Source organism: Kosakonia sp. YIM B13588 (assembly GCF_042788165.1).
GTDB lineage: Bacteria > Pseudomonadota > Gammaproteobacteria > Enterobacterales > Enterobacteriaceae > Kosakonia > Kosakonia sacchari.
In genome coordinates, this window is the sequence record NZ_JBHZPO010000002.1 from 114867 (window position 1) to 171297 (window position 56431).

Below are 56431 nucleotides of genomic sequence, written 5' to 3' on the forward strand. Positions count from 1 at the left end.
CCTATATCCAGATGCGAAAAGCGAAAGGGTATATGTCGGTCAGCGAAAATGATCGTCTGCGTGAACGCTTCTTTGCCCTGGCGCTGGAGATTCGCGATAAAGGCGAACGGTTAAACGAAATGCCGGATCGCGACTCACGTAGTGCGATATACCGCGCCGAGGAAGCGCTCTCCTCAGCAGCTGTTTGTCTGATGAGCGGGCGACAGGATTGTCCCACCTACATTTCGGTGAATGTCGATAAGCTGGAACGTTCTCTGAATGTGCTTAATTACTGCATTCAGTATCTGAACGAGCATTCACCGCTCGAAGAAGCCTGATACCAGGGGGAGGAAACTCCCCCTTTCTGCGTCTACCTCCTCCGCGTTGCTCCCTGGTTTAACTGCAACAATCGCGATGTGCATGCGGTTGTGTATAGGGAGTGTAAAAATCTTTTTTGCCCGCGCTGCGCGTTCTACCCTTTATCAAAGTAAAAAACTGCATAAAGGAGCGCCGTATGCGCCAGATCCCGCTGCTTTTCCTGTTTCTCTCAGTTTCTGTGTTCGCCGCGCCTGCTGCGGTGAAAGTCGATGTATTGCAAACCAAACTCGATCATCCTTGGGCGCTGGCTTTTCTGCCCGATAATCAGGGCATGTTAATTACCCTGCGCGGCGGGCAACTGCGTTTATGGCAACAAGATAAGGGGATTTCCGACCCGATTACCGGGGTTCCCGGAGTCTGGGCGCATGGTCAGGGGGGCTTGCTGGATGTGGCGCTGGCACCGGATTTTGCCCAGTCGCGCCGCGTGTGGCTGAGCTACGCCGAAGCGGGGCAGGATGATAAAGCCGGAACGGCGGTGGGGTATGGCCGTCTTAGCGAGGATTTTAAGCGCCTCGACGATTTTCAGACGGTGTTCCGCCAGCAGCCGAAACTCTCCACCGGTAACCATTTTGGCGGTCGGCTGGTGTTTGATGGCAAAGGCTATTTATGGATTGCGCTGGGCGAGAATAACCAGCGTTCGACGGCGCAGGATCTGGATAAATTGCAGGGCAAACTGGTGCGGCTGACGGACCAGGGCAAGGTGCCGGAGGATAACCCGTTTGCCGGTAACGCGGGGGCACGAGCGGAGATCTGGTCTTACGGTATTCGCAATCCGCAGGGAATGGCGATGAACCCGTGGAGTAACGCGTTGTGGCTCAACGAGCATGGCCCGCGCGGCGGCGATGAGATCAACATTCCGCAAAAGGGGAAAAATTACGGCTGGCCAATTGCCACTTGGGGCATCAACTATAGCGGGCTGAAGATCCCGGAAGCGAAAGGGGAGATTGTCGCCGGCACCGAGCAACCGATCTTTTACTGGAAAAAATCCCCGGCGATCAGCGGTATGGCTTTCTACAATGCCGATGTGTTCCCGCAGTGGAAAAACAAACTGTTTATCGGCGCGCTGAAAGATGAAGATGTCATCGTCATGAGCGTACAGGGCGACAAGGTGACGGAAGATGGCCGTATTCTTGGCGATCGTGGGCAGCGCATTCGCGATGTACGGGTTGGACCGGACGGTTATCTCTATGTGCTGACCGATGAATCCGACGGCGCGTTGTGGAAAGTCAGCCCGGCCTCCTGAAGCAGAAAGGGGTTATTCCCCTTTCTTTATTCTGCGTATTAGTCGTGACTTTTTTCTTTCTGCCGTTACAGGCAAAAGCTATATATTGTTTTTATATAAGTGTTTTCTGTTAATTGTTTTTAAATAAAATAATGCCGCCATTTTTATTTATATAGCGGCTGGCTATGTGGCGTCTTTTATTTAAGTGCCAGCAGCGATTGCCGATAACTGAATATCTTAGAGTATGCGTTAAAGGAGAAGTAATAATGCATCATCAAGGTATTTCGGGTGCGTCGACGGATATTTATGAATTGATTTCCCGCATTGGCAACGTCACCCGCATGTTAAGAAGTAGCCTGCGTGAGTTAGGCCACGATATCACCATTGTTGAACTGGCTAATTCCATTCCCGATGCGCGCAGCCGGTTGCAATATGTGGTCGATCTTACGGCGCAGGCCTCCGGCAAGACGCTGAACTATATCGAACTGACACAACCTCTTCAGGAGCAACTGAGCCAGCAAGCTAACCAGTTACTTGCGCAATGGCAGCAGCATAATGAAGCCGCAAGTATCGACGAGACGATGGCGCTTGCCCGCGCCACGCATGATTGGCTGGGTTCTGTGCCGACTAGCACCGAAGTCACCAAATCCTGGCTGCGGGAAATTATGATGGCGCAGGATTTCCCGGATACCACGGCGCGGATTATTTTGCGCATGATGGCGTTGCTGGAAAATATTGAGAAAGAGTTCCTGAATGTGTTGTTAGAAAACGTACCGCGAGAAGGGCGCGCGGCCATTAATAAAGCCAGCGCTGATTCAGCTTCGCAACCGACCGGGCAAGAGGATATTGACGAGTTGCTGAATAGCCTTGGTCTGTAATTTATGTTGTTAGTGCTTCACCCTCGTTGTTGTGCTTATTGATATCCTCTGATTGTTCTTTTGGTGAATGCAATATTATTGCATTCACTTTTTTTTGGCTTTTTATCTCGCATAAAAAATGCATTCCTTTCAATAAAAAAATCCCGCAATGCCATCAACATATGCGGGATAAAAAAGAAAAATAAATTCGTTATGCTCAATGAAGCCCGCCCTCATGACAAAGCGGGTGTTAGTCAAGGAATGACATCTTAGAAATCCGCTCTGAAGGAGGTAAGCGGATTTCACACCACTTAACGCAGCAGGGACAGCATGGTCTGCGGAACCTGGTTAGCCTGCGCCAGTACAGAGCTGCCAGCTTGTTGCAGGATCTGCGAACGGGACATGTTAGACACTTCTGTCGCGTAGTCAGAATCCTGAATACGGCTGCGCGCTGCCGACAGGTTGTTCGTCGTATTGTTCAGGTTGGAAATCGTTGATTCAAAACGGTTCTGTGAAGCACCGAGCAGGCTGCGTTCGGTATCCACGGCTTTGATGGCTTTATCCAGATCGGCCAGCGGATTACCATCTGTGGTACCGCCGGAGCTGACAACGCCCTGCAGCACGTCGAAACCATGTGCGTCAGTAGAACGTGCGCTGCCGTTGACGATCTGGCCTGTTGTTGCGGCCGTTGCACCGGTGGTGTTGTAGAGGTTGAACGCGTCGCTGCTGCTCACGGTAATGCTGATGGTTTCACCATCTTTCGCGCCAACCTGGAAATTATACTGGCTGTCGCCCGAGCCGGTATTCAGCACTTTCAGGCCGTTAAAGTCGGTCTGGGTGGTAATACGGTTGATCTCTTCCATACGCTGGTTAACTTCCGCCTGGATGGAGTCGACATCGGATGCGGAGTTGGAGCCATTCTGCGCCTGCACAGTCAGGTCGCGAATACGCTGCAGGTTATTATTCACTTCGCTCAGTGCGCCTTCGGTGGTCTGCGCCAGTGAAATGCCGTCATTTGCGTTACGCACCGCAACGGAAAGGCCATTAATATTTGACGTGAAACGGTTAGCAATTGCCTGGCCAGCCGCATCGTCTTTTGCGCTATTAATACGCAGGCCGGATGACAGACGCTCAATAGATGTACCTAAAGAAGACTGAGATTTGCTCAGGTTATTTTGGGTCATTAAAGACAAGGTGTTGGTATTAATAACGGCCATTTCATTTCTCCAGAAATATAGAATTAATCTATTAGTATTGCCCGATATCGCTGGGCGAAATGGATATCGTCCACAGGGAATAAAACTTTAAATTTAAATGCCTAATAGTTTATTTTTATAAATGAAACGATTTAATGCGATGATTTTATAGCTAATAGTGGTTGTAAATATATTTTAATTGCCGCTGGCGTCTTCTATCCTAATAATACTTATAGGCACATCCGATCATAATTCCGGATAGGTTGTCGATAAATAAGAATAACCGCATCAAGTTGTTTTAGCATTGCTAAACTATAATTAAGTATTATTGAATGTTCTTGGCGGGAAGATTATTTCTTGTAACTTTAAAGCAGGTAAATTCGCTTTTCCTGACGCAAGGATGCTGTTAGGCTGATATTTAAATAGGTTGTTGTCTTCAACGTTATTTGTCTGGAAAGGTTAAATGTTGCCCATAATGTGGGTACTAAAAGCAAATTCTTACATTATTGCATCGTTGCATCCTATTAAACGGTTGACGATATGAATTAACAATTAAAGTTTTGCGCCAGATTTTCGATTACTGATAAGAAAGAATACAGCGTTGTTTATATAACAAATAACTGAATAGTTGTGCCGAAAATGGCACTTAAATTAAATTTAGCACGAAAAATCACGCATCAGTCGCGGTCGTGTTTGCTACCCTGGCTGAAATATAAAAGGCTTATGTTGTGTGATGTTTTTGTGTTTTTTGTCTGCACACGGGAGAGTTGGCTTTATGAGAACGCAAGATTTGGAATACTTCGTCGCGTTGATAAAACATATGAATTTCCAGAAGGCGGCTGAGGAGTGCGATGTTTCTCAACCCACCCTGAGCATCCAAATCAAAAAACTTGAAGAGGAATTAGGCATTCCACTACTGCACCGTAAAGGTAAAGGGTTTAGCCTGTCGCCGATCGGTTTGCATTTGCTGCCGCTGATTGAAAATATTCTTCGGGAGGTGCATAACCTGCATGAATTAGCGCAGCGGCTGCGTTTTCAACCGGTTGGCGTTATCAATATTGGTGTCACACCAACGCTTGGATCGTATATATATGAAGATCTGTTCAGCGCCTTCAAAGAAAAATTCCCGGATAATGAGATCAAGCTCCATGAAGTCAGTGAAGATAATTTGCTGAGTATGTTAGGAAAAGGGCAATTACAGTTGGGGCTGCTGATTGGGCCTATTGATAATGATAACTTCCTTGAAGCGCAGCTCTATGAAGAGCAATTTGTGTTGGGCGTAAACAACAGCCATCCGCTATCTCAACAAGAAGTGATTGATCTCAATGAGTTGAAAAAGCATAAGCTCATTATGACCAAATCGATGCCAGAACATCTCAATCTTGAACCTGGCAGCGAGGAGATACTCAACCATGCACGGAGTATTTCAAACGATCTGGAAACCATCAGATATATGGTAAAACATTCGGATAATGTCTCCTTTTTCCCGAAACTTTCAACGCTTGGTAACGATCACAATAGTATTAAATATATTAATATCAAAGATAATAATTTATCACGCCGGGTTTTTATGATGGTGCGTGAAGGCGATATTATGAAGGAAAAATATTATAGTTTTGGCAGCGATGTCGGCGGTCGAATTAACGCAAGACTGAATACGTTGTAATGATTTTATTGTCTTAATTAAACGGTAATCACGGCGACATGATCGCTGGCTATAAAAATATGTTGAGATACAAACATTACGTTTTTGATAAGTGTTTGTCTCTCAGCAGTAGTGCTGCGCCTTTTTTAGAATGTGTCTTTTTTATCGCTCTTAATCGTCAATGAAAACGCCGGGTGTAGACGCTGGCAAATTTATGATGTCAGAGGTGACTCATGTTTCTTAACTCAAAATATACCAATGTTCATCGATCGCTACTTGCCATTATCAAACCTGCATTGAATGAGCATGCGTTTGAAAACAAAAGGACAGACGCCTGCGTTGCGCTGAAAAAATTGATGGCCCTGTATAATGAGCTTCGCGTTGAACTGACGCTGCAGCCATATCCGCCAGAGTTGACCGATTTTTTATTTACCTATGAGTGTGCGTTGATAACATTGGATGATTATTTAAATTCCAGTTCCCCCAGGGAAATGAGCAACGCCATTAGTACCTGCTTTCAATATATAGAAACCGTCCCGGTATTGCTTCGGCGTGTTTCGGTTCAGTACCGCATGCAAGCCATGTGAAAAATAATTATTTAGCAGTAACCAAAATCTTATATTACTTTACGAGATGGGTATGATGGATAATATCGCCACTGAGCAGTTGGGTCTGTCATTAGAACGGGCTAATTTTTTAAAGAAAAGATCACAATCATTTCTGTCGGTCGCCAGACAATCTGGCTTAGCCGGTCACGCTTTTACTCAGCGGGATGACGCGCTGAGTGATGATCATGCTGCGGTAATTTCGGGTATGGAGTGTGGCGAAGAGGTGACGCTTTTGCAGGAGAGTTTGCAGGATATCGATTTTGCTATCCATAAACTCGATGCGATAAATAATGACGAAGTGGCCGAACCTGACGTGATGGCGTTTTATCAGGATGCAATCGAACTTCTTGATGAGGCAGAAGCGTTGCTGGAGGAGTGCTGCGAAGTCGATGTTATTGACTACGCAATGGATGAGATCGAGTGGGATGAAAGTAGCCTGGTTCCTTTAGAAGACGACCCGCTGTTTGCGGATGGCGAGGAGTAACGTCTCTGCGCCTGGCCGCGAAACCGGCGGGTTGCCGCGTGGGAGGACCGGATGGCGCCGGGCGCATTTCACCATCAACCGCAGGTGATAATGCCAGCGCCACCGGTCAAAAAAAGGTTCAGGTCACCGGGATCATTACCGCATTTTTGAAGCCGGGACGTTCGCACAATTGCGCATACCAGCGTTGCAGGTTGGCGTGCGGTGCCCAGCGTAATCCGGGGATATTATAAAGGTTATAGATAAACGGGCCGACGGCGATATCCCCGCAGCCAAATGCTTCCCCGGACAGCCACGGCTGTTTTGCCAGCACATCGTCGAGCATCGCGAACAGCCCATCCAGCGCGTTTTTATTGGCTTCAATCGCGGCGTTGTCACGCTGTTCCGGCGCGGTGCGCACCAGTCCCTGCAACAGTGGGCCATGTTTTGGCGAAAGGGTGCTCAGCGCCCAGTCCATCCACTTTTCCCCCTGCGCACGCTCAGCAGGGGATTCAACCCATAAACGGCCCTGACCGTACTGCGCCGCGAGATAACGTACGATGGTGTTGGATTCCCACAAAACCACATCGGTTTCATCATCACACAGCAGCGGCACCAGACCATTCGGGTTCATCGCCAGATACTCAGGCTCATGGTTCACGCCGAACTCTCTGCCCGCCAGAATATGCTGGTACGGTAATTCCAGCTCTTCCAGTAGCCAGCGAACTTTTTTGACATTAGTCGAGTTATTTCTGCCCCATAGCGTTATCATTTTTACCTCAGTGGTGTGAATGAGTGTCGGTGTGACATTCATCGTGTGCCAATCTCCGTCATTCTTCAAGTTGCAGATGCGCGGGTTTTGTTACCGGTTCCTTCGTAAGCGTCGCTCCTTCGGCGCCAGCGCAAGCACGGCTCAACGCGCAAGGTGCAACTCGAATTATTCAGGGGATAAATATTCAGCACAAACGGCACGCACCACGCGGTTATTGCGTAAACTTTAAAAACTTTACCCAGTGACGGTTTTTTTCGTTTCGTTTGTGCGCTATTACTCACCGTTTGTTGCGGCACGGTGTTGTGACGTTTTTGAATGGATACTCGGGTGGCCCCTATGACGCATTTCTCTTTATCCCTTCGCAGCCTGGTTGCGGGCTCTGCGCTGTTGATGCTTTTCTCCCCTTCGTTGTACGCGGTGGAACAGACGCCGGGTGCGCCCCCGGTCGATGCGAGGGCGTGGATCCTGATGGATTACGCCAGCGGTAAGGTGCTGGCAGAAGGCAACGCTGACGAGAAGCTCGATCCTGCCAGCCTCACGAAATTGATGACCAGCTATGTGGTTGGCCAGGCGTTGAAAGCCGGAAAAATTCATCTCACTGATACAGTGACCGTCGGCAAAGAAGCCTGGGCGACCGGTAACCCGGCGCTGCGTGGCTCTTCGCTGATGTTCCTGAAACCCGGCGACCAGGTTTCCGTGTCCGATCTCAACAAAGGCGTGATTATCCAGTCCGGCAACGATGCCAGTATCGCTATCGCAGATTTCGTGGCGGGCAGCCAGGACTCATTTGTCAGCCTGATGAACAGCTACGCGCAAAAACTCGGTCTGACCAATACCACCTTTAAAACGGTGCACGGCCTGGATGCGCCGGGGCAGTTCAGCACCGCGCGCGATATGGCGTTGCTCGGCAAGGCACTGATTCATGATGTGCCGGATGAGTACGCGATTCATAAAGAAAAAGAGTTCACTTTTAATAAAATCCGCCAGCCGAACCGTAACCGGTTGCTGTGGAACACCGGCATGAACGTGGATGGCATGAAAACCGGCACCACCGATGGCGCGGGTTACAACCTGGTGGCCTCGGCGACGCAAGGGGATATGCGCCTGATTTCTGTGGTGCTGGGGGCGAAAACGGACCGTATCCGCTTTAACGAGTCAGAAAAATTGCTCACCTGGGGTTTCCGTTTCTTCGACACGGTTACGCCTATCAAACCGGACGCGACGTTTGTCAGCCAGCGCGTGTGGTTTGGCGATGAGAGTGAAGCGAAACTTGGCGCGGGTGAAGCAGGATCTATCACCATTCCTAAGGGGCAACTGAATAACCTGAAAGCCAGCTACACTTTAACGCAGCCGGAACTGCAGGCGCCGCTGACCAAAGGTCAGGTGGTGGGCACCATCGATTTTCAGTTGAACGGTAAAACCATTGAGCAACGCCCGCTGATCGTGATGGAAGCGGTGGAAGAGGCCGGGTTTATCGGCCGGATGTGGGACTTTGTGCTGCTGAAATTCCACCAGTGGTTTGGCGGCTGGTTCTCCTGATACAACCTCGACCGTGCCCGACCGGGCACGGTCAATAGAGCAACGTTAACTGGTGTTTTTTTGCTTCGTTCTCCAGCGCCTCGTCGGGGCGACAATCACTGACCAGCACATCAAAGCGACTTAATGGCCCCATGCAGGCCGAACGCACTTTACCGAATTTGCTGTGATCTACTACCAGAACATGGTATTGCGCGCTGGTCATCGCCCAGTGCTTTACCGGCAACTCTTCGAGATTAAAACAGGTCGCGCCCTGCTGAGCATGCACGCCCGCCGCCGAATAAAAGGCAATATCCGGGCGCAGATTATTCAGCGTTTCATTGAAGTTCAACGGTTTGAAAATGGCGTTGCTGGCGTGAAACTCACCGCCGCTGAGAATAGCGCGACACTGCGGTTTTTCCTGTAATGCCAGAAAGGTATTCAGCGAGTAACAGACGCCGGTGAAGGGCAGATCGTCCGCAATGGCTTCAATGATCCATGGCGTGGTGGTGCCACAATCGAAAAAGGCCATCTGATGTGCTTTGAGTAGCCCGGCGGCAAGTTTTGCCGCGTGGCGCTTCTCTTCTACCAGACGATTTTTTTGATCGCTTAACAGATAATGGCTGGCGGAGCGCGGCTCCAGTACGATGTAACCGCCCAGCAGCACTACCGGTGCGCTGTTGGCGCTGAGATCGCGGCGAATGGTCATTTCAGATACGCCAAGCAGCGTCGCCGCCTCTTTCAGGTGCAGTTTATCGCTGCGCTTGAGCGCCGCCAGCAGCTGGCCTATCCGTTCGTCGCGTCTTGTTTCCATAATTCCCCTGAATATAAAGAAAGCCCTGCATTGAGCAGGGCGTTCATATTACCTTTGCCTCAGGGCTTAGTCACGTACCCAGCCGCGGCGAATCAGCAGGGCGAAACAGGCGCGATAGAGCTGTTGCACACTGTGGTAGAGCGCCGGGCCAAAGCCTTGCCAGAGGATTTGCGCGGACAAACAGCCGCCGATACCCACCAGCAGCGCGCCGAGCATATCCAGCGGCCAGTGCACGCCAAGATAAACGCGTGACCAAGCAATGGTCAGACCGATGACCATCAACAGCGCGCCCGACCACAAACGGTGCCAGGCAAGGAAAGCGACCGCAAAGGTGAAGATCACCGTGCCGTGATCGCTCGGGAAAGAACTGTCCGGTGCGTGGTGCAGGAAGTTGTAGCCCACGCGATCGGCAAAGGGGCGATCGTGCGGGAAAAAATGCCCCAGTAACGCCGAACAACAGAGACTGACCAGCATTGCCAGCGTGACTTTAATCACCAGTTGGCGTTGCGCATTCACTTGCTCGCGTGGACCCCATAACCAGAGGCCAACCGCCAGCAGCGGCACAATGCTGATTAAATCGCTGGCGGCAAAATCGGCAAACGCAATCAGCCAGCGCGGAGAGTCTGGCGTGGCGTTAATCCAGTAAAAGAGGGTGTAATTCAGGCTCTCTAACATACGCTTGTTACTCTTTGATGAAATAAGCAAAATTGACGCGAAAGCGCCCACCATAAAAGCGGCATGGTCAACGGTAAAGGGGTTTTGTCTTACTCATCTGAGAGTTAGACGATTCCTGGAGCGAACCACTGAGGGCGTATCTTACGGCTGTGCACTTAAGTGAACCTTAAACGAACTGAAATGTGCTTTATTTAATCTGTGACAGAGAATTTCCTATCGCTGCATAGCGGCTTTGATTACACTCTGCGCGATTTTTCATAGATGAAGAGATTGCATGCAAAACCATACCTTAACGAGCCAACGTCTGGGACGACGGGCGCTACTGTTTCCCCTCTGCCTGGTGCTTTACGAATTCTCCACCTATATCGCCAACGATATGATCCAGCCCGGCATGCTGGCCGTGGTGGAGCAGTACAACGCCGGCATTGAGTGGGTGCCAACGTCAATGACCGCTTACCTTGCGGGCGGCATGTTTTTGCAGTGGCTGCTGGGGCCGCTGTCGGATCGCATTGGCCGTCGCCCGGTGATGCTAACCGGCGTGGTGTGGTTTATCGTCACTTGCCTGGCAACACTGCTGGCACAGGACATTGAGCAGTTCACGCTACTGCGTTTTTTGCAGGGTATTAGCTTGTGCTTTATTGGCGCGGTCGGTTACGCGGCAATCCAGGAATCTTTCGAAGAAGCGGTGTGCATAAAAATCACCGCGCTGATGGCGAACGTGGCGCTGATAGCGCCGCTGCTAGGCCCATTGGTGGGGGCTGCGTGGGTGCATGCTGCGCCGTGGCAGGGGATGTTTGTGCTGTTCGCGTTGCTGGCGGCATTCGCCTTTTTTGGCCTGCAACGGGCGATGCCGGAGACCGCCACGCGGCTTGGTGAAAAGCTCTCCTTTAAAGCCTTGTGGCGCGACTATGCCGAAGTGATGAAGAACCTGCGTTTTGTCGCCGGGGCGCTGGCAACAGGCTTTGTCAGCCTGCCTTTGCTGGCGTGGATTGCCCAGTCGCCGATTATCATCATCAGCGGCGAGCAGTTGAGCAGCTATGAGTATGGCCTGTTGCAGGTGCCGATTTTTGGCGCGCTGATTATCGGTAACCTGGTGCTGGCGCGGCTTACTTCCCGGTGCACCGTGCGCGCGTTGATCATTATGGGCGGCTGGCCAATTGCGGCCGGGTTGCTGCTGGCAGCTGTCGCGACTGTTGCCTCTTCGCATGCTTATCTATGGATGACCGCCGGGCTGAGCCTTTACGCCTTTGGTATTGGGCTGGCAAATGCCGGGCTGGTGCGTCTGACCCTGTTTGCCAGCGACATGAGTAAAGGCACCGTTTCGGCGGCAATGGGCATGTTACAGATGTTTATTTTTACCGTCGGTATCGAAATCAGTAAACACGCCTGGCTGAGCGGAGGCAATGGCTTGTTCAGCCTCTTCAACCTGGCTAACGGCGTGCTGTGGCTGGGCTTGATGGTGGTGTTCCTGCGTGATAAACGGGTGGGGAATTCGCTGGAAGGTTAGGGCGGCGCTCATCAACAGCGCCGCCGCGTAATTAGCAGGTTTCAGCCTGCGTTTCCGGGGCCGGTTTGGCGACCGCGCGGGCAACCAGGGCGGCAATCAACACCAGTCCCATCACCACCCGCATGGCGCTACGCAGGCCGTAGTGCTCGCCGAGAAAACCGAGCAGCGGCGGGCCGACGAGAAACGCCAGGTAGCCGGTAGTGGCGACCACGCTGACGCGGGTTGCCGCGTCCGGGCCGGTATCGCTGGCGGCGGAAATGGTCAGCGGGAAACCGAGCGAGGCACCAAGCCCCCACAAAATCACCGAGAAGCCCGCCACCCAGGCACTATCAACGAAGATAATCAGCCCGATGCCCAGCGCTCCCATCAACGCGCTGGCGCGCACCACTGTGACGCGGCTGTAACGGTCAATAAACCAGCCACCGATAAATCGCCCAACGGTCATTCCAAGGGTAAAACCGGTGTAGATCAGCGAGCCGGACGTTGGGCTAAAGCCGTGTCCGTCCACCATCAATAGCGGCAGCCAGTCGTTGGCTGAACCTTCAGCGAATGCCATTGCGAGCACCACCACGCCAATCAGCAACAGTTGAGTATCACGCCAGAACGGCTGCCCTTTTTTCCCGCGCGCTTTCTCCTCGGCGGAGTCTTTGCCGGTACCATGCGGAATGGCGGAAATCGCCAGTATGATGGGAACAATCGCCACCAGTGCCGCCGCCAGAATGTGCCAGTTGGCCGCCAGGCCAATAGCGGTAACGCTCATACCAATGCCTGCGCCAACCAGCGTGCCGAAGCTGTAAAAACCGTGCATCATTGGCAGCACGGTTTTGCCCATCTCACGCTCGACTTCTGCGCCTTCTATGTTCATTGCCACTTCGCCCGCACCCAGGCTGCCGCCGAACAAGGCCAGGCCGATGGCAAATAACAGCGGAGACGCCAGCCACAATGCGATACTCAGCACCACCATGCCAATGACGCTGAATGACATGCTGGCGCGGATCACTTTCCGCGCGCCAAAGCGCTTCACCAGCCAGCCGGAGGAGAGAATGCCGCTCATCGAACCGACCGACAGGCCAAACAGCACCCCGCCCATTTCAGCGGTGGAGACCGACAAAATATCGCGGATTGCTGGCGTTCGCGTGGCCCACGACGCCATTAATAGCCCCGGTATAAAGAAGAAGGTAAACAGCGCCCACAAGCGATGTTGCAGGGCTTTTCGCGATGCATTTTCAGTCATATCGTCACTGAGAAAAAAGAAAAGATAAGACAACACTAGCAAGGATGTGTACATTTGTACATAAATGAGTGAGAGGATCTATGGCCCGAAGACCTAACGACCCGCAGCGGCGTGACCGCATTCTGCAAGCGACGCTGGATACCATTGCCGCACATGGGATTCAGGCAGTGACGCACCGTAAAATCGCCAGCTGTGCTGATGTGCCACTGGGCTCAATGACCTATTACTTTTCCGGTATCGATGCGTTGTTAGAAGAGGCTTTCAGCCTGTTTACCCGCCAGATGTCGTCGCAATACGCCGCTTTTTTCGACGGCGTTGACAGTCAGGCAAAAGCCTGTGAGGCGCTAACCGAGCTGATTTACAGCGCCCAGGTGACCACCGCGCGCAATATGGAGCTGATGTATCAGTTGTATGCGTTTATGAGCCGCCAGCCCAGACTGAAAAATGTGATGCAAGACTGGATGCGTGCCAGCCAGACCACGCTGGAGCGCTGGTTCGAACCGATGACGGCACGTGCGCTGGATGCGTTTATCGAAGGGATGACGCTGCATTTTGTGGTTGATCGCGAGCCGCTGAGCCGCGAAGCCATTCGCTTAATGATCGGGCGTCTCGCCGGACAGTGAGCGGTACGCATTGTCGATTAATGCGCTGGTGCGATGGCTTGCGTCAAGAGCAAGACACAATTCTACGTCCGTTGAAAAACCCCGTGCGTGGAGTTCATTAGCGGATGCGCAGTGACGGAGATCGCTGAATTCGCCACCCTGAAAGGCTGCCTTTGCCGCTTGTGCTTCGGGTGAAAGTTTCCGCTTGCCAAGGGCGGCGATAATGGCTCCCGCAGCCAGATAATCCTCTACTGCCGGGCGCAGGCTGCCATCCGGCCAGCGTTCCCCGGCCGGGATCAGCAAAATGCGCTCATAATCTGCACACGCTGTCGCAGTTGCCAGCCGGTTGCGAAAACACCCGCTGAATACCGCTGCGCCGCAATCGCGTGCTTTAAACGAAAGGGTGGAACCGTTAGGTGAGGGAAGCACCAGCCGGTGTCCGGCGGGAATATGCAGTAACGAGGCGGGCGAGAGCGTGTATTTGCCTCCGGCAAAGGTGCGATTGAAGCTGGCAACATCGGCATGATTTTCCTGCGCGTAGCGCTGTGCGCTGCCATCTTTCCACGGCCACGGGTAAATCAGCGCCTGGTTATCGGTGGCGATGCTAACGCACGTGGAGAACGACATTACGTCGATAATCACCACACAATCGGTTTCCCGCGCCATGTGCTCCGCTGCGGCTAAACCCCACTCCAGCCTTACATCGAACGGGCCTTGGCTGTACCACTGTGCATACATTTTCTGCTCCTTTATTCCACGCGAAAAACATCGGGATCTTTTTCCGTTGCGGCCTCATGGAAAATATCCCCCAGCCAGCCGGGGATCTCTGCTTCGCTTAATTCCCCGGGAATGATGATGTTGTAAAGCCGTGAATGCTTGCCTTCGCTTCTGTCCACGCGGAACACCTGCCAGTCATCTGCCACGCGCTTCACACCAATATAACGACCAAAAACGTTGTAAATCAGTATCGAAGGGCTCCTTGCGGTGTCGGGTGAGGGTTAAAAAAGAGCACCATGAAAAACGCAGCGCTGGCGTTCGCTTAAGTATTAATGCAAAAATAGTAAATTCAAACAACCTGTTGAAAAGGAATAGAATGTTTTTAAATACCGTAATGTGGCTGATATCTGTGGCAGCGTTTTTCGCCTGGATTTTTGGTATCACTTTAAAAAATACCTTTGCCACAAATGCGAAACATTTTGCCCTTTTTTTGCTGGTGCATCTGATGTTAAGCGGTGCCGCCATTATGCTGAAAAAGCACGGCGTTGCGGGTGTCAGCAGAGACTCCGGCCCGTGGGTGTTTACCGGTCGCAGATTGTTTTTGAAGTGTTATATGGCGTTTGCAATGATCATAACGGTGAGTTTTTTCTTTGGGCTTATCAGCAAAGGTGCACAACAGATGACGCGCTTCCATAAAACCTATAACGCCGCCAATCTGAACCGCAACCCGCTTAAATTCTACCTGCGCCGTGAATCGGGGATTGTATGGGCCTACGGGCTCTGCTTTTTAGCGGGTGGCGTTTATGTGCTGTGGGCGATATGGTTTCGCGTAGCGTTTTAAGACGTTTTTGGCTGCGATTGTTCAGCCGTCGCTTTTTCATCGATATCGACAGATATTTTATGCGCGGCGTATAAACAAAATAGAATAATAACAAGGTGTCCTAACTTTATTCCTCGCTGACTATTCATAATGGAAAAGAGTACAGCATTATTGCGTTTTAATATCAAATAACACCATATATTGGCAAATAAGAAAATGAATAACACGGTTAATACAAAAGCGATTTGCACAAGGCTTTTATAGGTCACTTGAGGTTCTCTGTAAAAGAGAATCGCGAGCGCCATTAATGATGTTGTCAGTAACGCTGTAGAAATCCCGCTGGACCACAGCAGCAGGTCGCTGGTCACTTTACGCAGCGCTGTACCAACCTTGCCTCGCAGGGTCTCCATTCCCCAGGTGTCGGGTTTCATGGCTTCCATATCTTTCATGAAAAAGGATAGCGGGACAATAATAAATAACACCATCCAACCGTAATTAAGTTGCGGCATGCTTTTATCCAAAAAACTAAGCAGATATTTTGCGATATCAAAGTTCGCTGTTTTCCCTGCAATATAAAACGAGACAATAGAGATAACGCACCACATACCGATTTTATAAAAAACATCGCGATATAATGATTTTTTTAGCCAGCTTTCGAGTCTATTTTCTTCCGCTTTCATCGTTTTCCCGTTATAGCGAGTAGAGCCGTTTCGGCATTGATATTACCAAATCTGCATTGCTTCGCCAGAGTCAGGGGAAAGGCGAAACACAGGCTTCTTATCGGTTCAAACCGAGGAGAGCAATGAAAAAGGCAACAAAAAACCCATCAACCTTGAACCTAAGCGGCGGGGTTGATGGGCTCCACAAAATGGGGACATCAAAGAAAAGCAGTGGCACTAGTTATGACTGACGCCCCACAAAAAAGTTCTGCGCATAACTGAAATATTTCTCAGCTTCAGACTTATCCGAGACTCGGCCAGATAATGATGATCAATGTCCCCGCAAGCGTCAGCAGAACGTTTGCGATGGCGTAGGTTCCCGCATAGCCCAGCGCCGGGATATTGCTGCGCGCTGTATCGCTGATGATCTCCATTGCCGGCGCGCAGGTGCGTGCGCCCATCATCGCACCGAACAACAAAGCACGATTCATTTTCAGCACATACGCGCCAAACATAAAACAAATTAACACCGGTACCAGGCTGACAATAAGCCCGGCAATCAGCATCTGACCGCCCACTGCGCCAAGACCGTTGCCGATGCCGCTACCGGCGCTTAAGCCCACACCCGCCATAAATACCATCAGGCCAAACTCTTTCACCATCATCAGCGCCCCTTGCGGGATATAGCCGAAAGTCGGGTGGTTGGCTCGCAGGAAGCCGAGCATGATCCCGGCGAACAACAGGCCGGCAGCGTTACCCACGCCGAAGCTGAAGGAGCTGAACTGGAAGGTGATCATGCCGATCATCAGCCCGACAATAAAAAACGCGCAGAAGGCGAGCAGGTCGGTGACCTGGCTGTGAATAGAGATAAAACCGATGCGGTCAGCAATGGTTTTTACACGACGCGCGTCACCGCTGACCTGCAAAACGTCGCCTTTGTTGAGCACAATATTGTCGTCAATCGGCATTTCGATCTGGCTACGGATCACGCGGTTAAGAAAGCAACCGTGATCGGTCAGCTTGAGCTGCGCCAGACGGCGACCCACAACGTTGTGGTTTTTGACGACCACTTCTTCGGTGACGATACGCATGTCGAGCAGATCGCGGTCGAACACCTCTTTGCCGTTGCGGAAGCTCGGGTCAAGGCGTGCGTGCGCATCCGGGTAGCCGACCAGCGAAATTTCGTCACCCATTTGCAGCACGGCATCACCGTCGGGGCTGGCGAGAATGCCGTTGCGACGAATGCGTTCGATATAACACCCGGTCTGGCGGTAGATCCCAAGCTCACGCAGGTTTTTACCGTCAGCCCATGCCACCAGTTCAGGTCCCACGCGGTAGGCACGGATCACTGGAAGATAAACTTTGCGGTGCGCATCGGTATCCAGACCGCGTTCACGGGCGATCTGCTGGGCGCTGGTTTGCAGATCCTGGTGCTGCAATTTCGGTAAGTAACGTGCGCCGAAAATCAGGCTCACCAGACCAATCAGGTACGTCAGGGCATAGCCAAGGCTCAGGTTATCCAGCGCGCTGGAGAGTTGCCCGTTCTCCATACCAGAGTGTCGCAGCGTGTCGCCTGCGCCCACCAGAACCGGTGTGGAGGTCATCGAACCCGCCAGCATACCCGCCGTCAGGCCAATATCCCAACCGAACAGTTTGCCAAGGCCTAACGCAATTAACAGCGCGCTGCCAACTAATACCAACGCCAGCATGAGGTAATTCTTGCCGTCGCGAAAAAAAATAGAGAAAAAGTTTGGCCCGGCTTCAACTCCGACACAAAAAATAAACAGCATAAAGCCAAGGTTAAGTGCATCCGTGTTAATGCTGAAATGCTGTTGGCCTAATAATAACGAAACCACTAAAACGCCAATGGAATTACCGAGTTGAACAGAACCCAGTCGTAATTTACCGAGACAAAGTCCGAGTGCCAGAACGACAAACAATAACAGTATGTAATTCCCGTTTAACAAATCTGCGACGTTTATATTCACGGAGGCTAACTTCTTGTTTACTTGTAAGCTGTTGAAAGAAATGGTTATTTGAGCTAGTGTTTTGCTCATGCGCTGGCGTATGAAAAAAGCGGTGCAACACCAGACACTCCTCACAAAACAAAAACAGGCCGTTAGTTTAATCGTATTAGATTACAACGGCTAGTGAGAATCGCGTATTTACGTGGGTGCTTTTCTGGCATGGATTGCCGCAACGCTTTTTCTGTCCGGACATTCTTTTGAACGAGTTGTTAGTGCGATAGAGAAAAAGTCAGGAGGCGTGTTTGAAGAACAGACGAAGTCGGGTCGGCATTATTTGCTGCGCATTACTTTTTATTGCGGTGTGTTTGTTGCTGGTCATAAATATGAATGGCGCACTACCCGTGTCCGGTAATCCTGAATTAGGCTTACTGCTTTTCACGTTTCCCGGCATTGTCGGTGGGTGGATTGCTCGCCGACGCAAAGCGATCGTACCGCTTTTCGGTGCCGTGCTGGCGACCCCATTCTGCTACGTGTTGATTCATCTGCATTTAGCTTCTTCACAGTCGCACTGGCAGGTTATCGCCTGGTTGTTCAGCGCGATTTTCTGGTGCGGAATGGGCGGGTTATTCTATCTCTTTGTGCGCAAAATTCTGCGCTGCAAAAAATAAAACGCCCTCAGAAAGAGGGCGTTGCTCGGCTCAGGCAAACAGGCCGAAATGTTCTTTGGCGTAGGCTTCAAAATCTGTGCAGCCGCCAATGTGTTTCTGGTCGAGGAAAATCTGCGGCACAGTTTCTACCGGTTTCCCGACGGTTTTTTCGAGGTCGGCTTTGGTGATGCCTTCCGCGTGAATATCCACGTAGCGATAGTTGAAATCATCACGCTCGGCGGTCAGTTTTTCTGCCAGTTCTTTTGCGCGTACACAGTATGGGCAGCCAGGGCGGCCAAAAATTACAGCAAACATACTCTCTCCCAAATCTGAAGGTAACTGCCGGTTATCATGACCATAACTGTGCGTAATGAAAAGCAGGTTATGCCTGTTGCTTTAATCTTTACAACCTTTCAGCGCAAATTGCGGATACTGCGACGGTGCAGGCTTCGCCTATACTGAGGGACTTGTTTATTTGGGAGATTATTCATGACACCAACTATTGAATTGCTGTGCGCCCATCGCTCCATTCGCCATTTTACCGATCAGCCGATTACCCAGGCGCAGCGCGAGGCGATTATCGCCAGCGCGCAGGCGACATCCAGCTCCAGTTTTTTGCAATGCAGCTCGATAATTCGCATCACCGATCCGGCGCTACGCAAGCAACTGGTGGCACTTACCGGTGGGCAGCAACACGTGGCGCAGGCGGCGGAATTTTGGGTGTTCTGCGCTGATTTCCATCGTAATTTCCATATTTGTCCGCAGGCGAATCCAGGTCTGGCGGAGCAGTTGCTGCTCGGTGTAGTCGATACCGCGCTGATGGCGCAAAACGCCTTCACGGCGGCAGAGTCGCTCGGGCTTGGCGGCGTTTATATCGGTGGAATTCGTAACAGCATTGAAGCCGTGGGTGAATTGTTGCAGGTGCCAAAACATGTCCTGCCGCTGTTTGGCCTGTGCCTTGGCTGGCCAGCGGATGCGCCGGATAAGAAACCGCGTCTGCCTGCGCAACTGGTGGTGCATGAAAACCACTATCAGCCGCTGGATGAAGATGTGCTGGCGCAATACGACGAGGAGATCGCCCATTACTATATGACACGCGACAGCAATACGCGGCGTGACACCTGGAGCGACCATATTCGCCGCACCATCATTAAAGAGAGCCGCCCGTTTATTCTCGACTATTTGCATAAACAGGGATGGGCGACACGCTAATTCCCGTTCATCCTGCACGTCGCTGCGTGTATCATACGCCTGCTTTGACAGGTCTTTTTAGAGAGGTGCAGGGTGAAAATTGCCATATTGTCCCGGGATGGAACGCTCTATTCGTGTAAACGCCTGCGCGAAGCGGCGATGCAGCGTGGTCATCTGGTCGAGATCTTCGATCCGCTCTCTTGTTATATGAATATCAGTCCGGCGGCTTCGTCCATTCACTATAAAGGCCGCCAGTTGCCGCATTTCGATGCGGTGATCCCGCGTATCGGCTCGGCCATCACCTTCTATGGCACCGCCGCGCTGCGTCAGTTTGAAATTCTTGGCAGTTATCCACTCAATGAGTCGGTGGCGATCACCCGCGCCAGAGACAAGCTGCGCTCGCTGCAGTTACTGGCGCGTCAGGGGATTGATCTGCCGGTAACCGGCATTGCCCATTCACCGGACGATACCAGCGATCTGATTGATATGGTCGGCGGCGCGCCGCTGGTTGTGAAGCTGGTGGAAGGAACGCAGGGCATCGGCGTGGTGCTGGCGGAAACCCGCCAGGCAGCAGAGAGTGTGATTGACGCGTTTCGCGGTCTGAATGCGCACATCCTGGTGCAGGAGTTTATTGCCGAAGCGAAGGGAACCGATATTCGCTGTCTGGTCGTCGGCAATGAAGTGGTCGCCGCCATTGAACGTCGGGCGAAAGAGGGTGATTTTCGCTCCAACTTGCATCGCGGCGGCAAAGCGCTGGTGGCACATATCACCGAGCGTGAGCGTGAAATCGCGCTCGCTGCCGCGCAAACGCTGGGGCTGGATGTGGCTGGCGTCGATATCCTGCGCGCTGAACGCGGCCCGCTGGTGATGGAGGTTAACGCATCGCCTGGACTGGAAGGCATAGAAAAAGCCACCGGCATCGATATTGCAGGTCGCATGATCCAGTGGATCGAACGCCAGGCAACGCCGGGTTTTTGCCTGAAAACCGGCGGCTGAGGCGATTTTTCCGGGCAATTAATGGTACGTTCTGGCCTTTTTGCGTAAGCTATGGCCAATTTTTTCGCTAAGAGAGCACTGCTTTATGGATTCACTCGTCGTTCCGGTTCTGGACACGCTGCGTCACTGGCTGGATGAGCTGGGCATTAACTTTTTTGAGTGCGATAACTGCCAGGCGCTGCACCTGCCGCACATGCAAAATTTTGATGGCGTGTTTGATGCAAAAGTCGACCTTGTTAATGACGTTTTGCTGTTTACCGCTATGGCGGAAGTCAAACCGTCGGCACTGCTGGCGCTGGCCACCGATCTCTCTGCCATCAATGCCAGCTCTTTAACCGTGAAAGCGTTTCTCGATATTCAGGATGACAATCTGCCGAAACTGGTGGTGTGCCAGTCTTTATGCGTCGGGCCGGCCATTACGTTTGAACAGTTCGCCTGGTTTATGCGCCAGAGCGAAGAACAGATTTCAATGGTCATTATGGAAGCCAACGCACATCAACTGCTGTTTACGCCAGGCGAAGAAGAGATGGCGGCAGATGAAGAGTCGCACAATTTTCTCCACTGACTCTGCGCAGCATTAACGCAGTCGCTGCCATGGCGGCTGCATAATAAATATTTTTATTCTGCTATTAACCTTTCCTTAAAGAATTTTTCACCGCTATTCCTCGCGTAACGGCTTATCACATAGACGTATCCTGCATAAAAAATTGATAAAAGGCGTTTTTTAATCTGACCTATAGCCTCAAACCCTGGCTACAGTTATTCTTGCGATGCTTAAAACAGCGTGCGGTGTCAGCCGGAAGCGTTTTCTTCTCCGGGCTGTGCAGAGTGACAAAATATGCATGATTCTTGCATATCTTATGATGCGTACATTTAGTTCGTATGTTAACGGACTTTCCAGAAGGAATGAGATATGACCGCCTTGAGCAAAAAATGGGTATCAGGTCTTGTCGCGGGTGCGTTGATGGCTGTCTCTGCCAGCACGCTCGCAGCCGAGCAAAAGACACTGCATGTTTATAACTGGTCTGATTATATTGCGCCGGACACCGTCGCGAATTTTGAAAAAGAGACGGGCATCAAAGTCGTTTACGACGTGTTTGACTCCAACGAAGTGCTGGAAGGCAAACTGATGGCGGGCAGCACCGGCTTTGACCTGGTGGTGCCTTCCGCGAGTTTCCTTGAGCGCCAGCTGGCCGCCGGGGTATTCCAGCCGCTTGATAAGAGCAAACTGCCGAACTGGAAAAACCTCGATCCGGACGTGCTGAAAATGGTCGCTAAGCACGACCCTGACAACAAATACGCTATCCCGTACCTGTGGGCGACCACCGGTATCGGCTATAACGTTGACAAAGTGAAAGCCGCGCTCGGCAAAGACGCGCCGGTAAACAGCTGGGATCTAGTGCTGAAACCGGAAAACCTGGAAAAACTGAAAAGCTGCGGTGTCTCATTCCTTGATGCGCCGGAAGAGATTTTTGCCACCGTGCTTAACTACCTCGGCAAAGATCCAAACAGCAGCAAAGCGGATGATTACAGTGTTGCCGCAACCGACCTGCTGTTAAAACTGCGTCCGAACATTCGTTACTTCCACTCTTCTCAGTACATTAATGACCTGGCAAATGGTGACATCTGCGTGGCTATTGGCTGGGCGGGCGATGTGTGGCAAGCGGCAAACCGTGCGAAAGAAGCGAAGAATGGCGTGAATATCACTTACACCATTCCGAAAGAGGGCGCGCTGGCGTTCTTCGACGTCTTCGCGATGCCGGCTGATGCCAAAAATAAAGACGAAGCTTATCAGTTCCTTAACTACCTGATGCGCCCGGATGTGATTGCCCACATCAGCGATCATGTGTTCTACGCCAACGGTAACAAAGCTTCTGTTCCGCTGATCAGCGCAGAAGTGCGTGATAACCCGGCTATCTTCCCGCCGCCGGATGTTTTCGCCAAACTCTTTACGCTGAAAGTCCAGGATCCGAAAATAGACCGTGTAAGAACCCGCGCGTGGACTAAGGTTAAAAGTGGCAAATAATTCAATCACCTGACAGGTGATAAGGCTGCACCGTGGCGGTGCACCTGCCCCAAAAATGGACAGAGGTGATGCGCCTCTGTCCAGTCATTTGTACGACAACTCGTTGAAACGGGTTGATGTTTTTGCCGGAGAGCACTTGAGTGAATGACGCTATCCCCCGCCCACAGGCGAAGAGCCGCAAGGATCTGACGCCGCTGCTGGAAATTCGCAATCTGACCAAATCCTTTGATGGTCAGCACGCCGTTGATGATGTCAGTCTGACCATTTATAAAGGCGAAATTTTTGCCCTGCTTGGTGCGTCCGGCTGCGGTAAATCAACATTGCTGCGCATGCTCGCCGGTTTTGAGCTGCCAACCCATGGGCAAATCATGCTTGATGGCGTAGACCTGGCGCATGTGCCGCCCTATCTGCGCCCGATCAACATGATGTTCCAGTCCTACGCGCTCTTCCCGCATATGACCGTGGAACAGAACATTGCTTTCGGCCTTAAACAGGACAAGTTGCCGAAAGCGGAAATCGCCAGTCGCGTGGCTGAAATGTTGCACCTGGTGCACATGAGCGAATACGCCAAACGCAAGCCGCACCAGCTTTCCGGCGGCCAGCGTCAGCGCGTGGCACTGGCGCGCAGCCTGGCGAAACGGCCGAAACTGCTGTTGCTGGATGAACCGATGGGCGCGCTCGATAAAAAGCTGCGCGACCGGATGCAACTCGAAGTGGTGGACATTCTTGAGCGCGTCGGCGTGACCTGCGTCATGGTGACCCACGACCAGGAAGAGGCGATGACTATGGCCGGGCGTATCGCCATCATGAACCGCGGTAAGTTTGTGCAAATCGGCGAACCGGAAGAGATCTACGAGCACCCGACCACGCGTTACAGCGCCGAGTTTATCGGTTCGGTGAATGTGTTCGAAGGGCTGCTGAAAGAGCGCCAGGAAGATGGCCTGGTGATCGATTCGCCGGGGCTGGTGCATCCGCTGAAAGTGGACGCTGATGCGTCGGTCGTGGATAACGTGCCGGTGTATGTGGCACTGCGCCCGGAAAAAATCATGCTCTGCGAAGATCCGCCGGCCGACGGCTATAACTTTGCCGTCGGGGAAGTGGTGCATATCGCCTACCTTGGCGACCTCTCTATTTATCACGTGCGTTTGCAAAGCGGGCAGATGATCAGCGCCCAGTTGCAGAACGCGCATCGCTACCGTAAAGGCGCGCCAACCTGGGGCGATGAAGTTCGCCTCTGCTGGGATGCCGATAGTTGTGTGGTTCTGACGGTTTAAGGAGCGGCGATGAGTACACTGGAGCCACCGTCCCGCGTCGCAAAACCGGGCGGTTTCACTTTATGGCTGGGGCGCATGCAGATGCGTCACGGGCGCAAACTGGTTATTGCGCTGCCCTACATTTGGCTGACTTTGCTGTTTCTGCTTCCGTTTTTGATTGTGTTCAAAATCAGTCTTGCAGAGATGGCGCGGCAGATCCCGCCGTATACCGATCTTATCGAGTGGGCGGACAGCCAACTGACGGTAACGCTGAATATCGGTAACTTCCTGCAACTTACCGACGATCCGCTTTACTTCGAAGCGTACCTGCAGTCGTTACAGGTGGCGGCGATCTCAACGATTTGCTGTCTGCTGTTGGGGTATCCGCTGGCCTGGGCTGTGGCGCACAGCAAACCATCGACGCGCAATATTCTATTGCTGCTGGTGATTTTGCCGTCGTGGACGTCGTTTCTGATCCGCGTGTATGCGTGGATGGGGATCCTGAAAAACAACGGTGTGTTGAATAATTTCCTGATGTGGCTGGGGGTTATCGATCAGCCGCTGACGATACTGCATACCAACCTCGCGGTTTATATCGGGATTGTTTATGCCTATTTACCGTTTATGGTGCTGCCGATTTATACGGCGCTGACGCGTATCGATTATTCACTGGTAGAAGCCTCGCTGGATCTCGGTGCACGTCCGCTGAAAACCTTTTTCAGCGTGATTGTGCCATTGACCAAAGGCGGAATTATCGCCGGATCGATGCTGGTGTTTATCCCGGCGGTTGGCGAGTTTGTCATCCCGGAACTGCTCGGCGGTCCGGACAGCATTATGATTGGCCGCGTGTTGTGGCAGGAGTTCTTTAATAACCGCGACTGGCCGGTAGCCTCGGCGGTGGCGGTGATTATGCTGCTGTTGCTGATTGTGCCGATCATGTGGTTCCACAAACACCAGCAGAAACAAGGGGAGGACCACGCATGAACAACTTACCGGTAGTGCGCTCTCCGTGGCGCATTTTGATCCTCGTGCTCGGTTTTACGTTCCTGTACGCGCCAATGCTGATGCTGGTGATTTACTCCTTTAATAGCTCAAGGCTGGTCACCGTGTGGGCAGGCTGGTCGACGCGCTGGTATGGCGAGCTGTTTCACGACGACGCGATGATGAGCGCGGTGGGTTTAAGCCTGACCATTGCCGCTTGTGCGGCGACGATGGCGGCGGTGCTGGGAACTATCGCGGCGGTGGTAATGGTGCGTTTTGGGCGCTTTCGTGGCTCAAACGGTTTCGCCTTTATGATAACCGCACCGCTGGTGATGCCAGATGTGATCACCGGCTTATCACTGCTGCTGTTGTTTGTGGCGCTCGGCCATGCGATTGGCTGGCCCGCCGATCGCGGGATGCTCACTATCTGGCTGGCACATGTGACCTTCTGTACCGCTTATGTTGCCGTGGTTATCTCTTCACGCCTGCGTGAACTGGATCGTTCCATCGAAGAGGCGGCAATGGATCTTGGAGCGACGCCGCTAAAGGTGTTCTTTGTTATTACGCTGCCGATGATCATGCCGGCGATTGTTTCCGGTTGGCTTCTGGCGTTTACCCTGTCGCTGGATGACCTGGTGATCGCCAGTTTTGTTTCGGGGCCGGGAGCGACGACATTGCCGATGCTGGTCTTCTCCAGCGTGCGCATGGGTGTGAATCCGGAAATCAACGCGCTGGCGACACTTATCCTTGGTGTGGTCGGGATTGTTGGTTTTATCGCCTGGTATTTAATGGCGCGGGCGGAAAAACAGCGGATCCGTGATATCCAGCGTGCAAGACAAGGCTGAACTTATTAGAATCGTGAAATTGTGTTGCTGATGCCGCGCTTGTCGCGGCATTTTTCACAGGGAAATCATCGGATTGGGGTTCTTCAAGAAAACCGCTCATCACGCGAAATTGAATGTGCCGGCACTGGTGCAGGTGGCGGCCATCGCCATTATTATGATTCGCTGCGTTGATGTATTGATGGTGTTTAATTTGCTGGGATGGCGCGGCCTGCTCGATTTTGTGCAGCGCAGCGCGCAGACCTGGAGCCTGACGCTGGTTTTCCTTGGCAGCCTGTTTTTAGTGTTTGTCGAAATACTCTGTGCTTTCTCGGTGGTGAAAGGGCGACGCTGGGCGCGCTGGCTCTATCTCGGCACGCAAGTGGTGGCAACCGGTTATTTATGGGCTGCTTCGCTCGGGTATGGTTACCCGGAACTCTTCAGCATTGCCGGTGGTTCCCGACGCGAGATTTTCCACGCATTAGTGATGCAAAAACTCCCCGATCTGCTGGTGTTATTCCTGCTGTTTGTTCCCGCCCCCAGCCGACGCTTTTTCCGCCTGCAATAACGGTGGTACAATCCCGGCCCCGCAAAATGAAAGGCTTTACTATGCAGTGCGCTCTCTTTGATGCTGGTCGTTGCCGTTCCTGTCAATGGATAGAACAACCGGTTTCACAGCAACTTACCGCGAAAATGGACGATCTCCGCACGCTGCTGGACGGCTTGTCTGTCGCACAGTGGTGTTCGCCAGTGAGTGGCCCGGAGCAGGGGTTTCGTAATAAAGCCAAAATGGTGGTCAGCGGCAGTGTGGAAAAACCGCTGCTCGGCATGTTGCATCGTGACGGTACGCCCGAAGATCTGACCGACTGTCCGCTCTATCCACACGCTTTTGCCCCGGTTTTCGCCGCGCTCAAACCGTTTATTGCCCGCGCCGGTTTAACGCCATACAACGTGGCGCGTAAACGCGGTGAGCTGAAATACCTGCTGCTGACTGAAAGCCAGCAGGATGGCGGCATGATGCTGCGCTTTGTGCTGCGCTCGGAGGCGAAACTTGCGCAGTTGCGCGCTGCCTTGCCCGCGCTGCAGGCGCAATTGCCGCAACTGAAAGTGATTTCTGCCAATATCCAGCCCGTACATATGGCGATCATGGAGGGTGAGACGGAGATTTTTCTCACCGAACAGCAGGCGCTGGCAGAAAACTTTAACGGTGTGCCGCTGTGGATCCGCCCGCAGAGCTTTTTCCAGACCAACCCGACCGTTGCCAGCGCATTGTATGCGACCGCCCGCGACTGGGTGCGAACGTTGCCGGTTAAGCATATGTGGGATCTGTTTTGCGGTGTCGGCGGTTTTGGTCTGCACTGTGCGACACCGGAGATGCGCCTGACCGGCATTGAGATTGCCCCGGAAGCGATTGCCTGCGCGACCCAATCGGCACAAGCGCTTGGCTTACAAAAACTGCGCTTCCAGGCGCTTGATTCAACCCAGTTTGCTACCGCTTCGCACGATATGCCCGAACTGGTACTGGTTAACCCCCCACGGCGCGGAATTGGCGCGGCGCTGTGCGACTATTTAAGCCGCATGGCACCGCCGTACATTATCTACTCCAGCTGTAACGCCAGCTCGATGGCGAAAGATATTCGCCTGCTGCCGGGGTATCGCATTGAGCGCGTTCAACTGTTCGATATGTTCCCGCATACCGCGCATTACGAGGTGTTGACGCTGTTGGTTAAACGCTGATCTCAGCGCAACGCGGAAACATTTTTTAAGAACTTAGTGCGCCTAAGTTCCTGTTATGCCGCTCCAGCCCGCGTTTTCTGTACCAGGCTTAAGCCAACTCTGGTCACAGAAAAATGGGGCAACATGAAAGATCAAAATCGGACAACGGGTATCGCGCCGTATGGCGGTTCGGCAGGAGGCTGGGGCGCGTTGAAAGCGGTGGCGGATGCATTGCGCGGACAAATGTCGGTGAAGCAGGACGTCATCGCGCTGTTCAAGGTTAATCAACCGCAGGGGTTCGACTGCCCCGGCTGCGCGTGGCCCGATCCGCAACATACCTCGTCGTTTGAATTTTGTGAAAATGGCGCGAAAGCGGTGTCGTGGGAAGCCACCAGTAAACGCACGACACCGGAATTCTTCGCGGCGCATACGGTCAGTGAGTTATGGAACAGGAACGCCTTTGAGCTGGAAGGCGAAGGGCGTTTAACCCACCCGATGAAGTATGACGCCGCCAGCGATACTTATCAGCCCATCGACTGGGATACCGCTTTTCGCGAGATTGGCGAACATCTGCGCGGCTACGACGATCCCAACAGCGTCGAGTTTTATACCTCCGGGCGCGCCTCCAATGAAGCTGCTTTTCTCTGGCAACTGTTTGCCCGCGAATATGGCACCAATAATTTCCCGGACTGTTCCAATATGTGCCATGAGCCGACCAGCGTGGGGTTGCCGGAATCGATTGGTGTCGGTAAAGGCACGGTGGAACTGGACGATTTCGACCACTGCGATCTGGTGTTGTGCATCGGCCACAATCCCGGCACCAACCACCCCAGAATGCTTGGCACGCTGCGCGAAGTCTCAAAACGCGGCGCGACGATTGTGGCTATCAATCCGCTGCGCGAAAGGGGGCTTGAGCGTTTCACGTCGCCACAAAGCCCGATTGAAATGCTGGCGCTAAGCTCCACGAAGCTGGCATCGACCTACTACAAAGTGCGGGTGGGCGGTGATGCGGCGATGCTGAAAGGGGTGATGAAAATCCTGCTGTCGATGCACGAAGAGGCACTGGCGAAAGGCGAGCCTGGCGTGATTGATGAGGCGTTTATTCGCCAGCATACGCAGGGGTTTGAGGCGCTGAAAGCCGATCTCGACGCGACCGACTGGCAACACATTCTTAAAGTCTCTGGCATGGAGCGTAAAGAGATCCAGAATATCGCCCGGCTGTACGCCGATGCCGAACGCACCATTATCTGTTACGGCATGGGGATCACCCAGCACCAGTACGGTACGCAGAACGTGCAGCAGATTGCCAACTTGCTGCTGATGCGCGGCAACATAGGTAAGCAAGGGGCGGGTATTTGCCCGCTGCGCGGCCACTCGAATGTGCAAGGCGATCGCACGGTGGGCATTACTGAGATCCCGTATCCCGAGTTGCTGGACAATATTGAAAAAGTGTTTGGTTTCAAGCCGCCACGACAACACGGACACGGCGCGGTGGCCGCTATCCAGGCGATGCGCGATGGCAAAGTGAATGCGCTGTTGTGCCTTGGCGGTAACCTGGCGGAAGCGATTTCCGATCCGCAAACCACCTTCCCGGCGATGCGCAAGCTCGATTTGGTGGTGCATATGGCGACGAAACTGAATCGTTCGCATCTGCTGTTAGGCAAACATAATTATTTGCTACCGGTGCTCGGTCGTACGGAAACGGATATGCAGGCATCGGGCGCGCAGAGTGTGACGGTTGAAGATTCGATGTCGATGGTACATGCGTCGCGCGGGAGTTTAACGCCTGCCTCGCCGCACCTGAAATCCGAGCCTGCGCTGGTGGCCGCCCTGGCGAAAGCAACCCTGCCAGATAGCGTCGTGGACTGGGAAAAAATGGTCAGCGACTACAGCAATATTCGCGATGCTATCGAAGCGGTTTTCCCGGCGTTTAGCGATTTCAACGAGCGGGTTAAAAAACCGGGGGGATTTCGTTTGCGTAATACGGCTTCGGAACGCGTATGGAACACACCGTCGGGCCTGGCGCAGTTCAAAGTGATGCAGGGGATTAACGAAGATCCGCGATCGCTGAAATGTCACGATCTGGTGTTAACCACCTTGCGAAGCCACGATCAGTACAACACCACGCTGTACGGACTTAACGATCGCTATCGCGGGGTGACCGGGCGGCGCGATGTACTGTTTATTAATGCGGATGAGGCAGAAACGCGGCAGTTACGCGTCGGTGACCAGGTCAATATTATCGCGCTCGATCCTGACGGTAATCCTACCTCGCGGCGCATGGATAACCTGACGGTAGTGGTGCTGGATATGGCGCCGGGTTCGGTCGGCGCCTATTACCCTGAAGCTAATATCCTGGTGCCGCTGGACAGCCACGATACCAAAAGCGGTATTCCGGCTTATAAAAGCATTCCGGTGGCGATGGAGCGTGTTGGGCGCGGAACGGAAACGTCGGGGGCGCTGCGCTAAAAGGCCGGGAGCTACCCGGCCTGAAAGGTGATTACTGCGGAAACCACTGATCGCTGATTTTCTGATAGGTGCCATCAGCTTTAATCGTTTTCAGCGCGGCGTTCAGTTTTTCCAGCAGCGCTTTGTTATCCGGGCGCACCGCAATGCCAAGGCCCGTGCCGAAGTATTGCGGGTCGGTCACTTTCGGTGTTGCGACGCCCAGCTGCGGGTTGGTTTTCAGCCACTCGTTGACCACGGCGGTGTCACCGAACACGCCATCGATACGGCCATTTTTCAGGTCGATAATCGCGTTCTGGTAGCTGTCATAAGCCACGGTTTTCACTTCCGGGTGCTTGTCCTGCAGGTATTTCTGGTGCGTAGTGCCGTTTTCCATGCCGATACGTTTGCCTTTCAGATCATCAAAAGATTTAAAGGCATCTTTTTTAGCGATCACCAGCGCGGAGTTAGCGTAGTACGGGTCGGTGAAAGCGACCTGTTTGCTACGTTCCGGGGTGATATCCATACCGGAAATCACCGCGTCATATTTTTTAAATTTCAGCGACGGGATCAGGCTGTCGAATGCGTGGTTGGTAAACGTACATTCGGCCTGCATCTGTTTGCACAGGGCGTTTGCCAGATCGATATCAAAGCCGACGATTTTGTTGCTGGCATCCATCGATTCAAATGGCGGGTAAGTGGCGGAAACACCGAAGTTAATTTTATCTGCCGCAGAAGCACCAGCGGCGAACGAAGCGAGAAGGGCGGCGAGTATCAGTTTTTTCATTATCGAACTCCTGTCGGTCAATCTTATTGTTGTTGCCGTGTTTAAAGCGTGACGCTAACCATGCCATTAAATGAATTTATATTCAATAAAAATGCTTAAATATATTTTATCGGAAATAAAAAAAAGCGAGTAATGAATCCATTAGCTCGCCTTTGTTTACTGTTTATGCAATTAATTACGGCGTTCGAATGCCAGCGCTTTACGCTCAATCAGACGCATCATCAGCGTTAACAGACCGTTGACCACCAGATAAATTAGCCCTGCGGCACCGAAAACGGTGACGTCATAAGTGCGACCATACAGAAGCTGACCGTGGCCCATCACTTCCATCAGCGTAATGGTGTAGGCCAGCGAGGTACTTTTAAACACCAGCACCACTTCGTTGGAGTAGGACGACAGTGCGCGTTTAAATGCATAAGGCAGCAAAATCGCCAGCGTATCTTTCTTGCTCATGCCGAGCGCGCCGCAGGATTGCCACTGCCCGTCCGGAATGGCGCGAATCGCGCCATAGAACAGTTGCGTGGTGTACGCTGCGCTGTTCAGCGACAGCGCCAGCAGCGCACACAGCCACGGTTCCGAGAGCAGATGCCAGATAACCGGATAGTTTTGCAGTGACGGGAACTGCCCCGGGCCGTAGTAAATCAGGAAGATCTGCACCAGCAGCGGCGTACCGGTGAACAGCGTGATATAGCCGCGCACAATGTGCGTCAGCACTGGCGTTTTCAGCGTTAACACAATAGTGAACAGCAGCGATAAGATCAGCGCCACAATCAGCGACGCCACGGTGAGCGTCAGGCTGGTGTGCAGGCCTTTGAACAGCTCTGGTAAAAACTCGAGCATTATTCAGGCCTCCGTTCAAAGCGGGTTGCGCGCAGATCAATACGTTTGAGGATCCACTGGCTTAACAGCGTGATAATCAGGTAAATCACCGCCGCCACGATATACCAGGTAAATGGCTCCTGCGTACGGGTAGCAATGCTTTTAGTTTGCAGCATCAAATCGTTCACGCTAATCAGCGACACCAGCGCGGTATCTTTCAGCAGCACCAGCCACTGGTTACCCAAGCCTGGCAACGCGTGACGCCACATTTGCGGCATCACCAGGCGGAAAAAGATCGCCCCTTTTGACAAACCCAGCGCCTGGCCGGATTCCCGCTGTCCGTCCGGTACGGCTTTCAACGCACCGCGCAAGGTTTGCGAGGCGTAAGCCGCATACAACAGGGAGAGGGCAATCACACCGCACAGAAACGGACTGACATCAAAGTTCTCAATCTGCATCTGCACCGGGATCTGCACCACGCCCAGATTGATGGTGAAACCATCGGAGAGCGTCAGCAGCAGCTGTGACGAGCCGAAATAGATAAACAGAACCACCAGGATCTCCGGCAAGCCACGCAGTACGGTGACCAGCGCGGTGCCAATCCAGGCAATAGGGCGCCACTTAACGGACTCCCAAACGGCAAAGATCATCGCCAGAATCAGGCCGATGATCAGCGCGCAAACGGCAAGGCCGACGGTCATCCCGGCGGCGCTTGCTAATGGAAACATTTCGTTCATTAAGGATTACTTCTGGAACCATTTGCTATAGATGGTCTGGTAAGTCCCATCTTTCTTCACTTTTTCCAGCGCGGCATTGAATTTCTGCTGCAAATCGGTGTTGCCCTGGCGTACCGCGATGCCCAGACCGGTACCGAAGTACTCTTTGTCGGTCACTTTATCGCCAACTGCCGCCAGTTTCGCGTCCGCTTTCAGCCACTCTGTGACCACCGCGGTGTCACCAAACACGGCATCAATACGGCCGTTTTGCAGATCCAAACGCGCGTTCTGGTAGCTGTCGTAAGGAACGGTGGTGATTTCCGGGTGCTTGTCGTTAATGAATTTCTGGTGCGTGGTGCCGTTTTGCACACCAACACGTTTGCCTTTCAGCTGGTCAATGCTGGTGAATTTACCCTGCTGGCCGACAAACAGCGCGGAGTTGTCGTAATAAGGCGTGGTGAACAGAACCTGCTTTTCACGTTCCGGGGTGATATCCATACCGGCCATCACCGCGTCGAAACGGCGGAATTTCAGGCTCGGGATCAGGCTGTCAAACGCCTGATTAGTAAAGGTGCAGGTCGCGTCGATCTCTTTACACAATGCGTTCGCCAGATCGACATCGAAACCGACGATTTTGTTATTCGCGTCGGTTGATTCAAACGGAGGGTAGCTCGCTTCGGTGGCGAAACGGATAGTCTGGGCTGCTGTAGCGGTAAGGCTTACGCTTGCAAGTAGCGCGGCAATCAGTACTTTTTTCATTGTCATTAATCCCGATTCTTCAGTGAGATAGGTAATATTTAAACGCGTCGGTCTGCGGCGCGGCAAAGCAGCCCGCATCCCCTTGCTCAACAATGTGACCATTTTCCATGTACACCACGCGGCTGGCGGTTTTACGCGCCACTTCCACTTCGTGGGTCACGATAACTTGCGTGATGCCGGTTTCAGACAGCTCACGAATGATACTGACGATTTGCGCGGTGATTTCCGGATCGAGCGCGGCGGTAGGTTCATCAAACAACAGCACCTGCGGCTCCATCATCAGCGCGCGGGCGATAGCGACACGTTGTTGCTGACCACCGGATAAATGCAGCGGAAAACGGTCGCTATACGGTTTAAGGCGTAAACGCTCCAGCAGCTTCTCGGCGCGCGCCAGCGCCTGATCTTTGCTTAAACCGAGCACGCGGCACGGCGCTTCAATCAGGTTTTGCAGCACGGTCAGATGCGGCCAGAGATTATATTGCTGAAATACCATGCCCACGTTCTGGCGCAATTCACGGATCGCTTTATCAGATGGGGTTTTGGCAAAGTCGAAGTGATTGCCTGCAATGCTTAAGTGGCCGGAACGCGGCATTTCGAGCAGGTTGAGTACGCGCAACAGCGAACTTTTACCCGCGCCGCTTGGGCCGAGCAGCACCAGTGTTTCCCCTTGCGGGCAATCCAGTGTGATATCGAACAGCGCCTGGTGTGCGCCGTAAAAGCAATTGATGCTGTTTAATTTAATACTCATCGAAGCAGTCTGATAGCAATTGAGGCCGCAAATAGTAACGTTGACAGAATAGTTATGCAATATTTGTGCGTTAAAACTTAAAAATAAACCAACTTCCTACATAAAGTTAGCACAAAATACCGAGCGGTGCGGGAACCAGGCATAAATGTCGGCATTCACCGCGGAATGCCAGACATTTTACGGGGGTTATCTAATACGGCATGAAATAATCACCGATGTTCTACCGACTGACGTAGTGTTCCGGCGGGCGCATGAACGGTACTGCCGAGATAGCGCACATCATCTACCGCCCAGCACTGGCCTTCGCGGATCATCAGCACTTCATCCCGCCAGCTTTGGTCACCTTTGGTGAGCGTGACGCGCAGCGGAATATTCCGTGCATCGGTATTCGGAATGGTCGATGCACTGGCGACGTCAGCCTTTTCCGGTGTGACGTTGCGGCTGGAGAACGGATCCGCTTTTAAAAGCGTGGCGTTGCGCGAATCACGGCTGGCGGCGGTGAGCATTTTGCTCAGATCATCGCTCAGATAGGGGCGCAGCGTAGTCCAGTCGTTACCGGGGTGCGCGATGCGGTAGTCATAAAATTGCTGTGCTACGGAATCCGGGCCGCCTTCCACACACGGGCCAACGCGCGCGCCCGTATCCTTAAATGCCGGGGTTACCGTGGTACAGGCGCTTAACAGCAGCGCGCATGGCAAGGCGAGAGTCAAAACTGAATAGCGCATATTGATTTCCTTATTTCTCTTCAGAAGTCACGACCTTTCAAGAATAGTGTATTGATCTGATAATGTGTGGTGTAACGCATTGAACGTTAAAAGGAGAAACCGATGCAGTTTTCAACCACACCGACGCTGGAAGGGCAACCGATTGTCGAGTACTGCGGGGTCGTGACCGGGGAAGCGATTCTCGGGGCGAATATTTTTCGTGACTTCTTTGCCGGCATCCGCGATATCGTTGGCGGCCGCTCCGGTGCTTATGAGAAAGAGCTACGCAAGGCGCGTGATATCGCGTTTCGCGAACTCGGCGAGCAGGCTAAAGCGCTGGGGGCAAACGCGGTGGTGGGCATTGATGTTGATTACGAAACGGTGGGCAAAGACGGCAGTATGCTGATGGTGTGCGTCAGCGGTACGGCGGTGAAAACGCAGGCATGAAAAATATCGCATTACTGTTGCTGGCGCTGTTGCTCGCAGGTTGCGCCAGTGAAAAAGGCATTATTGATAAAAACGGTTATCAGCTTGATACCCGGCGGCAAGCGCAGGCGGCGTATCCGCGAATTAAAGTGTTGGTTATTCATTACACTGCCGATGATTTTGATGTGTCGCTGGCCACTCTGACGGATAAGCAGGTGAGTGCGCATTACCTGATCCCGGCAGATCCACCGCTGCACCACGGTAAACCGCGGATCTGGCAACTGGTGCCAGAGCAGGAGTTAGCCTGGCACGCAGGGGCTAGTTTCTGGCGCGGCGCGACACGCATCAATGACACCTCTATTGGCATTGAACTGGAAAATCGCGGCTGGCAACGTACCGCCGGCGGAAAACAATTCGCACCTTTTGCGCCCGCGCAAATTAATGCATTGATTCCTCTGGTAAAAGATATAGTCTCGCGCTACAACATTGCGCCGCAAAATATCGTCGCACATGCGGATATTGCGCCGCAGCGTAAAGACGATCCCGGCCCGTTGTTCCCATGGCAAACGTTGTTTTCCCAGGGGATTGGCGCCTGGCCGGATGCGCAGCGTGTGGCGTTTTACTTAAATGGACGTTCTGCCCATGAGCCGGTAGATACGGCTTCTTTGCTTGATTTACTGGCGCGGTACGGTTACGACGTGAAACCGCAGATGTCGGCTGCAGAGCAAAAACGGGTAATTATGGCGTTTCAAATGCATTTCCGTCCGGGGCTGTGGAATGGCATAGCTGACGCTGAAAGCCTGGCGATTGCCGAGGCATTACTGGAAAAATATGGCCAGGCGGGGTAATTCCCACGGCTTTTTTATGACGAGGTCAATGGAGATGAGGTTTCGCATCATATCAGGCGCGCTGCTGATGGCGGCTTTTTCTGCCCATGCCGCGCCAAACCCGGTGACGGTGTTCAGTTGTGCTTACTGGGATAAATCCACGGATAACGTGGAAAAACTCGATAAATGCGTTGAAGTAAAAGAGGGTAAGCTCAGATTCTTGCCCGCGTTGTTTGCGAAAACCCGCGACGTCGAAGGGATGTCGTGGGTCGGTCTGTATGACTATATGCGCGCCGCCGGGTTGATGGATGCCGATTACTATGTGCGTTCGCCGGACAGTTACCTTTCCGTTGTGCACTTTGATAATGGCCCGGACTGGTTTGTTGAAGGGCTGGTGCGCTCGCGCCAGAACGGCAAAGTAGGCTACTGGGACGACAATTTCCGTAACCGCATCGCACCGCAATTTGACTATGCCTGGCAGTTTAAAGAGGGCAGAGCGCTGGTGTGTAACGGCTGCAAACCGCAAAAAGATGGCGAGCATACCGCGCTGGTCGGCGGGGAGTGGTTCTATATCGATAAAAGCGGGCAGAAAATTTCTGACGTCAAATCCGGCCCGTTTTAAATCATTCAGCGGTGCAGTTTGCCGTGGTCTTTTAACCAGTACGCCGTGCGTTTGATGCCTTCATCCAGCGTCACAATCGGCGTATAGCCCAGTTCCTGCCGGGCGCGGCTGATATCCAGCGTGAAATCAAAATTGAGCTTCGACACGCCGTAATGGGTGAACGCAGGTTCTTTGGCGCGTTTATCACCGAAATGCTCCATGCTGCGCGCTACCATATCCAGCATCGCGTAGGGCACCGAGCGAATCCGGCAGTGAATACCCAGTTCATCAATTAATGTCTGCACGATGCTGCGCAGCGATCGCGGCTCGCCGTTGGTAATGTTGTACGCCCGCCCGGAAGGCAGCTTATCGCACTGAGGCTGGCTGGCGAGCCACATCGCCTGCACCGCGTTTTCGTAATAGGTCATATCCACCAGCGCATCGCCGCCGCGCGGCAGCAACACGCTGCGGTAGTGGTGCATCATCTGCGCCAGACGCGGAATAAAGACTTTATCGTGCGGACCAAACAGGCTTTGTGGGCGCAAAATAGTGAAACGGGTGTTGGGGTTCGCCTGCGCCAGCAGATCGATCACCTGTTCCCCGGCCGCTTTGCTGCGGGCAAATTCGTTGGCGAAGCGCGCCGGACGAAAGTCTTCACTGATATCGCGATGGTGGTGATAGTCAAAATAGAGCGAAGGGGAGGAGATATGAATGAAATTGCGCACGCCCCAGGCGACGGCCCACTCACCGAGACGGCGAGTCGCGCGCACATTTGCCAGATCAAACGCTTCCTGGGTTCCCCATGGCGATGTGAAACTTGAGCAGTGCCACAGCGTGTCGATCCCGGCAAGCATCACTTTTGCCTGCGAGGAGACCAGCTCGGTCAGATCGGCGTGCACAAATTCAGCGCCCATTTTACTGAGTAACTTGCCCATGGCTTCGTTACGACCAGTGGCCCTGACGCTAATTCCTTTTTGCCGCAAATACTCGACCGCGTTTCGGCCTAAACCGCTGGTTGCGCCCGTGACCAGTACTTTCATATCGATCCATTGTGTTGAAAAGGCTTTATCGCGGGCATTCTTCCGTGAATTACGCTCTGATGCAATGGGATGACGAAAAGAAAAGCGGTGAAGCTCAGACTTTTTCTCTATTTTGTTCTGCAAGATGGGCAATACGCTGCGCCATGCCGCGAAAAATAAACAGATGCGCCGGAAACATCAATAACCAGTACCACAGCCCTGGCATACCGTGCGGATGCCACCATGCGCGGACATCCAGCAGCCGGTGATCGCCTTTATCGGTCAACGTAAAGCTGAGCCGCCCAAGCCCCGGCGCTTTCATACCAAACAGCAGCGCCAGTTGCTGCTCAGGCTCGACAATGATCACTTTCCAGCTATCAACCGCGTCACCGGTTTGCAAAAACGGGTGCGCAGGTCGACCACGCGGCAATTTGTGACCGATTAAATGATCAAGCGCCGCGCGGGTTTGCCAGAGAATGTTGCCGAAGAAGTAGCGCTCTTTACCACCGATGCGGTTAACCACTTCCCACAATGCGCTCAGGCTGGCAGTGGTTTTCACTGTGTAACCCGCTTGTTTTGGGTAGTAACCATATTGCGGGCGCCAGCGGGAAAACGCCTGCGGGTCGTAACCCCAGTCGCTGGAGTTGACCAGTTTTTCCTCCTCCTGCAGGGTGCGGCGCACCGCGTCGTCAAACGGGATCAGCGCCTGAGGGATCAGACGGCGCAATTCGGTATCATCTGCCAGCAAATCATGCTTTAAGCCCTGAATTAACGCTTTGGCGATGGTCGGCGGCACAGAGGTAATGAGGTGCAAAAACCAGACGGAAATCAGCCGGGTGGGGAGGGGGATCGGGATCAGCGGGCGATGAACGCCGCTCACGCGCATAAAGTGATCAAACTGCTGCTGATAGCTCAGCACTTCCGGCCCGGCGGCCTCAAACACCCGGTGTTCCTGCGCGGGGTGCTGAAGCAGCTCGACCAGATAATGCAGTAAATTTTCCAGCGCAATTGGTGTTGTGCGCGAGCGCACCCAGCGCGGCGGCGTTAACACCGGCAGGTTAAACACCATATCGCGCATCACTTCGAAGGCGGCGGAACCCGCACCAACAATGATGCCGGCGCGTAATTCGGTAACGGGAATGCCCGCCGCGCGCAGTAGATCGCCGGTGTATTGCCGGGCCAGCAGGTGGTCGGAATTCGTTTCGCCCTTCGCCTGTAACGAACTGAGAAAGATAACCTGCTTAACCGACGAACCCTGCAGCGCATCGCGCACATTCAGCGCGATTTGCCGCTCGTGGGCGACGAAATTGCCGCTTTCTCCCATGCTGTGCACCAGATAGTAGAGCGTATCGATATCGTGCAGTAACGCGGGCAACTCCTGTGGCCACCAGAGATCAACGCGATGGCAGCTTACGCCCGGCAGTTGCTGCTTTTGCAGGCGAGTTAAGTTTCTCGCGACCGCGTTGATTTGATGACCTTGCTGGCTGAGCGCTTCGACCAGCCGTTGTCCAATATAGCCGCTGGCACCAAGCACCAGGATCCGCTGCGCCACGTTCGCTCCTTAGTGCTGTAAAAAGGTCTGCCAGTGGCGAACCACTTCTTCCAGTTGCTGACGATTAACATCCAGATGCGTGACCAGGCGCACCACTGGCGAGGCGTTGATCAACACGCCGCGCTCGCGCAGATACGCGCCCAACGCTTGTGCGTTATCGCCCACCCGAATAAACAGCATATTGGTGTCGTGGCGCATCACATCTGCGCCAATCTCTTTCAGTTGCGCGGCCAGCCACGCGGCATTTGCATGGTCTTCTTCCAGCCGCGCGACATTATTTTGTAATGCATAAAGGCCCGCCGCCGCCAGAATCCCGGCCTGACGCATGCCGCCGCCGGTCATTTTACGCCAGCGATTAGCGCGGGTGATATACGCTTTATCGCCCACCAGCAGGGAGCCCACCGGCGTGCCGAGACCTTTTGACAGGCAAATGGTGAACGAGTCGCAAAATTGGGCGATCTCTTTCAGCTCGCAGCCATATTCCACCAGCGCGTTGAAGATGCGCGCACCGTCGACATGCAGCGACAATCCGCGTTCGCGGGTAAATTCCCACGCCTGTCGCAGGTAGTCGCGCGGTAGCACTTTGCCGTTGTGGGTGTTTTCGAGGCTCAGCAGTTTGGTACGAGCGAAGTGAATGTCGTCGGCTTTGATTTTCGCCGCGACTTTATCCAGCGGCAGCGTACCATCGGCGGCGGCATCGATAGGTTGCGGCTGGATGCTGCCAAGCACCGCCGCGCCGCCCGCTTCGTAGAGATAGTTATGCGCCCCCTGGCCGACAATGTACTCTTCACCGCGTTCGCAGTGGCTGAGCAGGGCGACCAGGTTTGCCTGGGTACCAGTCGGCAAAAACAGCGCCGCCTCTTTACCGCTGAGTTTGGCGGCGTAACGTTGCAGTTCATTGACCGTCGGGTCATCACCGTAAACGTCGTCCCCGACCGGGGCGGCCATCATCTGTTCCAGCATGGCGCGGCTCGGGCGGGTTACGGTATCACTGCGTAAATCGATCACGGCATTTCCTTCTCTTACGATGGGTAATGCCCTCTGTTTTACCTGAGCCAGTTGGTTTTCGCCAGTTCGATCACCTCATCGCCGCGCCCGCTGATGATGGCGCGCATCATATAGAGGCTAAAGCCTTTGGCCTGTTCCAGCTTGATTTGCGGCGGGATCGCCAGCTCTTCTTTCGCCACGGTGACATCCACCAGCACCGGGCCATCGATCGAGAAGGCGCGCTGTAGGGCATCGTCAACATCGGCCGATTTTTCCACGCGAATACCGGTAATGCCGCAGGCCTCGGCGATACGCGCAAAGTTGGTATCCTGCAGTTCCGTGCCATCCGTCAGGTAGCCGCCCGCTTTCATCTCCATCGCCACAAAACCGAGCACGCTGTTATTGAAAACGATAATTTTCAACGGCAGTTTCATCTGCACCACCGACAGGAAATCGCCCATCAGCATGCTAAAACCGCCGTCGCCACACAGCGCAACCACTTGCCGTTGTGGGAATGTAGCCTGAGCGCCCAGCGCTTGCGGCATGGCATTTGCCATCGAACCGTGGTTAAAGGAGCCAATCAGACGGCGTTTGCCATTCATTTTCAGGTAACGTGCAGCCCAGACGGTCGGCGTGCCGACATCGCAGGTGAAAATGGCGTCATCGTCAGCGAAGTGGCTAATTTGCTGCGCCAGATATTGTGGATGGATCGCTTTGTCGCTCGGTTTTGCCAGATCATCCAGCCCTTTGCGCGCCTGGCGATAATCCTCCAGCGCTTTGTCGAGGAATTTGCGCTCGGTTTTTTCCTCCAGCAACGGTAACAGAGCGGCAAGCGTGGCTTTGATATCGCCCACCAGCGCCATATCTACTTTGCTGTGCGCACCGATACTCCCCGGATTAATGTCGATCTGGATTATTTTCGCATCGGTGGGGTAGAACGCGCGGTAAGGAAATTGGGTGCCGAGCAGCACCAGCGTGTCGGCATTCATCATGGTATGGAAACCCGATGAGAAGCCAATTAAGCCCGTCATTCCCACGTCAAAAGGATTGTCGTATTCCACATGTTCTTTACCGCGCATGGCGTGGACAATCGGAGCCTTCAGCTTACCGGCAAACGCCAGCAACTCTTTATGCGCTCCGGCACAGCCGCTGCCGCACATCAGCGCAATGTTAGTGGAATAGCGCAGCAGTTGCGCCAGCTTGTGCAACTCCTGTTCGGCGGGGGTAACAACCGGCTGCGGTGCGCTATACCAGTGGCTGCTGGCGCTTTCCGGCGCAGGTTTCAGCGCGACATCACCCGGCAGTACCACCACCGACACACCTTTGTTGAGAATGGCTTTGCGCATGGCGATCGCCAGCACCTGCGGGATCTGTTCCGGGTTTGACACCAGCTCGCAGTAGTGGCTGCATTCGCGAAACAGCTCCTGCGGATGGGTTTCCTGGAAATAACCGCTGCCGATCTCACTGGAAGGGATATGTGCGGCAATTGCCAGCACCGGAACATGGTTGCGGTGGCAGTCGAACAAGCCGTTAATCAAATGCAGGTTTCCTGGCCCGCACGAACCTGCGCAGACAGCCAGCTCGCCGGTGAGTTGCGCTTCTGCGCCTGCGGCAAAAGCGGCGACTTCTTCATGACGGGTCGGCATCCAGTCGATGGTGCCCATGCGGTTCAGGCTGTCACTTAAGCCGTTAAGGGAATCGCCGGTGACTCCCCAAATGCGTTTTACGCCTGCCTGCTCCAGCGTTTTGGCGATATACGCGGCCACTGTCTGTTTCATCTACGACGCTCCTTTTTGTGATCTTGCCTACAAGCTTAGACAATGAATGCGTCACAAAGCGGATTTAGAATGAGCTTTTATAAAACAGGGGTTTATTTTTGTTACAGATGGGAATAGTCTGACACAGGTCGATGAAAACAGGAATCATTTCAAATGGTTAAATCATTGTTAAACTCAGTTAATAAGATGTTTTCGCATGAAGATTTTGGCCGTCTGCTGCTGCGTTTGATGGTCGGCGGGCTGATGCTATTCCACGGGCTGCACAAATTAATTGGCGGTATTGATGGGATTGCAGGGATGCTGGCGGCGAAGGGGCTTCCCGGTTTTATCGCTTATGGCGTGCTGATTGGTGAAGTGCTGTGCCCGATCCTGATTATCCTCGGAGTACTGACGCGTCCTTCTGCGCTGGTGCTGGCATTCACCATGATTGTGGCCTGGTTGCTGGTCGGCGTGGGTAAAACCGGATCGCTGGATGCGACTGGCGCATGGGCGATTGAGAGCATGGTGTATTACTTTATTGCGGCGCTGGTGATTGCGTTTATTGGTGCGGGTCGTTACTCCGTCGCACCTGCCTGGAAGTAAAGGGTTTAAAAAAAAGCGCCCTTCGGATGAGGGGCGCTTTTTTATTGCGGATTATGCCAGTACTAAATCACCTTGCGGGTGGCAGGAGCAGGCCAGCACGAAGCCGTCGGCAATCTCTTGTTCCGTCAGCGTCATGGTGCTGCTGACGGTATATTCACCGGAAACTACCTGCGTTTTACAGCAACCGCAGACACCGGCACGGCAGGCAGCATTGACCGGCATTTTATTGCTTTCCAGCGCATCCAGCAGCGTGCTGCCCACTGGCGCGTAGAAGGTTTTCATCGGCGAGAGTTTGCTGAATTTCAGCCCGCTGGTCGCGGCTTCAGCCACTGGCGTAAAGAATTTCTCTTTAAAGAAACGCGTCACGCCAAGCGCTTTGACTTCGCTTTCAACCCAATCCATATACGGTGCCGGACCGCAGGTCATTACCGTGCGCGCCGCCAGTTCCGGCACCTGGCTCAGCAACTCGCGGCTCAGACGGCCAGAGGCAAATCCCGCCGTGGCGTTATTTTCCGCCACCAGCGTGACCGGGTAATCACGCCATTCCTCGGCAAAAATCACGTCTTCCGGCGAACGCACGTTAAAGATCACCTGTACGTCAGCATGCGGACGGTAATGTGCCAGCCAGCGACGCATTGACATAATCGGCGTCACGCCGCACCCTGCCGCCAGCAGCAACAACTTATCGTTCGGTTCGTTATCGCAGGTGAATTCTCCCTGCGCATCGGAAAGCCACAGATAATCGCCGCGTTTTACTTCCCGTGTCAGCCACTGAGAACCTGCGCCATCATCAATACGGCGTACGGTCAGCGTGATGTATTCGCTAACGCCCGGCGTTGAAGAGATGGTGTAGGCCCGCAGCGTATCCGCGCTGTTGCGGATACTCACCAGCGCATATTGCCCGGCGCGATAGGGGTAGTAATCGTGGCACAACAGCGACAGTGTCCAGACATCCGGCGTTTCCTGCTGGATATGGTGAACCTGCATACGCCACGGGCATTGGGGGGTTGGCATGGTCATGGTTAGCTCCTTACGCGCTCAGCAACTGCTGCATATCCTGTTCCACGGTCGTCACCTGGCGCAGGCCGAATTTCTCATTCAGCACAGCCAGCAGATCCGGCGTCAGGAAGCCCGGTGCCGTCGGCCCGGTGACAACATTTGTCACACCCAGCGAGAGCAGGGTCAGCAGGATGACAATCGCTTTTTGTTCGAACCAGGAGAGCACCAGCGACAGCGGCAGATCGTTAACGCCACAGCCCAGTTTTTCCGCCAGCGTCACCGCCAGGATGATGGCTGAGTAAGCATCGTTACACTGACCCGCATCAATCAGGCGCGGCAGGCCTTCAATGTTGCCAAAGTCGAGTTTGTTGAAGCGGTATTTACCGCAGGCCAGTGTCAGGATCAGGCAGTCATCCGGCACCTGGGTGGCGAAATCGGTAAAGTAGTTACGCTCACCGCGCGCACCGTCACAGCCACCGACCAGGAAGACGTGACGCAGTTTTTCACGGCTCACCAGATCAATCAGTGAATCCACCGCGCCAAGCAGCGTCTGGCGACCAAAACCGACGGTGATCAGGTGTTCGATTTCGCTGAACGGGAAGCCGGACATCTGTTGTGCCTGGCGGATCACCGGTGCGAAATCGTCGCCTTCCAGATGGTTAACACCCGGCCAGCCGACGATGCTGCGTGTCCAGATACGATCGTCATAAGAACCAACGGTCGGATCGATAATGCAGTTGGAGGTCATGACGATGGGGCCCGGGAAGCGGGCGAATTCCACCTGCTGGTTCTGCCAGCCGCTGCCGTAGTTGCCGATCAGATGTTTGAATTTGCGCAGTTCCGGGTAGCCGTGCGCCGGCAACATTTCACCGTGGGTATAGACGTTTACGCCGGTGCCTTCGGTTTGTTGCAGCAAGTTGTAGAGATCTTTCAGGTCGTGACCGGAAATCAGGATACATTTACCGGCAACGGCTTTGACGTTGACCTGAGTCGGCGTCGGGTGACCGTAAGTGCTGGTTTCACCGGCGTCCAGAATGCTCATCACGCTGAAGTTCATCTGGCCAATTTCCATTGAACATTCGAGCAGGGCATTCATATCAGAAGGCCAGGTGCCCAGCCACGCCATGATTTTGTGATAACGGGCGTAGATATCGTTGTCGTACTGGCCCAGCACATGGGCGTGCTCCATATAGGCTGCCGCGCCTTTCAGGCCGTACAGGCAGAGCAGACGCAGACCAAGGATGTTTTCGCCAATCGCCGCTTTGTCTTTGTTCGGTGTGAATTCCGCCGCCTGGCGTTGCAGATCACCGAGATCGTCGCTGACCAGTTGCAGGTCGGCCATCGGGTTATCGACATGGGCATTCGGATCGATAGCGAGGCAGCGTGCTTTCAGCGCTTCACGTTTGGCAATCGCCTCGCGCGCGTAGCCGACAATACGCACGGAATCGAAGTTAACGTTGGTGAGGGTAGAGAAGAAGGCGCGCGGCGCAAAGTTATCGATCTCGTGGTCGATCAGATCGTAATCACGTGCTTTGCTGGCCCAGGCGGAGAGCCCTTGTAACGCGGCAATCAGTAGATCCTGCAGGTCGGAGGTTTCAGCGGTTTTACCGCACATCCCCTGCGCGTACGCACAGCCGTTGCCCGCCGGAGTTCGGATGGTTTGTTCACATTGCACACAAAACATGGTCACACCTTTATGTTAAAGTTATATTTTAAATACATGTTTAAGATTATGCTGCTGTCGGGAGGCTTAAAAGCGATTTTGTCGGCAATTTAAGGGGATATTGATTTAGCGCAAGTTTGGCGGCAGGCATCTACCGCCAATGAAGTTTCAGGCAGAGAAAAAGGCCATTAATAGCGGCACCAGCAAGCTGAGAATAAAACCGTGCACAATGGCGGCGGGCACCAGTTCCAGGCCACCGGAGCGCTGGAGGACCGGCAGGGTGAAATCCATTGATGTCGCCCCCGATAACCCAAGCGCGGTAGAACGGCTGCGGCGTACCAGACCGGGGATCAACATAATGGCAATCAACTCGCGCGCCAGATCGTTAAAGAAGGCGGCGCTGCCGATCACCGGGCCGAACGACTCGGTGAGCAGGATGCCCGACAACGAGTACCAGCCAAATCCCGATGCCATGGCAAGGCCCGTTTTTAGCGGCAGGCCGAGGATCAGCGCATTAATTACACCGCCGAGCAGCGAACTGACGGCAACTACCACGGCAATAATCATCCCACGGCGGTTGAGGACAATCTGTTTCAGCGTCATGCCGCTGTTACGCAACTGAATTCCTACCAGCAGCAACAGGAAGATCAACGTGTATTCGCTGGCTTCCGTGGCATAGCGTAAAAACGCCAGCCCGGAAAGACCAATGGCGAAACCGATCACCACCACACCGCACAGACGCAGGGATTCCAGCGCCATCGCAATACGCGAAGGCAATTTTTCTTGCTGGTGTTGGTGATGCCACGGCAGCGTGCGCTCCAGCCACAGCAGCGCAGCGGCGTTACACAGCAGGATCACCACCACGCTGACTGCCGAATAGTGCAATATCGCCAGTAAGTTCGCGCTGAGATTATCGAGAAAGGCGAGGCTTATCCCCATAAAAAAGAGGATCAGATAGACAATCCAGCTGAGTAATTTATTGATAAGTTTGAGCGCAGCAGTGTGGCGCAGGGGAACCAGATAACCGATGACCAACGGCAGAAGAATAATTAACAGTCCTGAAAGCATGAAGCGCCCGAATCCTTGCAAAGTGAAAACACCGGGGAACACACTACCCAAAGGTGGAAAATGAGTAAAGCTGCAAAAAATAAGAAAGATTATGCAAAAGACCCGGCACAAAACCGGGTCTTTATATTAAGCGCGTTTTTCCAGCAGCGTACGGTAGATCACGCCACCGAGGAGGCCGCCGATAATCGGCATTACCCAGAACAACCATAATTGCTCTAACGCCCAGCCACCCTGGAAAATTGCCACGGCGGTGCTGCGCGCCGGGTTAACCGAGGTGTTGGTGACCGGGATGCTAATCAAATGGATTAACGTCAGCGCCAGGCCAATGGCGATGGGCGCAAAGCCGGCAGGTGCATTTTTATCTGTCGCACCGTGAATAACCAACAAGAAACCACAGGTCAGGACAATCTCAATAATAATGGCGGAATACATTGAGTAATGCCCTGGTGAATGTTCACCGTAGCCGTTGGAGGCGAAACCGCTGGCTGCCGCATCGAAACCGCTTTTACCGCTGGCAATTAAATAGAGCACTGCTGCGGCAATAATGCCGCCAACCAGTTGTGCGAGAATATATCCCACCACCTCTTTTGCCGGAAAACGGCCGCCAGCCCATAGGCCGAGCGTCACTGCCGGATTAAAATGACCGCCGGAAATATGCCCGACGGCAAATGCCATGGTCATGACCGTTAAACCGAACGCCAGCGCTACCCCGGCAAAACCAATGCCGGTTTGCGGAAACGTTGCCGCCAGCACTGCGCTGCCGCAGCCGCCAAATACCAGCCAGAATGTGCCAAAACATTCCGCCGCTAATTTTCTAAACATAGCCACCTCGATAAAAACAGAAACGGGCCCGCGCCCGCACTATGTGTCAGACATCAATGGATGCGTGAATAAAAGCGTGCGTATTGTAGGGAGCAACGAAATAAAACAACCAGTTATAAAAACCAGTAAATTGATTTCAAGTAGATAATAGGTTGTAAGTTATTGCTTTTAGATGGTGTTAAGTTCTTACTTAACTCGATAAATAAGAAATATATGCTATTTAATGTCGTGGTTAATTTTTTTAAATATAACAATGATGGAGCCATCGCATATATTTCAATGAAATATTGCACTTAGCGCGTGTTCTGCCGCTTTTCGTCCCGCTATACTCCTTCAAGAATAGACGGAAAAGCCCAGAGATGCCGGAGGAAGAATGATTCTGGAGCGCGTGGAAATTGTCGGCTTTCGTGGCATTAATCGTTTATCGCTGATGCTTGAGCAGAACAACGTGTTAATTGGGGAAAATGCCTGGGGTAAATCGAGCCTGTTGGACGCGTTAACCCTGCTACTGTCACCGGAAACGGATCTCTACCATTTTGTCCGCAATGATTTTTGGTTTCCGCCGGGGGATCTGCAAGGACGCGAACATCATCTGCATATTATTCTGACTTTCCGCGAATCCGAACCCGGCCGCTACCGCACGCGGCGTTATCGCCCGTTGGCGGATTGCTGGGTTGCCGGGAATGACGGTTATCGTCGCTTGTTCTACCGGCACGAAGGCGAGCTTTCTGACGATGGCAGCGTAATGACGCTACGCGGTTTTCTTGATGCGCAAGGGGATTTGCTGCCGCTGGAAGACATTGATGAAAGTGCCCGCCACCTGGTGCGGCTGATGCCGGTATTGCGGCTGCGTGATGCGCGCTTTATGCGCCGCATCCGTAACGGCAGCGTACCGGACACGCCGTTGCTGGAAAACACCGCGCGTCAGCTTGATTTCCTCTCCCACGAATTAATCTCTCGCCCGCAAAATTTAACCGATGCGCAGATACGCCACGGGCTGTCGGCGATGGTGCAATTGCTTGAGCACTATTTTGCCGAGCAGGGCAGTGGCGCTTCACACCAGCGCCTGATGCGTCGCCGTTCTCATGACGAGCAACGCAGCTGGCGCTATCTCGACATTATTAACCGCATGATCGATAAGCCCGGCGGGCGGATGTACCGGGTTATCCTGCTGGGGTTTTTCGCCACGCTGCTCCAGGCGAAAGGTTCTGTTCATCTCGACCGTGACGCGCGGCCGCTATTGCTGGTGGAAGATCCGGAAACGCGGCTGCATCCGATCATGCTCTCTGTGGCCTGGCAGTTGCTGAACTTGCTGCCGTTACAAAAGATAACTACCACCAACTCCGGCGAGCTGCTGTCATTAACGCCGGTTGAACATGTTTGCCGCCTGGTGCGCGAGTCTTCGCGTGTGGCGGCCTGGCGTCTTGGCCCTGGCGGTTTAAGCGCCGAAGATGGGCGGCGCATTGCGTTTCATATTCGCGTTAACCGGCCTTCTTCCCTGTTTGCCCGCTGTTGGTTGCTGGTGGAAGGGGAGACGGAGAACTGGGTTATTAATGAGCTGGCGCGCCAGTGCGGCCATCATTTCGATGCCGAAGGGGTGAAAATTATTGAGTTTGCCCAGTCAGGCTTAAAGCCGCTGATTAAGTTTGCGCGCCGCATGGGCATTGAATGGCATGTACTGGTAGATGGCGACGAAGCCGGGAAGAAGTATGCCGCCACCGTGCGCAGCCTGCTCGATAACGACAGAGATCAGACGCGCGAGCATCTGACGGAGCTGCCGGCGCTGGATATGGAGCACTTTATGTACCGCGAAGGGTTCGCAGATGTCTATCACCGTGTCGCGCAGTTACCGGAAAATGTGTCGATGAATATGCGGCGTGTGATTATCAAAGCAATTCACCGCTCGTCAAAACCGGATCTGGCGATTGAAGTAGCACTGGAAGCGGGCAGACGCGGCGTGGAGTCGGTGCCGCATCTGTTTCGGAAAATGTTTTCCCGCGTGCTCTGGCTGGCACGCGGGCGGGCAGATTAGTTCTGGCAGTGAGCGGCAGTCTGCGCCTGCAGGCTGTCGAGCAGCTCGTAGCGGCGGCGATACTCAGAGCGCTTTTTGCTGGCGATCTCTTCCATCGGTTTACGCGGCATCACCAGCGGCAGCACGAAGTCGCCATGCTGGTCGGCAACGGCACCCAGCGATTCCCAGAAGCTGTTGTAATCGGCATGCAGCAGCCCCTGTTTTTTCTTGCGATAACGGGCGTTGCGGTAGATATGCGTTTCATTGCTGACAGCGCGGATCTCTTCCACTTGCAGAAATTTCGCCATCGTCATAGCGGTTTCCACCAGCAGACGTTTCGGGAATAGCCCATGACACGCTTTGGTCGCTACCTGAATCGCCTCATGCGGAACATGCGCTTTTGCGCCCTGCAGCCCACCAATATAGAGCGTGGTTTTACCGGCGAACTGGCACAAAGCAAAGGTCAGTTCTGCAAGTATGGTGTCTTGCGCATCGCAGAATACCAGTGTCGCTTCGCCCTCTTTATCCAGCATGAAATCTGAACGCAACCGCAGCGAATAGGCCTGCTCATCTTTACCGGTCAGCACAGCCAGCGTGAGGCCGGCTTTGCTGAGATAGCTGTTGATGAGTGAAGCGGGCAACAGGCGAATCATGTTTTCATAGTGCCAGCAAATAGCTTGCGCCGTTTGCGTACGGTTCATATTGATTGACAGCCACGGGCGGTGTAAACGGCACGGCAGCCCAGGCTGAACGTGCAGCATCTGCGCCAGGAGAGGTTGCTGGACCAGGCGTGCCAGATAGCGCGCGGTGCTGACCGGCGTGGTCAACGAACGCAGCAAAAATTTACGGCGATAAGCCAGGTTCTGCCAGGCACGCCCCGGCATCAATTCACCGGAAATTAAACAACGAAAGAGCTGCCCGGCGGTTTTCGGCAAAGGCAGTTCAGTATGAGTAGCTTGAACGATGGTGGACATGTTGAAATCCGGATGTCACTGAGATGACGCAATTTCAACAGCTGCTCTCTCAACGCCGTCTAAATGAAAGATGGAGAAAATGCGAATTTTTTGTTTCGTTGATGTTCTGTTTAGTTAAGATTGGCCTCTATAAACTGCATGTCCGATTATCTGGGATTTTTATGAAACTGAAGGGAAAACGCAGGACAGGAATGATTGTGCTGGCAGTGGTGGTTTTACTGGCGGCATTTTGGTTGTGGGGCAAACTCAACGCTCCTGTTGTCCAATATCAGACGCTGATTGTACGGCCAGGTGAATTACAACAAAGCGTGCTGGCGACCGGGAAACTGGATGCGCTCCGTAAGGTTGATGTTGGTGCCCAGGTCAATGGTCAGTTAAAAACGCTGTCGGTAAATATCGGCGATAAGGTAAAGAAAGATCAGCTCCTGGGTGTAATCGACCCCGATCAGGCAGAAAACCAAATCAAAGAAGTGGATGCGACCTTAATGGAACTGCGGGCGCAGCGCCGACAGGCGCAGGCTGAACTGAAGCTGGCTCAAGTGACGTTAGCGCGCCAGCAACAACTGGTGAAAAGCAATTTGATCTCCCGCCAGGATCTGGACACCTCGGCGACGGATGTGGCGGTAAAAGAAGCGCAAATCGGCACCATTGATGCCCAGATCAAACGTAACCAGGCCACGCTGGATACCGCGAAAACCAACCTTGATTACACACGCATTCTTGCCCCGATGGCCGGTGAAGTGACGCAAATTACCACGTTGCAGGGCCAGACGGTGATTGCCGTGCAACAAGCGCCGAACATCCTGACGCTGGCCGATATGAGCACGATGCTGGTGAAAGCGCAGGTTTCCGAAGCGGATGTCATCCACCTGAAGCCTGGGCAGAAAGCGTGGTTCACCGTGCTTGGCGATCCGGGAACGCGTTATGAAGGCGAACTGAAAGATATTCTGCCGACGCCGGAAAAGGTCAACGATGCGATTTTTTACTATGCGCGTTTTGAAGTGCCAAACCCGGAGGGCGTGCTGCGTCTTGATATGACCGCGCAGGTGCATATCCAACTCACCGGTCTGAAAAACGTGATCACCATCCCGCTGGCGGCACTTGGCGATCCGGTGGGGGACAACCGTTACAAAGTGAAGGTGCTGCGTAATGGTGAAACCCGTGAGCGCGAGGTGACGCTGGGCGCACGTAATGATACGGAAGTGGTGGTGACGAAAGGCCTGGATGCGGGTGAAGAAGTGGTGATTGGCGAGAAAAGCGGAGCGGCGCAATGACAGCATTGCTGGACCTGAATAATATCCGCCGCAGTTATCCGTCCGGCGACGGCCAGGTCGAGGTGCTAAAAGGCATCACGCTGCGCATTAATGCCGGAGAAATGGTGGCGATTGTTGGCGCATCCGGCTCCGGTAAATCCACGCTGATGAACATTCTGGGTTGCCTGGATAAACCCACCAGCGGCACTTATCGGGTGGCGGGAACAGATGTGTCGTTGCTCAGTAGCGATCAGCTTGCGCAGCTGCGCCGCGAACATTTCGGTTTTATCTTTCAGCGTTATCATCTGCTTTCTCATTTGACGGCTGCGCAGAACGTCGAAGTTCCGGCGGTGTATGCGGGAACGGAACGCAAAGCACGGCTGGAGCGCGCAAAAGCATTACTGACCCGCTTAGGGCTGGGTGAGCGGGCTGATTATCAGCCGTCGCAGCTTTCCGGTGGCCAGCAGCAGCGCGTAAGTATTGCCCGCGCGTTGATGAATGGTGGCCAGGTGATTCTGGCCGATGAACCGACCGGCGCACTCGACAGCCACTCTGGCGAAGAGGTGATGGCAATTCTGCATCAGCTGCGCGATCGCGGGCACACGGTAATTATCGTGACGCACGATCCGCAGGTGGCCGCGCAGGCAGAGCGGGTGATTGAAATCCGTGATGGCGAGATAATCAGTAACCCACCAGCCAAAACGGAAGCCGCCGCGCCCGTAAACCATGATGCGATCATGACGCAAGCCGGGGGCTGGCGGCAGTTCGCCAGCCGTTTTCAGGAAGCGCTGACCATGGCCTGGCGCGCTATGGCGGCCAACAAAATGCGCACCTTGCTGACTATGCTTGGCATTATTATCGGTATTGCTTCGGTGGTCTCGATTGTGGTGGTCGGTGATGCCGCTAAACAGCTGGTGCTGGCGGATATTCGTTCGATAGGCACTAATACTATTGATGTCTATCCCGGCAAAGATTTTGGTGACGACGAGCCACAGTATCAGCAGGCGCTGAAATACGACGATCTGCAGGCGATTCAAAAACAGCCCTGGGTTAAGTCTGCCACACCTGCCGTTTCACAAAACCTGCGTTTGCGCTACGGCAATATTGATGTGGCGGCGAGCGCCAATGGCGTAAGCGGGCAATATTTTAATGTGTATGGCATGACGTTCAGCGAAGGCGCCTCGTTTAATGACGAGCAACTGAAAGGCCGGGCGCAGGTAGTGGTGCTCGACAGTAACACCCGCCGTCAGTTATTCCCCAATAAAGCCAGCGTCGTCGGCGAGGTGATCCTGGTTGGCAACATGCCGGCGACGGTAATTGGTGTGGCGGAGGAAAAGCAGTCGATGTTTGGCAGCAGCAAGATCCTGCGCGTCTGGCTGCCGTATAGCACCATCTCCGGGCGTATTATGGGGCAGTCCTGGTTAAACTCCATTACGGTGCGGGTGAATGAGGGCTACAGCAGTGAACAGGCGGAACAGCAGCTCACGCGGTTGCTCAGTTTGCGCCACGGTAAGAAAGATTTCTTCGTCTGGAATATGGACGGGGTCTTGAAAACGGCGGAAAAGACCACACGTACTCTTCAGCTGTTTTTGACGCTGGTGGCGGTCATTTCGTTGCTGGTTGGCGGTATCGGCGTGATGAATATTATGCTGGTGTCGGTCACCGAGCGGACGCGTGAGATTGGCATCAGGATGGCAGTTGGTGCCCGGGCGGGGGATGTTTTGTCGCAGTTTCTGATTGAGGCGGTATTTGTTTGCCTTGTCGGTGGCGCGCTCGGCGTCACGCTATCTATGCTGATTGCCTTTACCTTGCAGCTCTTTTTACCGGGCTGGGAGATTGGTTTTTCTCCGGTGGCGCTGTTAACGGCGTTTTTATGTTCGACGTTTACCGGTGTGCTGTTTGGCTGGTTGCCTGCGCGTAATGCCGCGCGGCTTGACCCGGTGGATGCGCTGGCTCGCGAGTAATAAAAATGCCAGCCGATTGGGCTGGCATTTTGACTGCGGCATGTACACAATGTGATAACAGGCTTCAGGCCATGGCTTCCACTTCTACGGGCACGATGACGCTGGCGTGATTGCCTTTAGGGCCCTGGTGTACATCAAACCGGACAGTCTGCCCGGCTTTTAACGTTCTGTAACCATCCATTTGAATGGTGGAGTAATGCGCGAAGATATCTTCGCCGCCGCCTTCAGGGCAGATAAAACCAAACCCTTTGGCATTGTTGAACCACTTAACAGTACCCGTTTCCATGCTTCGACATCCTTCGTAAATCTTATTTAAGTAAGATGGAATGAACCGGTGGTAGAGCAAGCGGGCTGTTCAAAACCTCGCCAACTCTCGACTGTACAATTTAGATAATTCGTATAACGCGTCAAGCATTTGGCAGGGGTTCTGGGAGGCGGCGCATCAAAATTTTGAAGCAGTTAACGCTATTACAAAGGAATGTGACAGCCGTCGCGAATGACAACGATAGATGATTGTTATCTGACATCTGATGTAGTTTGAAAATACATCTAGACTCATGTAATCGGCCGATTAAACGCTGCCGGAAACTGTAACCTAAGATGAAACGCTAACGATGGGTAAGAGTAATAGCTGGCTGGATTTCGACCAATTGGCGGAAGATAAACTGCGCGACGCGCTGAAACCGCCATCCATGTATAAAGTTATGTTAATGAACGATGATTACACGCCGATGGAATTTGTTATTGACGTGCTACAAAAGTTCTTTTCTTATGATGTAGAACGTGCAACGCAACTGATGCTTACGGTTCACTATCACGGCAGGGCCATTTGTGGTGTTTTCACCGCCGAGGTTGCCGAGACGAAAGTCGCAATGGTGAACAAGTACGCCAGGGAGAACGAGCATCCGTTGCTGTGTACGCTGGAAAGAGCCTGAATGCAGGCATAAAACTTGGGGGAGGTGCCTATGCTCAATCAAGAACTGGAACTCAGTTTAAACATGGCTTTCGCCAGAGCGCGCGAGCACCGACATGAGTTTATGACCGTCGAGCACTTGTTACTGGCGCTGCTCAGTAACCCATCTGCCCGCGAAGCGCTGGAAGCGTGTTCAGTGGACCTGGTGGCGCTGCGGCAGGAACTCGAAGCCTTCATCGAACAAACCACACCCGTTCTACCCATGAGCGAAGAGGAGCGCGACACGCAGCCGACGCTCAGCTTCCAGCGTGTTCTTCAGCGCGCGGTGTTTCACGTTCAGTCATCCGGGCGCAGCGAAGTGTCCGGCGCGAACGTGCTGGTTGCCATTTTTAGCGAGCAGGAGTCGCAAGCGGCTTATCTGCTGCGCAAACATGAAGTAAGCCGCCTTGATGTGGTGAACTTTATCTCTCACGGCACGCGTAAAGACGAGCCAGGCCCATCATCTGACGCCACTGGCAGCAGCAGTAGCGGGCAGGTGAACAGCGAAGAGCAGGCAGGAGGGGAGGAACGTATGGAAAACTTCACCACCAACCTTAATCAGCTTGCTCGTGTGGGAGGAATCGACCCGCTGATTGGCCGTGGTAAAGAGCTTGAGCGTGCGATTCAAGTTCTGTGTCGCCGTCGTAAAAACAACCCGCTGCTGGTGGGCGAATCCGGCGTAGGTAAAACTGCCATCGCCGAAGGGCTGGCGTGGCGTATTGTGCAGGGTGATGTGCCGGAAGTTATGGCTGATTGCACAATTTACTCGCTGGATATCGGTTCCTTGCTGGCCGGTACCAAATACCGTGGCGATTTCGAAAAACGCTTCAAGGCGTTGCTGAAACAACTTGAGCAGGACAATAACAGCATTCTGTTTATCGATGAGATCCATACCATCATCGGTGCAGGCGCTGCGTCTGGTGGGCAAGTGGATGCCGCAAACCTGATCAAACCGCTGCTTTCCAGCGGTAAAATCCGCGTCATGGGTTCCACCACTTATCAGGAATTCAGCAATATCTTTGAAAAAGATCGCGCACTGGCGCGTCGCTTCCAGAAAATTGATATTACTGAGCCGTCCGTTGAGGAAACGGTGCAGATTATCAATGGCCTGAAACCGAAATACGAAGCGCACCACGATGTACGTTACACGGCGAAAGCGGTACGTGCGGCGGTAGAGCTGGCGGTGAAATACATCAATGATCGCCACCTTCCGGATAAAGCGATCGATGTTATCGACGAAGCGGGCGCGCGTGCGCGTCTGATGCCGGTAAGCAAGCGCAAGAAAACCGTTAACGTGGCGGATATCGAATCGGTGGTGGCCCGTATCGCGCGTATTCCTGAGAAGAGCGTTTCTCAGAGCGACCGCGACACGCTGAAAAATCTTGGCGATCGCCTGAAAATGCTGGTGTTCGGTCAGGATAAAGCCATTGAGGCGTTAACCGAAGCCATCAAAATGAGCCGTGCAGGGCTGGGGCAAGACCATAAACCGGTCGGTTCCTTCTTGTTTGCTGGCCCAACCGGCGTGGGTAAAACCGAGGTGACAGTGCAACTGTCGAAAGCGCTGGGCATTGAGCTGCTGCGTTTTGATATGTCCGAATATATGGAACGTCATACTGTCAGCCGCTTGATTGGTGCGCCTCCGGGCTATGTGGGCTTTGATCAGGGCGGTCTGTTGACCGACGCGGTGATCAAACATCCGCACGCGGTGCTGCTGCTTGATGAAATCGAAAAAGCGCATCCGGACGTCTTTAACCTGCTGTTGCAGGTGATGGATAACGGAACGCTGACCGATAACAACGGGCGCAAAGCTGATTTCCGCAATGTGGTGCTGGTCATGACCACCAACGCCGGGGTGCGCGAAACCGAGCGTAAATCCATTGGTCTTATCCACCAGGATAACAGCACCGATGCGATGGAAGAGATCAAGAAGATCTTTACGCCGGAGTTCCGCAACCGTCTGGACAACATTATCTGGTTCGATCACTTGTCGACTGAGGTGATCCATCAGGTGGTCGACAAATTTATTGTCGAACTCCAGGTGCAGTTGGATCAGAAAGGTGTATCGCTGGAAGTCAGCCAGGAAGCTCGCGACTGGCTGGCAGAGAAAGGATACGACCGCGCAATGGGCGCTCGCCCGATGGCGCGTGTTATCCAGGACAACCTGAAAAAACCGCTGGCCAACGAACTTCTGTTCGGTTCGCTGGTTGATGGTGGCCAGGTCACCGTAACGCTGAATAAAGAGAAAAATGAGCTGGAGTACGGCTTCCAGAGTGCGCAGAAGCACAAACCGGAAGCGGCACATTAATCTTTGCGATTCAGGTCTAAAACCGGGTGATATCAGCCCGGTTTTTTTATGTCTGCAAAAGCAGCTTCAAATTTCTCTGGTTTCAATACGACTGCGCCCGTGGCTTTTAGCGGCATAAAGCGCACGATGAGCTTTATCAATTAAGCGTTTGTAATCCGGGTGGTAATCGGACCCGGCGGTGCCGAGGTTAATGGTGACCGAAAAATGTTGTGCCGGTGCAACTTCAATCGTCAGTGTGGCAATTTTCTGCCGCAGCGCTTCCAGAATGATCTTCGCTTGTAACAGGTCAGATTCGACCAGCAGCACCATAATCTCTTCTCCGTCATAGCGGAAAACGTAACTACTGCTGCGGAAATGATCGTAGATGACAGCGGCTACTGTTTTGAGCGTCGTATCGCCCGCGCTGTGCCTG

The 56431-nt window shown here is 53.4% G+C and carries 56 protein-coding genes and 1 pseudogene (2 of these 57 only partly in view); 30 read left to right on the top strand and 27 right to left on the bottom strand.

All coding sequences use genetic code 11. The annotated features are described in order from the left end of the window. The 3 genes from ACFX4U_RS06280 to ACFX4U_RS06290 form a co-directional block, all read left to right on the top strand. Window positions 1-317: the 3' portion of a biofilm formation regulator BssR gene (locus tag ACFX4U_RS06280; protein ID WP_017456065.1), read on the top strand. 67 nt of this gene lie to the left of the window's left edge; 317 of the gene's 384 nt are visible here — the last part of the coding sequence; the start codon falls outside the window, past its left edge; the stop codon is at window positions 315-317. 176 nt (window positions 318-493) lie between these two features. After that, window positions 494-1600, top strand: coding sequence for a PQQ-dependent sugar dehydrogenase (locus tag ACFX4U_RS06285; protein ID WP_305736637.1), 1107 nt, complete (start codon window positions 494-496; stop codon window positions 1598-1600). 245 nt (window positions 1601-1845) lie between these two features. After that, complete coding sequence (locus ACFX4U_RS06290; protein WP_313508192.1) at window positions 1846-2457, top strand: protein phosphatase CheZ; 612 nt, start codon at window positions 1846-1848, stop codon at window positions 2455-2457. A 290-nt stretch (window positions 2458-2747) separates the two neighbouring features. On the opposite strand, the gene ACFX4U_RS06295 is transcribed toward ACFX4U_RS06290, so the two are convergent. Then, window positions 2748-3653, bottom strand: coding sequence for a flagellin (locus ACFX4U_RS06295; protein ID WP_017456069.1), 906 nt, complete (start codon window positions 3651-3653; stop codon window positions 2748-2750). Window positions 3654-4407: 754 nt separating this feature from the next. Between ACFX4U_RS06295 and ACFX4U_RS06300 the strand changes: the two genes are divergently transcribed. From ACFX4U_RS06300 to ACFX4U_RS06310, 3 genes are all read left to right on the top strand, one after another. Next, window positions 4408-5298 (top strand): LysR substrate-binding domain-containing protein, encoded by an 891-nt coding sequence (locus ACFX4U_RS06300; RefSeq protein ID WP_305736635.1) that lies wholly within the window; start codon window positions 4408-4410, stop codon window positions 5296-5298. 212 nt (window positions 5299-5510) lie between these two features. Continuing rightward, a complete protein-coding gene (locus ACFX4U_RS06305; protein WP_305736634.1) occupies window positions 5511-5864 on the top strand; it encodes a hypothetical protein in 354 nt (117 codons plus the stop codon). Window positions 5865-5916: 52 nt separating this feature from the next. Continuing rightward, entirely contained in the window at window positions 5917-6369 is a 453-nt protein-coding gene (locus ACFX4U_RS06310) for a hypothetical protein (protein ID WP_313508193.1), read from the top strand. Window positions 6370-6487: 118 nt separating this feature from the next. Here ACFX4U_RS06310 and ACFX4U_RS06315 read toward each other — a convergent pair whose 3' ends face one another. Then, window positions 6488-7117 carry a glutathione S-transferase family protein gene (locus tag ACFX4U_RS06315; RefSeq protein ID WP_313508194.1) on the bottom strand — a complete coding sequence of 210 codons (630 nt, stop codon included), beginning with the start codon at window positions 7115-7117 and terminating at the stop codon, window positions 6488-6490. Between the two features lie 336 nt (window positions 7118-7453). On the opposite strand from ACFX4U_RS06315, the gene dacC reads away from it, so the two are divergent. Further along, window positions 7454-8656, top strand: a complete 1203-nt coding sequence (dacC, locus tag ACFX4U_RS06320; protein WP_313508195.1) for a serine-type D-Ala-D-Ala carboxypeptidase — start codon at window positions 7454-7456, stop codon at window positions 8654-8656. A gap of 31 nt (window positions 8657-8687) precedes the next feature. Here the strand turns inward: dacC and deoR are convergent, their stop codons facing one another. Next, a complete protein-coding gene (deoR, locus tag ACFX4U_RS06325) occupies window positions 8688-9446 on the bottom strand; it encodes a DNA-binding transcriptional repressor DeoR (protein ID WP_313508196.1) in 759 nt (252 codons plus the stop codon). 66 nt (window positions 9447-9512) lie between these two features. Beyond that, window positions 9513-10121, bottom strand: coding sequence for an undecaprenyl-diphosphate phosphatase (gene ybjG, locus ACFX4U_RS06330; RefSeq protein ID WP_305736629.1), 609 nt, complete (start codon window positions 10119-10121; stop codon window positions 9513-9515). Window positions 10122-10395: 274 nt separating this feature from the next. Here ybjG and ACFX4U_RS06335 point away from each other — a divergent pair, with 274 nt between their 5' ends. Then, window positions 10396-11628, top strand: a complete 1233-nt coding sequence (locus ACFX4U_RS06335; RefSeq protein WP_313508197.1) for an MFS transporter — start codon at window positions 10396-10398, stop codon at window positions 11626-11628. Window positions 11629-11659: 31 nt separating this feature from the next. Here the strand turns inward: ACFX4U_RS06335 and ACFX4U_RS06340 are convergent, their stop codons facing one another. After that, on the bottom strand, window positions 11660-12862 hold the full coding sequence (locus ACFX4U_RS06340; RefSeq protein ID WP_313508198.1) for an MFS transporter: 1203 nt from the start codon (window positions 12860-12862) through the stop codon (window positions 11660-11662). Between the two features lie 80 nt (window positions 12863-12942). Here ACFX4U_RS06340 and ACFX4U_RS06345 point away from each other — a divergent pair, with 80 nt between their 5' ends. After that, on the top strand, window positions 12943-13485 hold the full coding sequence (locus tag ACFX4U_RS06345) for a TetR family transcriptional regulator (protein WP_313508199.1): 543 nt from the start codon (window positions 12943-12945) through the stop codon (window positions 13483-13485). On the opposite strand, the gene ACFX4U_RS06350 is transcribed toward ACFX4U_RS06345, so the two are convergent. Both ACFX4U_RS06350 and ACFX4U_RS06355 read right to left on the bottom strand, forming a co-directional pair. Next, window positions 13456-14202, bottom strand: coding sequence for a 2-phosphosulfolactate phosphatase (locus ACFX4U_RS06350; protein ID WP_313508200.1), 747 nt, complete (start codon window positions 14200-14202; stop codon window positions 13456-13458). The two genes, ACFX4U_RS06345 and ACFX4U_RS06350, sit on opposite strands and share 30 nt — an antisense overlap. Window positions 14203-14213: 11 nt before the next feature. Further along, window positions 14214-14432, bottom strand: coding sequence for a hypothetical protein (locus ACFX4U_RS06355; protein WP_313508235.1), 219 nt, complete (start codon window positions 14430-14432; stop codon window positions 14214-14216). 23 nt (window positions 14433-14455) lie between these two features. Here ACFX4U_RS06355 and ACFX4U_RS06360 point away from each other — a divergent pair, with 23 nt between their 5' ends. Continuing rightward, complete coding sequence (locus ACFX4U_RS06360) at window positions 14456-15022, top strand: hypothetical protein (protein ID WP_313508201.1); 567 nt, start codon at window positions 14456-14458, stop codon at window positions 15020-15022. Here the strand turns inward: ACFX4U_RS06360 and ACFX4U_RS06365 are convergent. Together ACFX4U_RS06365 and ACFX4U_RS06370 are read right to left on the bottom strand one after the other, a co-directional pair. Next, window positions 15019-15681, bottom strand: a complete 663-nt coding sequence (locus ACFX4U_RS06365) for a hypothetical protein (RefSeq protein ID WP_313508202.1) — start codon at window positions 15679-15681, stop codon at window positions 15019-15021. The genes ACFX4U_RS06360 and ACFX4U_RS06365 overlap by 4 nt on opposite strands. A gap of 281 nt (window positions 15682-15962) precedes the next feature. After that, complete coding sequence (locus ACFX4U_RS06370) at window positions 15963-17648, bottom strand: aspartate:alanine antiporter (protein WP_380217828.1); 1686 nt, start codon at window positions 17646-17648, stop codon at window positions 15963-15965. 281 nt (window positions 17649-17929) lie between these two features. On the opposite strand from ACFX4U_RS06370, the gene ybjM reads away from it, so the two are divergent. Next, window positions 17930-18295 carry an inner membrane protein YbjM gene (ybjM, locus tag ACFX4U_RS06375; RefSeq protein WP_313508204.1) on the top strand — a complete coding sequence of 122 codons (366 nt, stop codon included), beginning with the start codon at window positions 17930-17932 and terminating at the stop codon, window positions 18293-18295. 30 nt (window positions 18296-18325) lie between these two features. Here the strand turns inward: ybjM and ACFX4U_RS06380 are convergent, their stop codons facing one another. Further along, window positions 18326-18589, bottom strand: coding sequence for a GrxA family glutaredoxin (locus ACFX4U_RS06380; protein ID WP_017456131.1), 264 nt, complete (start codon window positions 18587-18589; stop codon window positions 18326-18328). Window positions 18590-18763: 174 nt separating this feature from the next. On the opposite strand from ACFX4U_RS06380, the gene nfsA reads away from it, so the two are divergent. From nfsA to ACFX4U_RS06430, 10 genes are all read left to right on the top strand, one after another. Next, the gene (nfsA, locus tag ACFX4U_RS06385; RefSeq protein WP_313508205.1) at window positions 18764-19486 is read left to right on the top strand and encodes an oxygen-insensitive NADPH nitroreductase; all 723 of its coding nucleotides are present in this window, start codon (window positions 18764-18766) and stop codon (window positions 19484-19486) included. A 72-nt stretch (window positions 19487-19558) separates the two neighbouring features. Further along, window positions 19559-20461: a 30S ribosomal protein S6--L-glutamate ligase gene (gene rimK / locus ACFX4U_RS06390; protein WP_313508206.1), complete on the top strand. Its 903-nt coding sequence runs from the start codon at window positions 19559-19561 to the stop codon at window positions 20459-20461. Between the two features lie 85 nt (window positions 20462-20546). Beyond that, window positions 20547-21026: a YbjN domain-containing protein gene (locus ACFX4U_RS06395; protein ID WP_313508207.1), complete on the top strand. Its 480-nt coding sequence runs from the start codon at window positions 20547-20549 to the stop codon at window positions 21024-21026. Window positions 21027-21374: 348 nt separating this feature from the next. Then, window positions 21375-22487 (top strand): spermidine/putrescine ABC transporter substrate-binding protein PotF, encoded by a 1113-nt coding sequence (gene potF / locus ACFX4U_RS06400; protein WP_313508208.1) that lies wholly within the window; start codon window positions 21375-21377, stop codon window positions 22485-22487. A gap of 140 nt (window positions 22488-22627) precedes the next feature. Further along, a complete protein-coding gene (gene potG / locus ACFX4U_RS06405; RefSeq protein WP_313508209.1) occupies window positions 22628-23761 on the top strand; it encodes a putrescine ABC transporter ATP-binding subunit PotG in 1134 nt (377 codons plus the stop codon). Between the two features lie 9 nt (window positions 23762-23770). After that, window positions 23771-24724 carry a putrescine ABC transporter permease PotH gene (potH, locus tag ACFX4U_RS06410; RefSeq protein WP_313508210.1) on the top strand — a complete coding sequence of 318 codons (954 nt, stop codon included), beginning with the start codon at window positions 23771-23773 and terminating at the stop codon, window positions 24722-24724. Beyond that, window positions 24721-25566: a putrescine ABC transporter permease PotI gene (potI, locus tag ACFX4U_RS06415; protein ID WP_017456138.1), complete on the top strand. Its 846-nt coding sequence runs from the start codon at window positions 24721-24723 to the stop codon at window positions 25564-25566. Before potH ends, potI begins: the two co-directional genes overlap by 4 nt. 73 nt (window positions 25567-25639) lie before the next feature. Further along, on the top strand, window positions 25640-26110 hold the full coding sequence (locus ACFX4U_RS06420; protein ID WP_065368911.1) for a YbjO family protein: 471 nt from the start codon (window positions 25640-25642) through the stop codon (window positions 26108-26110). A 41-nt stretch (window positions 26111-26151) separates the two neighbouring features. Next, the gene (gene rlmC, locus ACFX4U_RS06425) at window positions 26152-27279 is read left to right on the top strand and encodes a 23S rRNA (uracil(747)-C(5))-methyltransferase RlmC (protein ID WP_313508211.1); all 1128 of its coding nucleotides are present in this window, start codon (window positions 26152-26154) and stop codon (window positions 27277-27279) included. Between the two features lie 123 nt (window positions 27280-27402). Continuing rightward, the gene (locus ACFX4U_RS06430; RefSeq protein ID WP_313508212.1) at window positions 27403-29727 is read left to right on the top strand and encodes an FdhF/YdeP family oxidoreductase; all 2325 of its coding nucleotides are present in this window, start codon (window positions 27403-27405) and stop codon (window positions 29725-29727) included. A gap of 31 nt (window positions 29728-29758) precedes the next feature. Here ACFX4U_RS06430 and artJ read toward each other — a convergent pair whose 3' ends face one another. From artJ to ACFX4U_RS06460, 6 genes are all read right to left on the bottom strand, one after another. Next, complete coding sequence (gene artJ / locus ACFX4U_RS06435) at window positions 29759-30490, bottom strand: arginine ABC transporter substrate-binding protein ArtJ (protein WP_313508213.1); 732 nt, start codon at window positions 30488-30490, stop codon at window positions 29759-29761. A 171-nt stretch (window positions 30491-30661) separates the two neighbouring features. Beyond that, window positions 30662-31330, bottom strand: coding sequence for an arginine ABC transporter permease ArtM (gene artM, locus ACFX4U_RS06440; RefSeq protein ID WP_017456142.1), 669 nt, complete (start codon window positions 31328-31330; stop codon window positions 30662-30664). Continuing rightward, window positions 31330-32046, bottom strand: coding sequence for an arginine ABC transporter permease ArtQ (gene artQ, locus ACFX4U_RS06445; protein ID WP_313508215.1), 717 nt, complete (start codon window positions 32044-32046; stop codon window positions 31330-31332). The genes artM and artQ overlap by 1 nt, the downstream gene beginning before the upstream one ends. Window positions 32047-32052: 6 nt before the next feature. After that, the gene (artI, locus tag ACFX4U_RS06450; RefSeq protein ID WP_313508216.1) at window positions 32053-32784 is read right to left on the bottom strand and encodes an arginine ABC transporter substrate-binding protein ArtI; all 732 of its coding nucleotides are present in this window, start codon (window positions 32782-32784) and stop codon (window positions 32053-32055) included. A 19-nt stretch (window positions 32785-32803) separates the two neighbouring features. Further along, entirely contained in the window at window positions 32804-33532 is a 729-nt protein-coding gene (artP, locus tag ACFX4U_RS06455) for an arginine ABC transporter ATP-binding protein ArtP (protein ID WP_313508217.1), read from the bottom strand. Between the two features lie 209 nt (window positions 33533-33741). Continuing rightward, window positions 33742-34257 carry a lipoprotein gene (locus ACFX4U_RS06460; protein ID WP_313508218.1) on the bottom strand — a complete coding sequence of 172 codons (516 nt, stop codon included), beginning with the start codon at window positions 34255-34257 and terminating at the stop codon, window positions 33742-33744. Between the two features lie 102 nt (window positions 34258-34359). Here ACFX4U_RS06460 and ACFX4U_RS06465 point away from each other — a divergent pair, with 102 nt between their 5' ends. The 3 genes from ACFX4U_RS06465 to ACFX4U_RS06475 all read left to right on the top strand — a co-directional run bounded on the left by ACFX4U_RS06465 (window position 34360) and on the right by ACFX4U_RS06475 (window position 36111). Then, window positions 34360-34683 (top strand): heavy metal-binding domain-containing protein, encoded by a 324-nt coding sequence (locus tag ACFX4U_RS06465; RefSeq protein ID WP_313508219.1) that lies wholly within the window; start codon window positions 34360-34362, stop codon window positions 34681-34683. Next, window positions 34680-35510: an N-acetylmuramoyl-L-alanine amidase gene (locus ACFX4U_RS06470; protein WP_313508220.1), complete on the top strand. Its 831-nt coding sequence runs from the start codon at window positions 34680-34682 to the stop codon at window positions 35508-35510. Before ACFX4U_RS06465 ends, ACFX4U_RS06470 begins: the two co-directional genes overlap by 4 nt. 67 nt (window positions 35511-35577) lie before the next feature. Then, window positions 35578-36111: a WG repeat-containing protein gene (locus ACFX4U_RS06475; RefSeq protein ID WP_249882374.1), complete on the top strand. Its 534-nt coding sequence runs from the start codon at window positions 35578-35580 to the stop codon at window positions 36109-36111. Window positions 36112-36116: 5 nt separating this feature from the next. Here ACFX4U_RS06475 and ACFX4U_RS06480 read toward each other — a convergent pair whose 3' ends face one another. The 4 genes from ACFX4U_RS06480 to poxB all read right to left on the bottom strand — a co-directional run bounded on the left by ACFX4U_RS06480 (window position 36117) and on the right by poxB (window position 41426). Continuing rightward, on the bottom strand, window positions 36117-37130 hold the full coding sequence (locus ACFX4U_RS06480) for an NAD(P)-dependent oxidoreductase (protein WP_313508221.1): 1014 nt from the start codon (window positions 37128-37130) through the stop codon (window positions 36117-36119). 94 nt (window positions 37131-37224) lie between these two features. Next, window positions 37225-38661, bottom strand: a complete 1437-nt coding sequence (locus ACFX4U_RS06485) for a DUF2867 domain-containing protein (protein WP_380217820.1) — start codon at window positions 38659-38661, stop codon at window positions 37225-37227. Window positions 38662-38670: 9 nt separating this feature from the next. After that, window positions 38671-39669 carry a low-specificity L-threonine aldolase gene (gene ltaE / locus ACFX4U_RS06490; RefSeq protein WP_313508223.1) on the bottom strand — a complete coding sequence of 333 codons (999 nt, stop codon included), beginning with the start codon at window positions 39667-39669 and terminating at the stop codon, window positions 38671-38673. A gap of 38 nt (window positions 39670-39707) precedes the next feature. Further along, entirely contained in the window at window positions 39708-41426 is a 1719-nt protein-coding gene (poxB, locus tag ACFX4U_RS06495) for a ubiquinone-dependent pyruvate dehydrogenase (protein WP_305736577.1), read from the bottom strand. Between the two features lie 153 nt (window positions 41427-41579). Here poxB and ACFX4U_RS06500 point away from each other — a divergent pair, with 153 nt between their 5' ends. Further along, the gene (locus ACFX4U_RS06500) at window positions 41580-42008 is read left to right on the top strand and encodes a DoxX family protein (RefSeq protein WP_017456154.1); all 429 of its coding nucleotides are present in this window, start codon (window positions 41580-41582) and stop codon (window positions 42006-42008) included. Between the two features lie 51 nt (window positions 42009-42059). Here ACFX4U_RS06500 and hcr read toward each other — a convergent pair whose 3' ends face one another. The 4 genes from hcr to aqpZ form a co-directional block, all read right to left on the bottom strand. Then, window positions 42060-43028 (bottom strand): NADH oxidoreductase, encoded by a 969-nt coding sequence (hcr, locus tag ACFX4U_RS06505; RefSeq protein ID WP_313508224.1) that lies wholly within the window; start codon window positions 43026-43028, stop codon window positions 42060-42062. Window positions 43029-43038: 10 nt separating this feature from the next. Next, on the bottom strand, window positions 43039-44691 hold the full coding sequence (gene hcp, locus ACFX4U_RS06510) for a hydroxylamine reductase (RefSeq protein WP_380217817.1): 1653 nt from the start codon (window positions 44689-44691) through the stop codon (window positions 43039-43041). Window positions 44692-44838: 147 nt separating this feature from the next. Continuing rightward, a complete protein-coding gene (locus ACFX4U_RS06515; RefSeq protein WP_313508226.1) occupies window positions 44839-45738 on the bottom strand; it encodes a lysine exporter LysO family protein in 900 nt (299 codons plus the stop codon). Between the two features lie 126 nt (window positions 45739-45864). Further along, window positions 45865-46560, bottom strand: coding sequence for an aquaporin Z (aqpZ, locus tag ACFX4U_RS06520; protein WP_313508227.1), 696 nt, complete (start codon window positions 46558-46560; stop codon window positions 45865-45867). A 373-nt stretch (window positions 46561-46933) separates the two neighbouring features. Between aqpZ and ACFX4U_RS06525 the strand changes: the two genes are divergently transcribed. Further along, the gene (locus tag ACFX4U_RS06525) at window positions 46934-48592 is read left to right on the top strand and encodes an ATP-dependent endonuclease (RefSeq protein WP_313508228.1); all 1659 of its coding nucleotides are present in this window, start codon (window positions 46934-46936) and stop codon (window positions 48590-48592) included. On the opposite strand, the gene ACFX4U_RS06530 is transcribed toward ACFX4U_RS06525, so the two are convergent. Next, window positions 48589-49545 carry a VirK/YbjX family protein gene (locus tag ACFX4U_RS06530; protein WP_313508229.1) on the bottom strand — a complete coding sequence of 319 codons (957 nt, stop codon included), beginning with the start codon at window positions 49543-49545 and terminating at the stop codon, window positions 48589-48591. The two genes, ACFX4U_RS06525 and ACFX4U_RS06530, sit on opposite strands and share 4 nt — an antisense overlap. A 161-nt stretch (window positions 49546-49706) precedes the next feature. On the opposite strand from ACFX4U_RS06530, the gene macA reads away from it, so the two are divergent. Together macA and macB are read left to right on the top strand one after the other, a co-directional pair. Then, window positions 49707-50819: a macrolide transporter subunit MacA gene (gene macA / locus ACFX4U_RS06535; RefSeq protein WP_313508230.1), complete on the top strand. Its 1113-nt coding sequence runs from the start codon at window positions 49707-49709 to the stop codon at window positions 50817-50819. Then, window positions 50816-52762, top strand: a complete 1947-nt coding sequence (macB, locus tag ACFX4U_RS06540; protein WP_349350596.1) for a macrolide ABC transporter ATP-binding protein/permease MacB — start codon at window positions 50816-50818, stop codon at window positions 52760-52762. Before macA ends, macB begins: the two co-directional genes overlap by 4 nt. 64 nt (window positions 52763-52826) lie before the next feature. Here the strand turns inward: macB and cspD are convergent, their stop codons facing one another. After that, window positions 52827-53048 carry a cold shock-like protein CspD gene (gene cspD / locus ACFX4U_RS06545; RefSeq protein ID WP_007374119.1) on the bottom strand — a complete coding sequence of 74 codons (222 nt, stop codon included), beginning with the start codon at window positions 53046-53048 and terminating at the stop codon, window positions 52827-52829. 328 nt (window positions 53049-53376) lie between these two features. Here cspD and clpS point away from each other — a divergent pair, with 328 nt between their 5' ends. Then, window positions 53377-53697 carry an ATP-dependent Clp protease adapter ClpS gene (gene clpS / locus ACFX4U_RS06550; protein WP_017456164.1) on the top strand — a complete coding sequence of 107 codons (321 nt, stop codon included), beginning with the start codon at window positions 53377-53379 and terminating at the stop codon, window positions 53695-53697. 30 nt (window positions 53698-53727) lie between these two features. Next, entirely contained in the window at window positions 53728-56019 is a 2292-nt protein-coding gene (gene clpA, locus ACFX4U_RS06555; RefSeq protein WP_017456165.1) for an ATP-dependent Clp protease ATP-binding subunit ClpA, read from the top strand. Window positions 56020-56085: 66 nt separating this feature from the next. On the opposite strand, the pseudogene ACFX4U_RS06560 reads toward clpA, so the two are convergent. Further along, window positions 56086-56431: pseudogene (locus tag ACFX4U_RS06560) on the bottom strand (diguanylate cyclase); its annotated part runs 211 nt beyond the window's last position; the annotation flags it as partial.

Coding starts and splice junctions, on each gene's coding strand:
- hcp (WP_380217817.1), bottom strand. CDS start 44,691: ATGTTTTGTGTGCAATGTGAACAAACCATCCGAACTCCGGCGGGCAAC.
- ACFX4U_RS06340 (WP_313508198.1), bottom strand. CDS start 12,862: ATGACTGAAAATGCATCGCGAAAAGCCCTGCAACATCGCTTGTGGGCG.
- ACFX4U_RS06305 (WP_305736634.1), top strand. CDS start 5,511: ATGTTTCTTAACTCAAAATATACCAATGTTCATCGATCGCTACTTGCC.
- ACFX4U_RS06530 (WP_313508229.1), bottom strand. CDS start 49,545: ATGTCCACCATCGTTCAAGCTACTCATACTGAACTGCCTTTGCCGAAA.
- ACFX4U_RS06480 (WP_313508221.1), bottom strand. CDS start 37,130: ATGAAAGTACTGGTCACGGGCGCAACCAGCGGTTTAGGCCGAAACGCG.
- ybjG (WP_305736629.1), bottom strand. CDS start 10,121: ATGTTAGAGAGCCTGAATTACACCCTCTTTTACTGGATTAACGCCACG.
- poxB (WP_305736577.1), bottom strand. CDS start 41,426: ATGAAACAGACAGTGGCCGCGTATATCGCCAAAACGCTGGAGCAGGCA.
- ACFX4U_RS06475 (WP_249882374.1), top strand. CDS start 35,578: ATGGCGGCTTTTTCTGCCCATGCCGCGCCAAACCCGGTGACGGTGTTC.
- potH (WP_313508210.1), top strand. CDS start 23,771: ATGAGTACACTGGAGCCACCGTCCCGCGTCGCAAAACCGGGCGGTTTC.
- ACFX4U_RS06460 (WP_313508218.1), bottom strand. CDS start 34,257: ATGCGCTATTCAGTTTTGACTCTCGCCTTGCCATGCGCGCTGCTGTTA.
- clpS (WP_017456164.1), top strand. CDS start 53,377: ATGGGTAAGAGTAATAGCTGGCTGGATTTCGACCAATTGGCGGAAGAT.
- ACFX4U_RS06335 (WP_313508197.1), top strand. CDS start 10,396: ATGCAAAACCATACCTTAACGAGCCAACGTCTGGGACGACGGGCGCTA.
- macA (WP_313508230.1), top strand. CDS start 49,707: ATGAAACTGAAGGGAAAACGCAGGACAGGAATGATTGTGCTGGCAGTG.
- cspD (WP_007374119.1), bottom strand. CDS start 53,048: ATGGAAACGGGTACTGTTAAGTGGTTCAACAATGCCAAAGGGTTTGGT.
- ACFX4U_RS06465 (WP_313508219.1), top strand. CDS start 34,360: ATGCAGTTTTCAACCACACCGACGCTGGAAGGGCAACCGATTGTCGAG.
- dacC (WP_313508195.1), top strand. CDS start 7,454: ATGACGCATTTCTCTTTATCCCTTCGCAGCCTGGTTGCGGGCTCTGCG.
- ACFX4U_RS06285 (WP_305736637.1), top strand. CDS start 494: ATGCGCCAGATCCCGCTGCTTTTCCTGTTTCTCTCAGTTTCTGTGTTC.
- ACFX4U_RS06525 (WP_313508228.1), top strand. CDS start 46,934: ATGATTCTGGAGCGCGTGGAAATTGTCGGCTTTCGTGGCATTAATCGT.
- ACFX4U_RS06515 (WP_313508226.1), bottom strand. CDS start 45,738: ATGCTTTCAGGACTGTTAATTATTCTTCTGCCGTTGGTCATCGGTTAT.
- ACFX4U_RS06380 (WP_017456131.1), bottom strand. CDS start 18,589: ATGTTTGCTGTAATTTTTGGCCGCCCTGGCTGCCCATACTGTGTACGC.
- hcr (WP_313508224.1), bottom strand. CDS start 43,028: ATGACCATGCCAACCCCCCAATGCCCGTGGCGTATGCAGGTTCACCAT.
- ACFX4U_RS06345 (WP_313508199.1), top strand. CDS start 12,943: ATGGCCCGAAGACCTAACGACCCGCAGCGGCGTGACCGCATTCTGCAA.
- ACFX4U_RS06470 (WP_313508220.1), top strand. CDS start 34,680: ATGAAAAATATCGCATTACTGTTGCTGGCGCTGTTGCTCGCAGGTTGC.
- artJ (WP_313508213.1), bottom strand. CDS start 30,490: ATGAAAAAACTGATACTCGCCGCCCTTCTCGCTTCGTTCGCCGCTGGT.
- ACFX4U_RS06290 (WP_313508192.1), top strand. CDS start 1,846: ATGCATCATCAAGGTATTTCGGGTGCGTCGACGGATATTTATGAATTG.
- artQ (WP_313508215.1), bottom strand. CDS start 32,046: ATGAACGAAATGTTTCCATTAGCAAGCGCCGCCGGGATGACCGTCGGC.
- ACFX4U_RS06430 (WP_313508212.1), top strand. CDS start 27,403: ATGAAAGATCAAAATCGGACAACGGGTATCGCGCCGTATGGCGGTTCG.
- ACFX4U_RS06315 (WP_313508194.1), bottom strand. CDS start 7,117: ATGATAACGCTATGGGGCAGAAATAACTCGACTAATGTCAAAAAAGTT.
- ACFX4U_RS06300 (WP_305736635.1), top strand. CDS start 4,408: ATGAGAACGCAAGATTTGGAATACTTCGTCGCGTTGATAAAACATATG.
- macB (WP_349350596.1), top strand. CDS start 50,816: ATGACAGCATTGCTGGACCTGAATAATATCCGCCGCAGTTATCCGTCC.
- artM (WP_017456142.1), bottom strand. CDS start 31,330: ATGCTCGAGTTTTTACCAGAGCTGTTCAAAGGCCTGCACACCAGCCTG.
- ACFX4U_RS06500 (WP_017456154.1), top strand. CDS start 41,580: ATGGTTAAATCATTGTTAAACTCAGTTAATAAGATGTTTTCGCATGAA.
- ACFX4U_RS06350 (WP_313508200.1), bottom strand. CDS start 14,202: ATGTATGCACAGTGGTACAGCCAAGGCCCGTTCGATGTAAGGCTGGAG.
- nfsA (WP_313508205.1), top strand. CDS start 18,764: ATGACACCAACTATTGAATTGCTGTGCGCCCATCGCTCCATTCGCCAT.
- ACFX4U_RS06310 (WP_313508193.1), top strand. CDS start 5,917: ATGATGGATAATATCGCCACTGAGCAGTTGGGTCTGTCATTAGAACGG.
- deoR (WP_313508196.1), bottom strand. CDS start 9,446: ATGGAAACAAGACGCGACGAACGGATAGGCCAGCTGCTGGCGGCGCTC.
- artP (WP_313508217.1), bottom strand. CDS start 33,532: ATGAGTATTAAATTAAACAGCATCAATTGCTTTTACGGCGCACACCAG.
- potI (WP_017456138.1), top strand. CDS start 24,721: ATGAACAACTTACCGGTAGTGCGCTCTCCGTGGCGCATTTTGATCCTC.
- clpA (WP_017456165.1), top strand. CDS start 53,728: ATGCTCAATCAAGAACTGGAACTCAGTTTAAACATGGCTTTCGCCAGA.
- ACFX4U_RS06365 (WP_313508202.1), bottom strand. CDS start 15,681: ATGAAAGCGGAAGAAAATAGACTCGAAAGCTGGCTAAAAAAATCATTA.
- aqpZ (WP_313508227.1), bottom strand. CDS start 46,560: ATGTTTAGAAAATTAGCGGCGGAATGTTTTGGCACATTCTGGCTGGTA.
- rlmC (WP_313508211.1), top strand. CDS start 26,152: ATGCAGTGCGCTCTCTTTGATGCTGGTCGTTGCCGTTCCTGTCAATGG.
- ACFX4U_RS06395 (WP_313508207.1), top strand. CDS start 20,547: ATGGATTCACTCGTCGTTCCGGTTCTGGACACGCTGCGTCACTGGCTG.
- artI (WP_313508216.1), bottom strand. CDS start 32,784: ATGAAAAAAGTACTGATTGCCGCGCTACTTGCAAGCGTAAGCCTTACC.
- ACFX4U_RS06295 (WP_017456069.1), bottom strand. CDS start 3,653: ATGGCCGTTATTAATACCAACACCTTGTCTTTAATGACCCAAAATAAC.
- potF (WP_313508208.1), top strand. CDS start 21,375: ATGACCGCCTTGAGCAAAAAATGGGTATCAGGTCTTGTCGCGGGTGCG.